48 protein-coding genes, 1 tRNA gene and 5 pseudogenes (2 of these 54 running past the window's edge) are annotated in these 55206 nt (G+C 68.8%); 34 read left to right on the top strand and 20 right to left on the bottom strand.

Annotated features, from left to right (window positions below):
- The 4 genes and pseudogenes from IPG65_RS01480 to IPG65_RS01465 all read left to right on the top strand — a co-directional run.
- A protein-coding gene (locus tag IPG65_RS01480; protein ID WP_293187924.1) for a VTT domain-containing protein crosses the window boundary here: on the top strand, positions 1-265 show its 3' portion. The gene continues 230 nt to the left of window position 1, outside the view; the window shows 265 of its 495 coding nt (coding positions 231-495); the start codon falls outside the window, past its left edge; the stop codon is at positions 263-265.
- Positions 266-306: 41 nt separating this feature from the next.
- A pseudogene (alkB, locus tag IPG65_RS01475) lies at positions 307-977 on the top strand (DNA oxidative demethylase AlkB).
- A gap of 55 nt (positions 978-1032) precedes the next feature.
- Positions 1033-2124: a bifunctional DNA-binding transcriptional regulator/O6-methylguanine-DNA methyltransferase Ada gene (gene ada, locus IPG65_RS01470; protein WP_293187535.1), complete on the top strand. Its 1092-nt coding sequence runs from the start codon at positions 1033-1035 to the stop codon at positions 2122-2124.
- A 41-nt stretch (positions 2125-2165) separates the two neighbouring features.
- Positions 2166-2594, top strand: coding sequence for a putative toxin-antitoxin system toxin component, PIN family (locus IPG65_RS01465; RefSeq protein WP_293187923.1), 429 nt, complete (start codon positions 2166-2168; stop codon positions 2592-2594).
- A gap of 154 nt (positions 2595-2748) precedes the next feature.
- Here IPG65_RS01465 and IPG65_RS01460 read toward each other — a convergent pair whose 3' ends face one another.
- The 3 genes from IPG65_RS01460 to ychF are packed head-to-tail and all read right to left on the bottom strand — an operon-like array spanning position 2749 to position 4586.
- A complete protein-coding gene (locus tag IPG65_RS01460; protein ID WP_293187534.1) occupies positions 2749-3066 on the bottom strand; it encodes a DNA-binding transcriptional regulator in 318 nt (105 codons plus the stop codon).
- On the bottom strand, positions 3044-3433 hold the full coding sequence (locus IPG65_RS01455; RefSeq protein ID WP_293187533.1) for a type II toxin-antitoxin system RelE/ParE family toxin: 390 nt from the start codon (positions 3431-3433) through the stop codon (positions 3044-3046). Before IPG65_RS01455 ends, IPG65_RS01460 begins: the two co-directional genes overlap by 23 nt.
- 58 nt (positions 3434-3491) lie before the next feature.
- Positions 3492-4586 carry a redox-regulated ATPase YchF gene (ychF, locus tag IPG65_RS01450; protein ID WP_293187532.1) on the bottom strand — a complete coding sequence of 365 codons (1095 nt, stop codon included), beginning with the start codon at positions 4584-4586 and terminating at the stop codon, positions 3492-3494.
- A gap of 243 nt (positions 4587-4829) precedes the next feature.
- Here ychF and IPG65_RS01445 point away from each other — a divergent pair, with 243 nt between their 5' ends.
- The 10 genes and pseudogenes from IPG65_RS01445 (at position 4830) to IPG65_RS01400 (ending at position 20138) form a co-directional block, all read left to right on the top strand.
- Positions 4830-7892 carry a BPTD_3080 family restriction endonuclease gene (locus IPG65_RS01445; protein ID WP_293187531.1) on the top strand — a complete coding sequence of 1021 codons (3063 nt, stop codon included), beginning with the start codon at positions 4830-4832 and terminating at the stop codon, positions 7890-7892.
- Complete coding sequence (locus IPG65_RS01440) at positions 7889-8179, top strand: hypothetical protein (RefSeq protein WP_293187530.1); 291 nt, start codon at positions 7889-7891, stop codon at positions 8177-8179. The genes IPG65_RS01445 and IPG65_RS01440 overlap by 4 nt, the downstream gene beginning before the upstream one ends.
- A gap of 11 nt (positions 8180-8190) precedes the next feature.
- Positions 8191-9390 (top strand): AAA family ATPase, encoded by a 1200-nt coding sequence (locus IPG65_RS01435; RefSeq protein ID WP_293187529.1) that lies wholly within the window; start codon positions 8191-8193, stop codon positions 9388-9390.
- Positions 9390-9980: a DUF4276 family protein gene (locus tag IPG65_RS01430; RefSeq protein ID WP_293187528.1), complete on the top strand. Its 591-nt coding sequence runs from the start codon at positions 9390-9392 to the stop codon at positions 9978-9980. Before IPG65_RS01435 ends, IPG65_RS01430 begins: the two co-directional genes overlap by 1 nt.
- A 7-nt stretch (positions 9981-9987) precedes the next feature.
- Positions 9988-10856, top strand: a pseudogene (locus IPG65_RS01425) (DNA methyltransferase); the annotation flags it as partial.
- A gap of 92 nt (positions 10857-10948) precedes the next feature.
- Positions 10949-11928, top strand: a pseudogene (locus IPG65_RS01420) (IS30 family transposase).
- A gap of 32 nt (positions 11929-11960) precedes the next feature.
- A pseudogene (locus IPG65_RS01415) lies at positions 11961-14078 on the top strand (DNA methyltransferase); the annotation flags it as partial.
- A 109-nt stretch (positions 14079-14187) separates the two neighbouring features.
- Complete coding sequence (locus tag IPG65_RS01410) at positions 14188-15324, top strand: DNA repair exonuclease (protein WP_293187527.1); 1137 nt, start codon at positions 14188-14190, stop codon at positions 15322-15324.
- Complete coding sequence (locus tag IPG65_RS01405) at positions 15321-17960, top strand: AAA family ATPase (RefSeq protein ID WP_293187526.1); 2640 nt, start codon at positions 15321-15323, stop codon at positions 17958-17960. The genes IPG65_RS01410 and IPG65_RS01405 overlap by 4 nt, the downstream gene beginning before the upstream one ends.
- A 36-nt stretch (positions 17961-17996) precedes the next feature.
- Complete coding sequence (locus IPG65_RS01400) at positions 17997-20138, top strand: UvrD-helicase domain-containing protein (protein ID WP_293187525.1); 2142 nt, start codon at positions 17997-17999, stop codon at positions 20136-20138.
- A gap of 107 nt (positions 20139-20245) precedes the next feature.
- Here the strand turns inward: IPG65_RS01400 and IPG65_RS01395 are convergent, their stop codons facing one another.
- Positions 20246-21112: an MOSC N-terminal beta barrel domain-containing protein gene (locus IPG65_RS01395; protein WP_293187524.1), complete on the bottom strand. Its 867-nt coding sequence runs from the start codon at positions 21110-21112 to the stop codon at positions 20246-20248.
- Between the two features lie 182 nt (positions 21113-21294).
- Between IPG65_RS01395 and IPG65_RS01390 the strand changes: the two genes are divergently transcribed.
- The 4 genes from IPG65_RS01390 to IPG65_RS01375 are packed head-to-tail and all read left to right on the top strand — an operon-like array spanning position 21295 to position 26057.
- Positions 21295-22422: an FAD-dependent monooxygenase gene (locus IPG65_RS01390; protein WP_293187523.1), complete on the top strand. Its 1128-nt coding sequence runs from the start codon at positions 21295-21297 to the stop codon at positions 22420-22422.
- A gap of 55 nt (positions 22423-22477) precedes the next feature.
- On the top strand, positions 22478-23194 hold the full coding sequence (locus IPG65_RS01385; RefSeq protein WP_293187522.1) for a DsbC family protein: 717 nt from the start codon (positions 22478-22480) through the stop codon (positions 23192-23194).
- Positions 23194-24975, top strand: coding sequence for a peptidase M61 (locus tag IPG65_RS01380; RefSeq protein ID WP_293187521.1), 1782 nt, complete (start codon positions 23194-23196; stop codon positions 24973-24975). Before IPG65_RS01385 ends, IPG65_RS01380 begins: the two co-directional genes overlap by 1 nt.
- The gene (locus IPG65_RS01375; protein ID WP_293187520.1) at positions 24960-26057 is read left to right on the top strand and encodes a DUF3108 domain-containing protein; all 1098 of its coding nucleotides are present in this window, start codon (positions 24960-24962) and stop codon (positions 26055-26057) included. The genes IPG65_RS01380 and IPG65_RS01375 overlap by 16 nt, the downstream gene beginning before the upstream one ends.
- A gap of 89 nt (positions 26058-26146) precedes the next feature.
- On the opposite strand, the gene paaK is transcribed toward IPG65_RS01375, so the two are convergent.
- Genes paaK through IPG65_RS01360 form a run of 3 tightly spaced genes read right to left on the bottom strand, consistent with a single transcriptional unit; the run spans position 26147 to position 28715 of the window.
- Complete coding sequence (gene paaK, locus IPG65_RS01370; RefSeq protein WP_293187519.1) at positions 26147-27448, bottom strand: phenylacetate--CoA ligase PaaK; 1302 nt, start codon at positions 27446-27448, stop codon at positions 26147-26149.
- Positions 27445-27918, bottom strand: coding sequence for a hydroxyphenylacetyl-CoA thioesterase PaaI (gene paaI / locus IPG65_RS01365; protein ID WP_293187518.1), 474 nt, complete (start codon positions 27916-27918; stop codon positions 27445-27447). Before paaI ends, paaK begins: the two co-directional genes overlap by 4 nt.
- Positions 27915-28715 (bottom strand): enoyl-CoA hydratase-related protein, encoded by an 801-nt coding sequence (locus tag IPG65_RS01360; RefSeq protein WP_293187517.1) that lies wholly within the window; start codon positions 28713-28715, stop codon positions 27915-27917. Before IPG65_RS01360 ends, paaI begins: the two co-directional genes overlap by 4 nt.
- A 99-nt stretch (positions 28716-28814) precedes the next feature.
- Here IPG65_RS01360 and IPG65_RS01355 point away from each other — a divergent pair, with 99 nt between their 5' ends.
- Together IPG65_RS01355 and IPG65_RS01350 are read left to right on the top strand one after the other, a co-directional pair.
- Positions 28815-29594 carry an enoyl-CoA hydratase gene (locus IPG65_RS01355; protein ID WP_293187516.1) on the top strand — a complete coding sequence of 260 codons (780 nt, stop codon included), beginning with the start codon at positions 28815-28817 and terminating at the stop codon, positions 29592-29594.
- Between the two features lie 30 nt (positions 29595-29624).
- Positions 29625-29701 (top strand) — tRNA-Met (locus IPG65_RS01350).
- A gap of 172 nt (positions 29702-29873) precedes the next feature.
- On the opposite strand, the gene IPG65_RS01345 is transcribed toward IPG65_RS01350, so the two are convergent.
- The 3 genes and pseudogenes from IPG65_RS01345 to IPG65_RS19290 all read right to left on the bottom strand — a co-directional run.
- Positions 29874-30128 carry a hypothetical protein gene (locus tag IPG65_RS01345; RefSeq protein ID WP_293187515.1) on the bottom strand — a complete coding sequence of 85 codons (255 nt, stop codon included), beginning with the start codon at positions 30126-30128 and terminating at the stop codon, positions 29874-29876.
- 2 nt (positions 30129-30130) lie between these two features.
- A complete protein-coding gene (locus IPG65_RS01340) occupies positions 30131-30259 on the bottom strand; it encodes a hypothetical protein (RefSeq protein WP_293187514.1) in 129 nt (42 codons plus the stop codon).
- Between the two features lie 4 nt (positions 30260-30263).
- A pseudogene (locus IPG65_RS19290) lies at positions 30264-30359 on the bottom strand (hypothetical protein); the annotation flags it as partial.
- 202 nt (positions 30360-30561) lie between these two features.
- Between IPG65_RS19290 and IPG65_RS01335 the strand changes: the two are divergent.
- Entirely contained in the window at positions 30562-31386 is an 825-nt protein-coding gene (locus tag IPG65_RS01335; protein ID WP_293187513.1) for a biotin--[acetyl-CoA-carboxylase] ligase, read from the top strand.
- A gap of 16 nt (positions 31387-31402) precedes the next feature.
- On the opposite strand, the gene IPG65_RS01330 is transcribed toward IPG65_RS01335, so the two are convergent.
- Positions 31403-32335: a zinc-dependent alcohol dehydrogenase family protein gene (locus tag IPG65_RS01330; protein WP_293187512.1), complete on the bottom strand. Its 933-nt coding sequence runs from the start codon at positions 32333-32335 to the stop codon at positions 31403-31405.
- 101 nt (positions 32336-32436) lie between these two features.
- On the opposite strand from IPG65_RS01330, the gene IPG65_RS01325 reads away from it, so the two are divergent.
- Positions 32437-32592, top strand: coding sequence for a thioesterase family protein (locus IPG65_RS01325; protein WP_293187511.1), 156 nt, complete (start codon positions 32437-32439; stop codon positions 32590-32592).
- 106 nt (positions 32593-32698) lie between these two features.
- Here IPG65_RS01325 and IPG65_RS01320 read toward each other — a convergent pair whose 3' ends face one another.
- The gene (locus tag IPG65_RS01320; RefSeq protein WP_293187510.1) at positions 32699-33271 is read right to left on the bottom strand and encodes a mechanosensitive ion channel domain-containing protein; all 573 of its coding nucleotides are present in this window, start codon (positions 33269-33271) and stop codon (positions 32699-32701) included.
- A gap of 241 nt (positions 33272-33512) precedes the next feature.
- Here IPG65_RS01320 and IPG65_RS01315 point away from each other — a divergent pair, with 241 nt between their 5' ends.
- On the top strand, positions 33513-34232 hold the full coding sequence (locus tag IPG65_RS01315; RefSeq protein WP_293187509.1) for a hemerythrin domain-containing protein: 720 nt from the start codon (positions 33513-33515) through the stop codon (positions 34230-34232).
- Between the two features lie 36 nt (positions 34233-34268).
- Here the strand turns inward: IPG65_RS01315 and IPG65_RS01310 are convergent, their stop codons facing one another.
- From IPG65_RS01310 to xdhA, 4 genes are all read right to left on the bottom strand, one after another.
- Positions 34269-35606, bottom strand: a complete 1338-nt coding sequence (locus tag IPG65_RS01310) for a GAF domain-containing protein (RefSeq protein WP_293187508.1) — start codon at positions 35604-35606, stop codon at positions 34269-34271.
- A 50-nt stretch (positions 35607-35656) separates the two neighbouring features.
- Positions 35657-36175 carry a hypothetical protein gene (locus IPG65_RS01305; protein WP_293187507.1) on the bottom strand — a complete coding sequence of 173 codons (519 nt, stop codon included), beginning with the start codon at positions 36173-36175 and terminating at the stop codon, positions 35657-35659.
- Positions 36176-36253: 78 nt separating this feature from the next.
- Positions 36254-38566: a xanthine dehydrogenase molybdopterin binding subunit gene (gene xdhB, locus IPG65_RS01300; protein ID WP_293187506.1), complete on the bottom strand. Its 2313-nt coding sequence runs from the start codon at positions 38564-38566 to the stop codon at positions 36254-36256.
- Positions 38563-40056, bottom strand: a complete 1494-nt coding sequence (gene xdhA, locus IPG65_RS01295; protein WP_293187505.1) for a xanthine dehydrogenase small subunit — start codon at positions 40054-40056, stop codon at positions 38563-38565. The genes xdhB and xdhA overlap by 4 nt, the downstream gene beginning before the upstream one ends.
- A 101-nt stretch (positions 40057-40157) precedes the next feature.
- Between xdhA and IPG65_RS01290 the strand changes: the two genes are divergently transcribed.
- The 5 genes from IPG65_RS01290 to dcd all read left to right on the top strand — a co-directional run bounded on the left by IPG65_RS01290 (position 40158) and on the right by dcd (position 45694).
- Complete coding sequence (locus tag IPG65_RS01290) at positions 40158-41726, top strand: ABC transporter ATP-binding protein (protein WP_293187504.1); 1569 nt, start codon at positions 40158-40160, stop codon at positions 41724-41726.
- The gene (locus IPG65_RS01285) at positions 41713-42777 is read left to right on the top strand and encodes an ABC transporter permease (RefSeq protein WP_293187503.1); all 1065 of its coding nucleotides are present in this window, start codon (positions 41713-41715) and stop codon (positions 42775-42777) included. Before IPG65_RS01290 ends, IPG65_RS01285 begins: the two co-directional genes overlap by 14 nt.
- The gene (locus IPG65_RS01280) at positions 42777-43697 is read left to right on the top strand and encodes an ABC transporter permease (RefSeq protein ID WP_293187502.1); all 921 of its coding nucleotides are present in this window, start codon (positions 42777-42779) and stop codon (positions 43695-43697) included. The genes IPG65_RS01285 and IPG65_RS01280 overlap by 1 nt, the downstream gene beginning before the upstream one ends.
- Before the next feature lie 90 nt (positions 43698-43787).
- Positions 43788-45071 carry a guanine deaminase gene (gene guaD, locus IPG65_RS01275; RefSeq protein WP_293187501.1) on the top strand — a complete coding sequence of 428 codons (1284 nt, stop codon included), beginning with the start codon at positions 43788-43790 and terminating at the stop codon, positions 45069-45071.
- Positions 45072-45127: 56 nt separating this feature from the next.
- Positions 45128-45694: a dCTP deaminase gene (gene dcd, locus IPG65_RS01270; protein WP_293187500.1), complete on the top strand. Its 567-nt coding sequence runs from the start codon at positions 45128-45130 to the stop codon at positions 45692-45694.
- Positions 45695-45872: 178 nt separating this feature from the next.
- Here dcd and IPG65_RS01265 read toward each other — a convergent pair whose 3' ends face one another.
- The gene (locus IPG65_RS01265) at positions 45873-46793 is read right to left on the bottom strand and encodes a delta(1)-pyrroline-2-carboxylate reductase family protein (protein WP_293187499.1); all 921 of its coding nucleotides are present in this window, start codon (positions 46791-46793) and stop codon (positions 45873-45875) included.
- 109 nt (positions 46794-46902) lie between these two features.
- Between IPG65_RS01265 and IPG65_RS01260 the strand changes: the two genes are divergently transcribed.
- Both IPG65_RS01260 and IPG65_RS01255 read left to right on the top strand, forming a co-directional pair.
- Positions 46903-47778 carry a neutral zinc metallopeptidase gene (locus IPG65_RS01260; RefSeq protein WP_293187498.1) on the top strand — a complete coding sequence of 292 codons (876 nt, stop codon included), beginning with the start codon at positions 46903-46905 and terminating at the stop codon, positions 47776-47778.
- A 131-nt stretch (positions 47779-47909) separates the two neighbouring features.
- Complete coding sequence (locus IPG65_RS01255) at positions 47910-49367, top strand: DEAD/DEAH box helicase (protein WP_293187497.1); 1458 nt, start codon at positions 47910-47912, stop codon at positions 49365-49367.
- A gap of 81 nt (positions 49368-49448) precedes the next feature.
- On the opposite strand, the gene IPG65_RS01250 is transcribed toward IPG65_RS01255, so the two are convergent.
- Together IPG65_RS01250 and IPG65_RS01245 are read right to left on the bottom strand one after the other, a co-directional pair.
- Entirely contained in the window at positions 49449-50699 is a 1251-nt protein-coding gene (locus IPG65_RS01250) for a DUF445 domain-containing protein (protein WP_293187496.1), read from the bottom strand.
- Positions 50696-51538, bottom strand: a complete 843-nt coding sequence (locus tag IPG65_RS01245) for a symmetrical bis(5'-nucleosyl)-tetraphosphatase (RefSeq protein WP_293187495.1) — start codon at positions 51536-51538, stop codon at positions 50696-50698. Before IPG65_RS01245 ends, IPG65_RS01250 begins: the two co-directional genes overlap by 4 nt.
- A 37-nt stretch (positions 51539-51575) precedes the next feature.
- Between IPG65_RS01245 and IPG65_RS01240 the strand changes: the two genes are divergently transcribed.
- From IPG65_RS01240 to grxD, 3 genes are all read left to right on the top strand, one after another.
- Positions 51576-52883 carry a hemolysin family protein gene (locus IPG65_RS01240; protein WP_293187922.1) on the top strand — a complete coding sequence of 436 codons (1308 nt, stop codon included), beginning with the start codon at positions 51576-51578 and terminating at the stop codon, positions 52881-52883.
- 85 nt (positions 52884-52968) lie between these two features.
- Entirely contained in the window at positions 52969-53259 is a 291-nt protein-coding gene (locus IPG65_RS01235) for an H-NS histone family protein (protein ID WP_293187921.1), read from the top strand.
- A gap of 128 nt (positions 53260-53387) precedes the next feature.
- The gene (grxD, locus tag IPG65_RS01230; protein ID WP_293187494.1) at positions 53388-53717 is read left to right on the top strand and encodes a Grx4 family monothiol glutaredoxin; all 330 of its coding nucleotides are present in this window, start codon (positions 53388-53390) and stop codon (positions 53715-53717) included.
- 69 nt (positions 53718-53786) lie between these two features.
- Here grxD and IPG65_RS01225 read toward each other — a convergent pair whose 3' ends face one another.
- Entirely contained in the window at positions 53787-54824 is a 1038-nt protein-coding gene (locus tag IPG65_RS01225) for a YidB family protein (RefSeq protein WP_293187493.1), read from the bottom strand.
- A 229-nt stretch (positions 54825-55053) separates the two neighbouring features.
- Here IPG65_RS01225 and IPG65_RS01220 point away from each other — a divergent pair, with 229 nt between their 5' ends.
- On the top strand, positions 55054-55206 hold the beginning of the coding sequence (locus tag IPG65_RS01220) for a hemolysin family protein (RefSeq protein WP_293187492.1). Its footprint extends 1155 nt past the window's final position; only the first 153 of its 1308 coding nucleotides appear in the window; it begins with the start codon at positions 55054-55056; its stop codon lies off the right edge, out of view.

Genomic DNA, 55206 nt, shown 5'->3' with positions numbered 1-55206 from the left:
GCACCACCTGGCCGACCAGGCGCGCCACTCGCCCACCCACCTGCGCGCCCTGGACTGGCTGGAGCGGCTGGGGCCGCGCGCCTGCTTCCTCTCCTTCCTGCCGCTGGTCGGCGACCCGCTGTGCGCCCTGGCCGGCTGGCTGCGCATGCCGCTGGCGCCCTGCGCCGGCTACATGGCGCTGGGCAAGTGCCTGCGCTATCTGGCGATGACGGCGGCGCTGCTCTGGCTGTGGCCCGAGCCGGCATCTTTGCTATCTTATGAATAGCTATTGGCGCAGTATCCATGCCGACTTGATGCCCATTTGATATGCAGACATCCTCCACCGCGGCCGGTGACCTGTTCGGCGCCCACCACCCGCTCGCCGGCGCCGTCACGCGACTGGGCGAGCAGGCCGTGGTGTTGCGCGGCTTCGCGCTGGCGCACGTCGATGCGCTGTGGCCCGCCCTGCGGGCCGTGCTGGCGCAGGCGCCCTTCCGGCACATGGCGACGCCCGGCGGGCAGCGCATGTCGGTGCCGCTCACCAACTGCGGCCGGCTGGGGTGGACCAGCGGTCCCGGCGGCTACCGCTACACCGCGCGCGATCCCGACAGCGGCCAGCCCTGGCCGGCGCTGCCCGAACCGTTTCTGCATCTCGCCGGCAGCGCCGCGCGGCGGCCGGGTTCGCCGGCTTCGCGCCCGATGCCTGCCTCGTCAACCGCTACCGGCCCGGCACGCGGCTCGCGCTGCACCAGGACCGCAACGAGCGCGACTTCGGCCAGCCCATCGTCTCGGTGTCGCTGGGCGTGCCGGCGGTGTTCCTGTGGGGCGGCCCGCGCCGCGCCGACCGCGCCCTGCGCGTGCCGCTGTGGCACGGCGACGTGGCCGTGTGGGGCGGCGTGGACCGGCTGCGCTTCCACGGCGTGGCGCCCATCCCCGCCGCCACGCACCCGCTCACCGGCGCCGAGCGCATCAACCTCACCTTGCGCCGCGCGGGCTGAATTCGAGCGCAAGCGGCGGGATGCAACCGCCGCCGCCCCGGCCTACAGTGGCGCCATGACCACCCCTGCCCGTCCCACCGAAAGCGACCCGCGCTGGGCCGCCGTGCTGGCATGCGACGCCGCGGCCGACGGCCGCTTCGTCTACGCCGTGCGCACCACCGGCGTGTGGTGCCACCCCAGCAGCCCCACGCGCCGCCCGCGGCCGGAGAACGTCGAGTTCTTCGACAGCCCCGCCGCCGCCGAGGCCGCCGGCTACCGCCCCAGCCGCCGCGCCGATGCCGGCCAGCTCGGCCGGCAGCACACCGCCCAGGTGGCCGCCGCGTGTCGCCGCATCGAGGCCGCCGTGGACGCCGCCCAGGCCCCGCCCACGCTGGACGCGCTGGCGGCCGAAGAGGGGCTGAGCCGGTTCCACTTCCACCGCCTGTTCAAGGCCGCCACCGGCCTCACGCCGCGCGCCTACGCGGCCGAGCGGCGCGCGCGCCTGCTGCGCCGCACCCTGCCCGGCCACGCGCGCGTGACCGACGCCCTCTACGACGCCGGCTTCGGCGCCAGCAGCCGCTTCTATGCCCAGGCCGATGGCCTGCTGGGCATGGCGCCGGCCGACTTCCGGGCCGGCGGACGCGGCCAGCGCATCCGCTTCGCCATCGGGCAGTGCGCGCTGGGCGCCATCCTGGTGGCCGAGAGCGCGCGCGGGCTGTGCGCCATCGCGCTGGGCGACGACCCCGACGCGCTGGCGCGCGGGCTGCAGGACCAGTTCCCGCGCGCCGAGCTGGTCGGCGGCGACGCCGCGTTCGAGCGCCACGTGGCCCAGGTCATCGGCTTCGTCGAGGCGCCCGGCCTGGGGCTCGACCTGCCGCTAGACGTGCGCGGCACCGCCTTCCAGCAGCGCGTGTGGCAGGCGCTGCGCGCGGTGCCGGCGGGCAGCACCGTCAGCTACGCCGACATCGCCCGGCGCATCGGCCAGCCCCGCGCCGTGCGCGCGGTCGCCCAGGCCTGCGCCGCCAACCCGCTGGCCGTGGCCATCCCCTGCCACCGCGTGGTGCGCAGCGACGGCGCCCTGTCCGGCTACCGTTGGGGCGTGGAGCGCAAGCGCGCGCTGCAGGCGCGCGAGCGGCAGGCGGCGGCGCGTCCGGCGCCCACCCCATGAAGCCGCGCGACCTGCTCGATCTGGCGCTGCAGGGCACGCCGATGATCCGTGTCGTTCTGGATACCAACGTCGTGCTTTCGGCGCTCCTGTTCACGTCGGGCCGCCTCGCCTGGATACGCCGTGCATGGCAGCATGAACAGTTGCAGCCCCTGGCGTGCAAGGAAACGGTGAGCGAACTGCTGCGCGTGCTCGCCTATCCCAAATTCAAGTTGACGGGCGAGGAACAGCAGGATCTGCTGGGAGATCTTCTGCCCTATGCCGATGTCGTCGAGTTACCGCGGCCGTGGCCAGAATTGCCGGCCTGCCGCGACAAGAAAGATCAGGTGTTTCTGGCGCTGGCGCATGTCGGTCGGGCCGAGGCCCTCCTCACGGGCGATGGCGGCATCCTGGCGATGCGTCACGAGTTCCCTGGCCTGATCAAGACACCCGATGAGTGGGCTGGACGGCAGGGCATTGAACTGCACTCTTGATCAAGCGCTGGCAACTGGGTTTTTGATCCAAGGAGTTCCACCGAACTCCCAGCCAAGCGCCGTCAGACGCTGAACAGGAAGTGTTGCGTCAAAGCCGCATGGATGCTGGGTATGCTGACTTGGCTGGTCATTCCATACTCTCGTTCATACCCACTCAGGCAATCGCTTGGATGCCACTCTTTTCCACGACCGTCAGCAAGCGCAAGGCAGGTCCACCAGGCTTCTTGACGCCACGCTCCCAGTCGGAGATGAGGTTCTTGCTCACGTTCAGGTAGAGCGCAAAGACAGGTTGCGACAGATGCTCACGCTCGCGCAAGGCCCGGATGCGTTCAGGCGGCATGGGCACCACGGGCGTCAGGCAGGCCTCGTCGAACTCGCGCATGGTCTGCCTGTCGATGGCGCCAACGCCATGCAGCGCCTCCATGGTTTCATGGATGGCCGCGAAAGCATCACTCCGGTATTTCTTCGTCATGATCGTGTACCTCCGAAAATTGCCCCTTGCCGATCAACACGGCCAGTTGCTCGTCTGACAGGCCCAGCACATAGCCTGCGGCCTTCCTGAACTGGGCCTCTTCATCCTTGCCGATGTTGTCGCGGTCACTCTTGGCGAACCCATAGACAAAGAAAGCGCGTTCCGCCGTCCGATACAGAACAACGGTGCGGAACCCGCCCGACTTGCCTTGTCCAGGCCGCGCCACACGCTGCTTGATGACACCACCGCCAAGGTCAGCGTCGATCAAGCCCTGCTCGGCCCGCTCCATGGCCTGCACGATCGCCTTGTCCGATATGTCCTGTTTGCGGGCAAACCGCTCGAACCAAGCGTTCTTGAAAACTCGCATGCAGCCGATCCTTGACGGCTTTGTATCACACTTTGTATTACATATAAAGGACTGGCTTTCAGACGTTGAACAGGAAGTTCATCACATCCCCATCCTTGACGACGTACTCCTTGCCCTCGCTGCGCATGCGCCCGGCGTCCTTGGCGCCCTGCTCGCCTTTGTACTGGATGTAGTCGTCGAAGGCGATGGTCTGCGCGCGGATGAAGCCGCGCTCGAAGTCGCCGTGGATCACGCCGGCCGCCTGGGGCGCGGTGTCGCCGGCGTGGATGGTCCAGGCGCGCACTTCCTTCACGCCGGCGGTGAAGTAGGTCTGCAGGCCCAGCAGCTTGAAGGCCGCGCGGATCAGCCGGTTCAGGCCGGGCTCGCTCTGGCCCATTTCTTCCAGGAAGATCGCCTTGTCCTCGTCGCTCATCTCGGCCATGTCGGCTTCCATCTTGGCGCAGATGGCGACCACGGGTGCGTTCTGGCTGGCGGCGTAGTCCTTCAGGCGGTCGAGCAGCGGGTTGCCGTCGAACCCGTCTTCGCTGACGTTGCCGACAAACATGGCGGGCTTGGCCGTGATCAGGCACAGGGGCTTGAGCAGCGCCAGCTCGTCGCGGCTCAAATCCAGCGTGCGCGCGGGCCGGCCTTCGTTCAGCGCGGCTTGCACGGGCGCCAGCACCTTCAGCATGGCGGCGGCTTCCTTGTCGTTGCCGCTCTTGCTGGCCTTGGTGTAGCGCTGCAGGGCCTTGTCCACCGTGCCCAGGTCGGCCAGGCACAGCTCGGTCTGGATCACCTCGATGTCGGCGATCGGGTCCACCTTGCCGGCCACGTGGATGACGTTGGCGTCCTCGAAGCAGCGCACCACGTTGACGATGGCGTCGGTCTCGCGGATGTGGGCCAGGAACTGGTTGCCCAGGCCCTCGCCGGTGCTGGCGCCGGCCACCAGGCCGGCGATGTCCACGAACTCGACGATGGCCGGCAGCACGCGCTCGGGCTGGACGATCTCGGCCAGCCGGGCCAGGCGCGGATCGGGCACCTCGACCACGCCGGTGTTGGGCTCGATGGTGCAGAAGGGGTAGTTCTCGGCGGCGATGCCGGCTTGGGTCAGCGCGTTGAAGAGGGTGGACTTGCCGACGTTGGGCAGGCCCACGATGCCGCATTGCAGGCTCATGGCGGGGCTTTCAGGAGAAAAGGGGAATTCTACCGGCGCGGCCAGCGGCGCCGCGTTGCGGATTCATGGTCAGATTGGCTTACAGTGCCCGCCATTCAAGCGGTGGTAGCTATTAAATTATTAGTAGTTATGAGCTGCTGAACTACCCACAAACAGTCTCAGCATGATCGATGAACTGGCAAACTATCAGGGCTCAAATATCGATACCGTGCCAGAGAGGAGCGTTGGCACAGGTTTTCAACCATGACAAATCTCTTCTTAGAAAAACCCATCCTCAACTCCCCGTACGGCTATCCGTTGCAGCACTGGGAGCTGGACAAGAATGGGCAACCCACGCAGCAAGTCGTCGCCAGCCGACGGCGTGCTGAATTCATCACACCCATTCCCCAGCCCAAAAAACGCAAGGGCCAGGCCAGACAAGAGGCGCTTCTTTTCGACGAAGGCAAAGGCCTGTCAACACAGGCACAGCAATACGACCACCAGGCCGTCATCAATGCCGCGCGCGGAGAAGTCGACAAATGGCGCGCGCTGCCCGATCCGGCCAGCTGGCGCGTGACGCCGGAAACCGCTCGGCTGCTGCAGCACTGGCGCCACCACGCGTTCAGCGGTGTGCGCCCGTTCTTCTGCCAGATCGAGGCCGTGGAGACCGCCATCTGGCTGACGGAGGTGGCACCACAGCTTGGCAAGGCGGGCAAAACCTTCATCGACCATCTGGAGCGCGCCAATCAGGACGCCAACCCAGACCTTGCGCGGCTGGCGCTCAAGCTGGCCACCGGGGCCGGCAAGACCACGGTGATGGCCATGCTGATCGCCTGGCAAACCATCAATGCCGTCCGCAAACCCGCCAGCCGGCGCTTTACCCGCGGCTTTCTTGTCGTTGCCCCGGGGCTGACCATTCGTGATCGCCTGCGCGTCCTGCAGCCGAACGATCCCGACAGCTACTACGCCAGCCGCGAACTGGTGCCTGGCGACATGCTCGCCGACCTGGAGCGCGCCAAGATCGTCATCACCAACTACCACGCGTTCAAGCGGCGTGAGCGCGTGGAACTGTCCAAAGGCGGCCGCGCCTTGCTGCAAGGACGCGGCGGCGAAGAACTCGACACCCTGGAAACCGAAGGCCAGATGCTCCAGCGGGTCATGCCCGACCTCATGGGCTTGAAAGACGTGCTGGTCATCAACGACGAGGCACACCACTGCTACCGTGAAAAACCGGATGCCCCGGAAGACGACGACCTGAAAGGCGACGAGAAGAAAGAAGCCGAAGAAAACAACGCCGCGGCCCGGCTGTGGATCTCCGGCCTCGAAGCCGTTCAGCGCAAGCTGGGCGTGTCCCGCGTGTTCGACCTGTCAGCCACGCCCTTCTTCCTGCGCGGCTCAGGCTATGCCGAAGGCACCTTGTTCCCTTGGACCCTGAGCGACTTCTCGCTGATGGATGCCATCGAATGCGGCATCGTCAAGCTTCCACGCGTGCCGGTGGCAGACAACATCCCCGGCGCCGAGATGCCGATGTTCCGCAATCTGTGGGAACACATTCGCGCCAAGATGCCCAAGAAAGGCCGTGGCAAGGCCGAAGGGCTGAACCCTTTGGCGCTGCCCACGCAATTGCAGACCGCGCTGGAAGCCCTGTACGGCCACTATGAAAAGACCTTCGCGCTGTGGCAAAAGGAACAGCTCGCGGTGCCGCCTTGCTTCATCGTGGTGTGCAACAACACCGCCACCTCGAAGCTCGTGTACGACTACATCTCGGGCTTCACACGGGCGGACGGCGCCCATGAAGCCGGTCGCCTGCCCTTGTTTCGCAACCAGGACGACTACGGCAACGCCCTGGGCCGGCCACGCACGCTGCTGATCGACAGCGAACAACTTGAATCGGGCGAGGCACTCGACGACAGCTTCCGCGGCATGGCCGCCGACGAAATCGACCGCTTCCGCCGCGAAATCGTCGAGCGAACCGGAGACGCCCAAGCCGGCCAGAAAATCACCGATCAGGATTTGCTGCGCGAAGTGATGAATACCGTGGGCAAACCCGGCCGGCTGGGCGACTCCATCCGCTGCGTGGTCTCGGTCTCCATGCTGACCGAGGGATGGGACACCAACACCGTGACCCACGTGCTCGGCGTGCGCGCCTTTGGCACCCAGTTGCTTTGCGAACAGGTGATCGGCCGCGCATTGCGCCGCCAGTCCTATGAACTCAATGCCGAGGGCCTGTTCAACGTCGAATACGCCGACGTGCTGGGTATTCCCTTCGACTTCAACGCAGAGCCTGTGGTCGCGCCGCCGCAAAAGCCACGCGAGACCATCCAGGTCAAGGCGCTGCGCGAACGCGAGGCGCTGGAGATTCGCTTTCCGCGGGTGCAAGGCTACCGCGTGGAACTGCCCGAAGAACAGTTGCGGGCCGAGTTCACCGACGACTCTCGCATGGAGCTCACGCCTGCGCTGGTGGGCGCCACCGAAACACGCAACTCCGGCATCATCGGTGCGCAGGTGGACTTGAACCTCGTGCACACGGGCGACGTGCGCCCATCGCAGGTGGTGTACGAGCTGACCTCCCATCTGCTGCAGACTCATTTTCGAGATGCCGATGGACAGCTCCAGTTGCACCTGTTCGGCCAGCTCAAACGCATTGCCCGCCAGTGGCTGGAAGGCTACCTGGAATGCAAGGGCGGCACCTACCCCGCGCAACTCAAGTACAAAACGCTGGCTGAAGACGCCTGCGGCCGCATCAATGCAGGCATCACCCGCGCCTTTCTCGGCCAACGTCCCATCCAGGCCGTGCTCGACCCCTACAACCCAGTGGGCAGCACCCGGCATGTGAGCTTCAACACCTCCAAGACCGACCGCTGGAACACCAGTGGCCTGGCGCACGATGGCCCGCGCTGCCACATCAACTGGGTCATCCTCGACAGCGACTGGGAAGCCGAGTTCTGCCGCGTGGCCGAGTCGCACCCGCGCGTGCGCGCCTACGTGAAGAACCACAACCTGGGCCTGGAAGTGCCCTACAACAAAGATGGCCAACCGCACCGCTACCGCCCCGACTTCATCGTGCGCGTGGACGACGGTCATGGCGAGGATGACCTGCTGAACCTCGTGGTCGAGATCAAGGGCTACCGCGGCGAAGACGCCAAGATCAAGAAGGAAACCATGCTCACCCACTGGGTGCCAGGCGTGAACCGGCTCGGCACCCATGGCCGCTGGGCCTTTGCCGAATTCACGGACGTGTGGCAGATGCAGGATGACTTTGCGCGGAAGGTGCAGGAGGCGTTCGACGCCATGATCGAGCAGCACAACCGAAGGGAGAACACGTGAAAACCGGACTCGTCCACGCGCTGACCAACACCTTCGAGGGACATGCCCAACAGACCGATGGCGGCGTCGAATATTGGCTGGCCAGAGACCTGCAGCACCTGCTGGGCTATGCCGAGTGGCGCAACTTTGGCACCGCCATTTCCAAGGCCAAAGTGGCCTGCGAGGTGTCTGGCCATGCCGTCTCGGACCATTTTGTTGACGTCAACAAAATGGTCGACCTGGGCTCCGGCAGCAAGCGGAAGGTGGACTATCCGATGCTCAGGCACTACCCGGCCACACTGTATTGAAAGGGCACCCCATGCAAATCGAATCCATCGCCATCAAGAACTACCGACTGTTCCGCGACGCGAAGCTGGAAAACATTCCGCGCCTGTGCGTGCTGGTGGGTGCCAACGGCACCGGCAAGTCCACCCTGTTCGACGTGTTCTCCTTTCTCAAGGACGCCCTGTCGATGAACGTGGCCAAGGCGTTGGCCAAGCGAGGAGGCTACCGCGAGGTGGCGAGCCGCGGTTTCGCGAATGAACCCATTGAGATCACGCTGCAGTTTCGACTGGAGATCACCGGATATGACCGGCTCGTGACTTACGCGCTGAAGATCAAGCCCGACAAGAAAAGCGGGCGCCCTGTCGTAGAGCGCGAGATCCTGCGCTACAAGCGTGGCGCCTATGGCGCGCCGTTTCGCTTCTTGGATTTCTCCTCCGGCAAGGGCTACGCCATCACCAACGAGGAAGACTTTTCCAAGCCCGACGAAGACCTGACCCGTGAGGAACAGGAACTGGACGCCCCGGACATCCTCGCCATCAAGGGCCTGGGCCAGTTCGAGCGCTTCAAGGCGGCCAGCGCCTTCCGGCTGATGATCGAGAACTGGCATATCTCCGACTTCCACGTCTCCGAGGCCCGTCCCAGCCAGGAAGACGGCTTTGCCGAGCACCTCTCCACCCGGGGCGACAACCTGCCGCTGGTGGCCAACTATCTGTTCGAGCATCACCGCGACCGATTCGACCGCGTGCTGCATGCCATGCAACGCCGCGTGCCGGGCGTATCGGTGGTCGAGCCCAAACAAACGGAAGACGGCCGCCTCGTTCTGCGCTTCCAGGATGGCAGCTTCAAAGATCCGTTCATTGCCCGCCATGTGTCGGATGGCACCATCAAGATGTTTGCCTACCTCGTGCTGCTCAACGACCCCAAGCCCTATCCGTTGCTGGCCGTCGAGGAGCCCGAGAACCAGCTCTACCCCGAACTCCTGCCCGAACTGGCCGAGGAGTTCCGCGACTACGCCGAGCGCGGGGGGCAGGTCTTCATCTCCACGCACTCGCCAGATTTCCTCAATGCGCTGACCCTCGACGAGATCTACTGCCTGCGCAAGGATCAAGGGTTCACAACCATCTCCCGCGCCAGCAGTTCCGAGAACCTGCGCGCCCTGTTCGATGCCGGTGACCTTCCCGGCTATCTGTGGAAGCAGGGTTTGTTCGAGGGCCTCAACAAGGATGTGAGCTGATGCAGGGTCGCATCATCTTTCTGCTTGAAGAGCCCTCCATGCGGGTGTTGCTCGATGACTGGCTGCCACGCCTGTTCCCCGGCTGGGTGGATGGCCAGCACTTCCAGTGTGTGCCCCACGAAGGCAAGAGCGATCTGGACCGCAGCATCCCTCGCAAGCTGGCCGCATGGCGCATTCCCGGCGACCGCTTCGTCATCGTGCGCGACAACGACAACGCCCACTGCATCGACCTCAAAGCCAAGTTGCAAGCCTTGTGCGCACAAAGCGGCCGCCCTGAAACCCTGATACGCCTGGTCTGCCAGGAACTCGAAAGCTGGTATCTCGGCGACCTCGCCGCGCTGGCCGCAGCTTTTGACCAGCCCAAGGCGGATACCCCGGCACATCGCAAGCGCTTCGCCCATCCAGACGATTGGCAAAAGCCCTCCGTGGAAGTCAAACGGCTCGTGCCCGCCTTCCAGAAAAACAGCGGCGCACGCACCATGGCCCAACACCTGAATTCAGGGAACAACCACTCGAAAAGCCTACAGGTATTCGTTGCAGGCGTGCGCCACATGGCTGCCGGCATGGGCTATCAAGAAAGCTTGAACTGACCGACCCATGGCCACAAGACAACCCAAAGCCCCCCTCGTCGTCGACACCCTTAAACACGAGGGTGCCACGCGCAAGAACATCCCCACGGCCGAATACCAGTCGGTGATGGCCCGGGACGAGCAAAGCCCCAAGCCCGTGGCCTACCCGCGCGCCAACACGCAGTGGCTCAATGAACTCGCGGCGTTGCACGACTTGGGCGAAGCGTCGGAACTGCTCCAGCGCGCGGGCCGCCTGAACCGCGACCTGGACCCCAACTGCTGTGGCGCGGCAAGGACCAGCAGGACTGGAGCGACCTCGTCGTCAACGCCCCGCCGCTCTACATCCAGGAGAAGGTGCACCCCAAGGTGCTGATCGACGACCTGCGCCGGGAAACGGAGCGCCAGCACGAAGCCAGGGAACGCGGCAACGGCCGGCTCATCGACCAGGTGGACCTGTTCGCCGACTTCAACGGCCTGCCCAGCGACAACGCGCGCACCGAGTTCTACCAGCACGACGGCCACTGGGCCAACCGCATGATCCTGGGCGACAGCCTGCACGTGATGGCCTCATTGGCCGAGCGCGAGGGCCTGCGTGGCAAGGTGCAGTGCATCTACTTCGACCCGCCCTACGGCATCAAATTCAACAGCAACTTCCAATGGTCAACCACCAGCCGCGACGTGAAGGACGGCAACGCCCAGCACATCACGCGCGAGCCGGAGCAGGTGAAGGCGTTCCGCGATACCTGGCGCGATGGCATCCATTCGTACCTGACCTATCTCCGGGATCGGCTGACGGTGGCGCGCGATCTGTTGACGGAGTCGGGGTCGATCTTTGTGCAGATCGGGGATGAGAACGTGCACCGGGTGCGAGCGGTGATGGATGAGGTGTTTGGGGAGGCGGCCTCAAATCCGAAGTGCAACACCCCCTGCTGTAAGGTGTTCACATGCCATCCGCCTCCCGATACGAACAACTCCAACCCGAAGACCGCATGACGATCGCGAGCATGCGCCAGCAAGGGCAAAGCGTGCGCGCGATGGCCCGCACGCTGGGGCGATCGCCATCGACGATCAGCCGCGAGCTGGCGCGCAACACGGGCGCTGACGCGGCCTACGGCTCGCACCGCGCACAGCTGTCCTGCCAGGCGCGCCGGCGTGCTGCCCGCCCTCTTGCCAAACTGTCTTCTGACAGCCTGTCCTGGAGCCTGGTGATGACCCTGTTGGACTGGAAGTGGTCGCCCCAGCAGATTGCCGCTACCCTCAAGCGCACCTTTCCCAACGAGGCCGCGCCCACGTGTCCCACGAAACCATCTACACCGCCATCTACGCCCAGCCTCGGGGCGAACTGCGCCGCCAGCTCATCGCCTGCCTGCGCCAGGGCCGTGGCACACGGTTGCCGCGCAGCCGTGGCACCGACCGGCGTGGCCAGATCCCCGAGATGGTCAGCATCCACGTGCGCCCACCCGAGATCGAGGATCGCGTGATGCCCGGCCACTGGGAAGGCGACTTCATCAAAGGGGCGGGCAACAAGTCCTCCGTGGGCGTGCTGGTGGAGCGCTCCAGCCGCCTGGTGCTGCTGGCCAAGATGGACGATGCCACGGCCAGCTCGGCGCTGGCCGGTTTCACGGCCAAGCTCAACGCGATTGCCGATCCGATGCGCAAGAGCTTCACCTACGACCAGGGCAAGGAGATGAGCTACCACCGGCAACTGGCCGCCGCCACGGGCGTGCAGGTCTACTTCTGCGACCCCCACAGCCCCTGGCAGCGCGGCACCTGCGAGAACACCAACGGGCTGCTGCGCCAGTACCTGCCCAAGGGCACTGACCTGAGCGTGCACAGCCAGGACGAACTGGACGCCATCGCCGACAGCTTGAACAGCAGACCTCGCGCAACCCATGGCTTCAACACCCCGCTGGCCGTCTTCTCACACCTGCTGGCCATGGCTCAGCAGGCTCCAGTTCTCGCTCAATAACCACGTGTTGCGCTTCGGTCTTGAAACCGCCGGATGAGAACTGTTGTAGCGAAATCGTTTTTCGCAAAACAACTGGCAAAGGAAGTGCGCTTCTAGACAGCAGCTACGACGTGCTGCTTTGGTACACGAAGGACAAGGCCAAGGTCAAATACCGCCCTCTCTTTGATGATCGAACTTATGTCGGCGATGACAACCTCCGTTTCTTTGAAGATGAAAGCTACGCGCCATTCACGATGAGTCCGGAGCAACTGGCGGGCTTCGCACCGTTGCCTACGGGGGCAAAGGTTTATCACCCCAACCCGATCACTAGCGCACGCTCAAGTGGGGAGAATGACGTGCGTCTATTCGAGTTCAAGGGACGGAAGTTCTCACCCGGAACACGAACGTTCAGCACGAACGAAATGGGACTTTCCCGGCTTCGAAATGCAGATCGCTTGCTAGCCATCGGCAACACGCTGCGGTTCAAGCGCTATCTCGATGATTTTCGGGTAATGACCCGGAACAATATTTGGGACAACACTCGACAGAGCGGCTTCAGCGATGCGAAGGTCTATGTCGTACAAACGCCGAGCATCGCAATACAGCAAGCGATCCTCATGACCACCGACCCTGGCGACCTCATCCTCGACCCCACCTGCGGTTCCGGCACCACCGCCTACGTCGCTGAGCAATGGGGCCGCCGCTGGATCACCATCGACACCTCGCGTGTGGCCTTGGCGCTGGCTCGCGCCCGCATCATGGGCGCGCGCTACCCCTACTACCTGCTGGCCGACAGCCGCGAAGGCCAGTTGAAGGAGGCCGAGGTCACGCGCAGCGCGCCCTCCAGCGCGCCGGTGCATGGCGACGTGCGCCAGGGCTTCGTCTACGAGCGCGTGCCGCACATCACGCTCAAATCCATCGCCAACAACGCCGAGATCGACGTGATCTGGGCGCAGCACCAGCAGGTGCTGGAGCCGCTGCGCGCGCAGATCAACGCGCTGCTGGGCACGGCCTGGCAGGAATGGGAATTGCCGCGCGCCCTGCCCGATGCGGGTGATGTGGGGGGTTGGAAAACCATCAAACTTGATAGCATCAACCCCTTGTCGGACAAGGGCCATAAGGCAAAAACGCTCATAAACCAGTGGTGGCAAGCGCGCATCGCACGGCAGAAGGAAATCGACGCCAGCATCGCCGCCAAGGCCGAGTTCGAATTTCTCTACGACAAACCCTTCTCTGACAAGAAGAAGGTGCGCGTGGCCGGCCCCTTCACCGTGGAAAGCCTGCTGCCCCACCGCGTGCTGGGCGTGGGCGCCGACGACGAGTTGATCGACCCCGCCAGCCCCAAGGCCATGGAGCGGCAGGCCCACTACAACGATGAACGCAACGCCGAGCGCAACTTCGTCCAGATCATCCTGGAAAATCTCAAGACGGCCGGTGTGCAGCAGGCGCACAAGCAAGACAAGATCACATTCACCTCGCTCACACCCTGGCCCGGCGAACTGGTCTGCGCCGAAGGCCGCTATGCGGAAGGCGATGCCGAAAAGCGCGCCGCCATCTTCATCGGCCCCGAGTTCGGCACCGTGGCCCGGCCCGACCTGGTGGCCGCCGCACGCGAGGCGGGCGACGCCGGCTTCGACGTGCTGATTGCCTGCGCCTTCAACTACGACGCGCATTCCAGCGAGTTCGACAAGCTCGGCCGCATCCCCGTGCTCAAGGCCCGCATGAACGCCGACCTGCACATGGCCGACGACCTGAAGAACACCGGCAAGGGCAACCTGTTCGTGATCTTCGGCGAGCCGGACATCGACATCCTGGATGCCGGCCCCGAGGGTGCCGATGGCCAGTTGCGCGTGAAAGTGAACGGCGTGGACGTGTTCCACCCCAACACCGGCGAGGTGCGCAGCGACGGCGCCGATGGCATCGCCTGCTGGTTCATCGACACCGACTACAACGAAGAGAGCTTCTTCGTCCGCCACGCCTACTTCCTGGGCGCGAACGACCCCTACAAATCCCTCAAGACCACGCTCAAGGCCGAGATGGACGCCGAAGCCTGGGCCTCGCTCAACAGCGACACCTCGCGCCCGTTCGAGAAGCCGAAGTCAGGGCGGATTGCGGTGAAGGTCATCAATCACCTGGGGGATGAGGTGATGAAGGTGTTCAGGGTGTCGTGAGGATGCTTTTCCACTCGCGCCGAGGAAATGCGCGGCGCACTGACGATGGACAGCGCAGGACGACCCACGGGTCTGGATCGAAGAAACCAAGAGCAGAAAGAGGAGACGAATGCCGAACTTCATTCACACGGCCGACTGGCAGATCGGGCGTCAATACAACCGATTTCCCCCGGACGACGCGGCGGCGCTGGCCGAGGCACGCTTCACGACGGTGGAACGCATTGCCCGGCTGGCGACCGAGCTTGCCGTCGATGCCGTGCTGGTCGCGGGCGATGTGTTCGACGCGCAGACGGTGAGCGATCGCAGCATTCGGCGCCTGTTCAACAGTCTGGAGGGCTTTGCCGGCCCATGGGTTCTGTTGCCTGGCAATCACGACGCGGCCCTGGCGGAAAGCGCGTGGAGCCGGGCGCAACGTCTGGGCGCCGTGCCGCGAAACGTGCATCTGGCACTGACGCCGCAGGTGTTGACGCTCGAGGCTCATGGCCTGGCAGTGCTGCCCGCGCCGCTGATGCAGCGCCACACGCACGATGACCTCTCTGCCTGGTTCGATGCGGCCGACACGCCACCCGGCCTGCTGCGCGTGGGCCTGGCCCATGGCAGCGTGCAGGGCATCCTGCCCGAAGACATTGATTCGCCCAACCCCATTGCGGCCGATCGCGCGGCGCGGGCCCGGCTGGACTATCTGGCCCTTGGCGACTGGCACGGCTGCAAGCAGGTGAATGCGCGCACCTGGTACAGCGGCACGCCGGAGCAGGAGCGCTTCAAGGACAACGGGGCTGGCCAGGTATTGCAGGTGGTGATCGACGCGCCCGGCGCCGCGCCGCGCGTCACGCCGCATGCGGTGGGGCAGCACATCTGGCAGCAGTGGCACGAGCGCATCGAGGTGGCGTCTGATCTGGACGGCTTGCTCCAGCGCCTGGATGCTGCACCCGCCAAGGCGGTATTGGATATTCGGCTTGCTGGCCTGTTGGACTTGGCCGGTCGGGAGCGGTTGCAACGGGCGTTGTCAGTGGCCGAGGCGCGGCATCGCAGCGTGCAGTGCGACGAATCCGGGTTGCGCCTACAACCCACCGACGAGGACATTGCATCGCTGCGGGTGGACGGCTATCTGGGCGCGGTGGTGGCTGCCCTGCGGGATCGTCAGCAAGGCGAAGAAGGTGAACCAGCCCGCGATGCACTGGGCATTCTGGCGACGCTGCTGCGCCAGCGTCAGGCGCAGGAGCAGACCGGGGAGGCCGCCGCATGAAGCTGCAGCATCTGCGTATTGAACAAGTGCGCCAGTTCCGCCAGCCCGTGGTGATCGACGGCCTGGCGCCTGGAATCAACCTTTTCAGCGGCCCGAACGAATCGGGCAAGAGCACGCTGGTGCGGGCCATTCGGGCGGCATTTTTCGAGCGGCATCGCTCCAGCAGCGTCGATGACCTGCAGCCTTGGGGCGATTCTTCCGCCGCGCCCGTCGTGTCGCTGACTTTTGACAGTCAGGGGCGGCGCTGGCAGTTGCACAAGAGCTTTCTCAAGCACAAGCGTTGCGATCTGCAGGTGGACGGCACCGCGTTCAACGGCGACGAGGCCGAAGAAAAGTTGGCCGAACTGCTCGGCTTTCAGTTTCCGGGCCGTGGTGGCAGCAAGCCCGAGCATTGGGGCATTCCGGGGCTGTTGTGGATCGAGCAGGGCGATGGGCAGAACGTGCGCACTGCGGTGGAGCATGCGGGACAGCACCTCAAGTCTGCGCTGGGTGGATCGCTGGGCGAGATCGCCAGCGGCGCCGGGGACGAGGTGACGATCGAAGTCGAGCGTCAGCGATCTGCATTGCTGACCGACACCAGTCGGCCGAAGGGCGAGTACGCCAGGGTCATCGAGCAGGACGGGGCGCTGGCCGATGAGATCGCGGCCTTGGATGACAAGATCGCCCGGTATCAACAGCAGGTGGATCGCCTCGGCGAGCTGCGCCGCCAGCAGGCATTGGACGAAAGCGAACGGCCCTGGGAGCAGTACAGACAGCAGGCCGAAGAAAACGCAGGCAAGCTGGCCGAGGTGGATGCCTGGGGTGCACAGCGCGAGCGTGAGGAGCAAGCGCTCAGGAGCTGCCGGGCGCAGTTGGACCTGGTGCGCGACCAGTTGGCCCGTCGGCAGGCTCAGGCGGACGATCTGCAAGAGCGCACGCGGCTGAACGAAAGCGCGCGCATGCGGCTGACCGAACTGCAGGCCGGGCAGCCCGCGGTTCAGGCCCGATGGGAGGTTTCGCAAGCAGCCTATGCACAGGCGCGAGAAAGCCTGCAGCAGGCACAACGGCACGAGCTGCGCCAGAGCCTGGAGCGCGAGCATCGTCAGCTTGCGGCGCAGTCGATCGGCGATCAATTCAACAGCGCCCGGCAGGTTCAGGATGAATTGAACACCCTGCGTACTCAGCGGCAAACGCAGCCCATCGAAGCCAAGGCGCTGAAGCGACTGAAAAATCAGCAGGCGGAGTTGGATGCGTTGCGCATACGGCGAGAGGCCATCGCCACGCGCCTGCATTTCGATGTGCTGCCCGGTCAGGCGTTGCGACTCGATGGCCAGAGCCTGAGCGGCCGGGGCGAGCGGCTGTTGCTGTCGGTGGCCGATATGGAAATTGAAGGTGTCGGGCGGCTGCGCATCCAGCCCGGCGGGGAGGATGTGGCCGAGCTGGCACGCCAGCAGCAGCGCGCCGAAGATGCGCTGGCTGCCGGCTTGCGTGCGCTGTCGGTCGCCACCGTGGTGGAGGCTGAACAGCGCGCGCAGCGCCTTCACGACCTGGGCAAGGAGATCGAAGGCAAGGAGGCCATGCTGGCCACCTTGGCGCCAAAAGGACTCGACGCGCTGCAATCGGACCAGCAGAGCACTGCGGCACGAATCGAGGAGATCGCGCAGCAACTGCGAGACCTGCCGGCCGCGCACGGGCATGTGACAACCCTCAAGACCGCCGAGGCTCGGCTCACCACCGCGCAGCAGCAATTGAGCGAGATGGAAAAGGGGGCGGGCGACGCTCGGCAGACGTTGGCCCTGGCCGAGCGTGATGCCGACACGGCCGCGCGGGAACTGGCGCGGCTGAACGATGAGCTTCAGTCTCCCGAACGCCAACAAAAGGTCCAGCAAGCTCAGCAGCAACTCACCGACCTGCGCGTGGACGAGGAACGCTGCGCCGCTTCGATCACGGCGCTCGGACACCGGATCGATGCCGCCCGGCCGGACATCCTGCGCCAGGACGTGCAGCGGCTGTCCGGCACGGCGCAGGAGCTGGAGAAAGCGGCATCGCAGCGCAAGCTCGAACTCACCGGCCTGGCTGCGGGCGTGCAGGCCCAGGGCGCGCTGGGGCTGGAGGAGCAGCGAGCAGAGCGTGCGCGCGAGCATGAAGGTGTGCGGCGACGGCGCAGCGAGCTGTCGCGTCGCGCGGGCGCGCTCGACCTGTTGCTCGGCCTGCTGCATGCGCAGCGGCAGGCGCTCATGCGGCAGTTGCAGGCACCGTTGCAAAAGCACCTGGATCGGTATGTGCAGCTGCTTTTCGCGCAGGCGCGCTTGTCGGTGGACGAGAACCTGTCGCCCGACAAGTTGTCACGTCGCTCGGGGTCGCAACACGAGGAGGTGGGTGACTTCGAGGCCTTCAGCTTCGGCGCGCGCGAACAGATGGGGCTGATCAGTCGTCTGGCCTACGCCGATCTGCTCAAGGAGGCCGGTCGCCCAACGCTCATCATCCTCGACGATGCACTGGTGCATAGCGACGCGCAGCGCCTGGAGCAGATGAAGCGCATCTTGTTCGACGCCGGGCAACGGCACCAGATTCTCTTGTTCACCTGCCATCCCGGCAATTGGCGCGACCTGGGCGTGGCGCCACGCGAACTGGCGGCGTTGCGGGCATCGTCATGAGCTTCGTTCCCGAGCTTGACGTTGGGAGTCCATGACATGGATTTCAGAATCGCCGACACCTTCACCGACAGCCTGGCCCGCCTGACCGGCGAGGAGCAGAAGCTGGTCAAGACCACCGCCTTCGATCTGCAGGTGAACCCGGTCAACCCCGGCATGCAGCTGCACCGCATCGAGCAGTCGAAAGACAAGCATTTCTGGTCGGCCCGCGTGGGCCGCGATCTGCGCTTGATCGTGCACCGCACCGATGCGAGCTTTCTGCTGTGCTACGTGGCGCATCACGACCCGGCCTACCGCTGGGCCGAGCGCCGCAAGCTGGAGGTGCATCCCAAGACGGGCGCGGCGCAGTGGGTGGAGATTCGCGAGCGCATCGAGGAGATCGTGGCCCCGTCGCGGCATTTGCCGGCAGCGACGGTAGCGGGTTCAGTACCGCCCGCAAAAAACGCCTTGTTTGCCGACCGTTCCGACAGCGAATTGCTGGCCTATGGCGTGCCGGCCGACTGGTTGGCCGATGTGCGCGCCATTGCCGACGACGATGAACTGCTGTCTCTGGCGGATCATCTTCCCTCCGAAGCTGCGGAAGCCCTGCTTGAACTGGCCACGGGTGGGCGGCCTGCGTTCGCCGTGGCGGCCCCGGCAGGCGCCGACCCGTTCGCCCACCCGGATGCGCAACGGCGCTTCCGCGTCATGCACGACGTGGACGAGTTGGCGCGTGCGCTCGATTTTCCTTGGGACAAGTGGACGATCTTCCTGCACCCCGCCCAGCGGCAGTGGGTGGAGCGCAACTACAACGGCCCGACCCGCATCGCCGGCTCGGCCGGCACGGGCAAGACCATCCTGGCGCTGCACCGGGCGGTGTTCCTGGCCCAAAGCGAGCCGGACAGCCGGGTGTTGCTGACCACCTTCTCCGACACGCTGGCCTACGCGCTGCACGACAAGCTGCGGCGCCTGATCGGCCATCAGACCCGGCTGGCAGAACGACTGGAGGTGTTGTCGCTGAACGCGATCGGCCTGCGTCTGTACCAAGCGCAGGTGGGGCCGGCGCGCGTGGCGTCTGACGCGGAACTGCGTGAGCTCATGCAGGCCGCATGGGACGAATGTGTGCCCGGCCTGGGTGGGTTGAAATTCAGCCCGTCGTTCGTGTTCAGCGAGTGGGAAGAGATGGTCGATGCCTGGCAGCTCGACCAGTGGGAGGCGTACCGGGACATCAAACGCCTGGGCCGCAAGACCCGATTGGCCGAGGCGCAACGCGCGGCCTTGTGGCAGGTGTTCGAGACCCTGCAGCGCAAGCTGGCGAGCCGGGGCCTGATCACCTGGGCCGGACTGTTCACGCAGCTTGCATCCGTGCAGTCCCGGCGCGTGGCGGCTCAGCAGGCCCCCGTCTTCGATCACGTGGTGGTGGACGAAGCGCAGGACTTGAGCGTGCCCCAACTGCGATTCTTGTCGGCGCTGGCTGGCCATGCGCCCAACGGATTGTTCTTTGCAGGCGATCTGGGGCAACGCATTTTTCAGCAGCCGTTTTCCTGGAAATCGCTGGGTGTGGATGTTCGGGGACGGTCGCGTACCTTGCACATCAACTACCGGACTTCGCATCAGATCCGTGTGCAGGCGGATCGCCTGCTGGGGCCGGAGGTGTCGGATGTGGATGGCAATACCGAAGACCGCCGTGGCACCGTGTCGGTGTTCAATGGCCCGAGCCCGCTCGTGCGCCTGTTTGACGACGAGGATCAGGAAGTGCAGGCGATCGCGGACTGGTTGCGCGCGCGTGCCGCAGACGGCCTGCCCGCGCGCGACCTGGCGGTCTTCGTGCGCTCCGATGCGCAGATGGGGCGTGCGCAGGCCGCCGCCGAACTCGCCGGCATGGCGCACACCGTGCTGGATGGCCGGCTGGCTGCGATCACCGCGATGCCTGGCACGGCCCCGGATGCGCTGAACATCTGCACCATGCACCTGGCGAAAGGGCTGGAATTCAGAGCCGTCGCGGTGATGGCCTGTGACGATGAAGTGCTGCCGCTGCAAGAACGCACCGAATCCGTGGCGGATAAGGCGGACCTGGAAGAGGTCTACAACTCCGAGCGGCACCTGCTGTACGTGGCATGCACCCGCGCCCGTGATTGGCTTTTTGTCACGGGTGTCGAGCCAGGATCGGAATTTTTGCAAGACTTACAGGACTTGGGGTAACCCTTTGACCAACTGCCCCCATTCGAGCATGCCGTCATTTGCCCCGACATCCCGTGACGCAAGTCACGAGAGACGTACAAGCCCGTAGGCCTGACAGGCCAGGGCACTCAAAACTTCCAGTCGCCCGCCACCGCGTCGCCCACGCGCAGGGTCTGGCCGACGCCGGCCAGGATGATGGCGTTCATGCAGAAGGTGAGCGCGCCGTCCAGGCGCGGGTCGGCGCGGTAGGCGCTCAGCGTCTCCAGCACCTCGGGGCTGCTGGCGGCGCTGGCCGGGTCGATGTTGGGGATGGGGCAGCGCGTGCAGGGCTTGACGGGCCTCAAGCGCACCTCGCCGCCGGCGGCGGCCACGCGCAGCTCGGCCAGCCGGTCCTCGTCGTGCGCCTCGACGCCGGCCAGTACCAGGTTGGGCCGGAAGCGCTCGATGCCGACCGGCGCGTGGCCGCCGGCCCGCAGGCGCGCGTTCAGGCCGTCCAGCGAGGCCTCGCTGGCCACCAGCAGCGGAAAGCCGTCGGCGAACTGGTTCGGGGCTTCCACGCCATCGGTCCACGCCAGGCTGGACAGGCGCCGCACCTCGGGGTCGAAGCGCACCAGCCGCAGGCCCGGTGCGCCCAGGAAGTCGCTGAACCACTGCGCGGCGACGTCGCCCATGTCCCAGGCATCGACCTCGTCCTGCCAGACGCGCACGCGGGCGGGGCCGGCCACCTCGTTGACGCCCAGGTGCAGCGCCAGCATGCCGGGCGCGCGCAGCACCACCTCGAACACCTTGACCTGCGGCCTGACCAGTGCCATGCGCGGCCACTGGCGCTGGGTCACGAACTGGCCGCGCCCGTCCACCACCATCCAGGCGCGGTCCAGGTCCAGGCCGGTCGCGGCCAGCGGCGCCTCGCGCACCTCGACACCGGCGCAGGACTTGACGGGGTAGACGAACAGGCGCGCCAGGGTGGCGCGCACATCGGGCTCGGCAGCGGGCATGGCGCAATGGGACGGTGGGAGGGCGCCATATTGTCGGCTTTCATCACCGGGCCGCCGCGCGCGACGGGGGAGCGAGGGGCCCCGAGCCGGCGCCGGGCCGCCCCAAGGCGGCGAGAGCCCCCTCGGGGGGCAGCGCACCACGCGCAGCGGGGAAGCGTCGGGGCCCCTTTTACAATGCCCGCATGGCCGCCCCCCACGACATCTGCATCCGCGGCGCCGGCATCGTCGGACGCTCGCTGGCGCTGCTGCTGGCGCGCGAGCGGCTGCGCGTGGCGCTGGTGGCGCCACCCTCCCATCCCGATGCCCGCGCCGACGTGCGCGCCTACGCGCTCAGCCCGGCCGCGCGCGCGCTGCTGCAAAGCCTGCGCTGCTGGCCGCCCGAGCCGGCCGCCACGCCGGTATTGGCCATGGAGGTGCAGGCCGACCAGCACGGCGCGGTGCATTTCAGCGCCGCCGAGCAGGGCGTGCCAGCGCTGAACTGGATCGTGGACGTGCCCACGCTCGAGCGCCAACTGGCCGAGGCGGTGGGCTACCACAGCGGCATCGACACGGTGGTCGCGCCCGTGCCCGCCCCCCTCACCGTGGTGTGCGAGGGCCGCGCCAGCGCCACGCGCGCCGAGCTGGGCGTGGACTTCGACACCACCCGCTACCCGCAGCACGCCCTCGCCACGCGCCTGGACTGCGAGCGGCCGCACGGGCAGGTCGCGCGCCAGTGGTTCACGCCCGAGGGCGACATCCTGGCCTTCCTGCCCCTGGGCGGGCCGCAGGGCCGCCAGGTGGCGGTGGTGTGGTCGGTGCGCAGCGAAGCCGCGCCGGCGCTGGCCGCGCTGGACGACGCCGCCCTGGCCGCCCGCCTGGCCGCGCTGAGCGGCGGCGCCCTGGGCGCGCTGCAGGTGCAAGGCGCGCGCGCCGCCTGGCCGCTGTTGCTGGCGCGCGCCGCGCGCTGGGTCGGCCCGATGCCGGGCCGGCCGGGCGCCAGCTTCGCGCTGGCGGGCGACGCCGCCCACGCCCTGCATCCGCTGGCCGGCCAGGGCCTGAACGTGGGCCTGGGCGACGCCGCCGAGCTGGCGCGCGTGCTGGCCGCGCGCGAGAACTGGCGCTCGCCGGCCGACCTGAAGCTGCTGCGCCGCTACGAGCGCGCGCGCCAGGGCGACTGGCTGCGCATGAGCCTGGCCACCGACGGCCTGCAGCAGCTCTTCGGCCGTCCCGGACCGATGGCCGCCGCGCTGCGCAACTGGGGCATGACGCTGTTCGACCGCAGCGGCCCGCTCAAGTCGCGCATCGCCCGGCTGGCCATGGGAACCGCCTGAGCACGGCGCGGCTCACACTTTCACCGGCCTCCGGGCCTCAACCGATCCATACCGCATGAACACATCCCCATCCCTCCGCTGGAGCCTGGCCGCGCTGGCCCTGGCGCTGCCCCTGCTGGCCCCGGCACAGGACGCCGCCATCCGCAAGAACCTGGCCGAGCGCATGCCGGCGCTGACGCAGATCGACGAGATCAGCAAGACGCCCATGCCCGGCTTGTTCGAGGTGCGCATCGGCCACGAGATCCTCTACACCGACGCCGAGGGCAACTTCCTGCTCCAGGGCACGCTGCTGGACACGCGCGCGCGCAAGAACCTGACCGAGGAGCGCATGGAGAAGCTCACCGCCATCGACTTCAAGGACCTGCCGCTGAAGAACGCCTTCACCATCGTGCGCGGCAACGGCAAGCGCAGGCTGGCGGTGTTCGAGGACCCCAACTGCGGCTACTGCAAGCGTTTCGAGAAAGACCTGCAGAAGGTGGACAACGTCACCGTGCACTTCTTCCTGATCCCGATCCTGGGCGAGGACTCGGCCGTGAAGTCGCGCCAGATCTGGTGCAGCGCCGACAAGGGCAAGACCTGGACCGACTGGATGGTGCGCGACGTCACGCCCAAGGGCAAGGGCGACTGCAACACCGAGGCGCTGGACGCCAACCTGGAGTTCGCCCGCAAATACCGCATCACCGGCACGCCGACCCTGGTGTTCGCGGGCGGGCAGCGCGTGCCCGGCGCCATCAACGCGCCGCAGATCGAGCAGCTTCTCGCGAAAAACTGATGGCTGACACGGCGGCCGCCGTCCACTACCGCGTCGAGGCCGCCAGCCTGGCCGGCCACCGCTACGCGGTCGAGCTGCGCATCGCGCGCCCCGCGGCGGAGCAAACCGTGTCGCTGCCGGTGTGGATCCCCGGCAGCTACCTGGTGCGCGAGTTCGCGCGCCACCTCCACGGCCTGACGGCGCGCCAGGGCCGCGCGTCTCGCGCCGTGCGGCAGGTGGACAAGTGCACCTGGACCATCGACGCCGACCCGCGCCGCCCGCTGGTGCTGCGCTACGAGGTGCACGCCTTCGACCACTCGGTGCGCACCGCCTGGCTCGATGCGCGGCGCGGCTTCTTCAACGGCACCAGCCTGCTGCTGCGCGTGCACGGCCGCGAGGCCGGCGCGCAGGCCCTCACCGTGCGCCGGCCCCGGGGCGCGCCCGGCTGGCGGCTGGCCACCGCCATGACGGCCGTGCAGGTCGATGCCGACGGCTTCGGCGACTACGCCGCCGCCGACTACGACGAGCTGGTGGACCACCCCGTGGAGATGGGCGCGTTCTGGAGCGGCGAGTTCACCGCCGCCGGCGTGCCGCACCGCTTCGTCGTGGCCGGCGCGCCCGCCTCGTTCGACGGCGACCGGCTGCTGCGCGACGCGCAGAAGATCTGCGAGACCGCCATCCGCTTCTGGCACGGCGCCAAGGCGCCGCCGCAGGGGCACTACGTGTTCATGCTGAACGCCGTGGCCGACGGCTACGGCGGGCTGGAGCACCGCGCCAGCACCGCGCTGATCTGCACCCGCGCCGACCTGCCGCGCCTGGGCGCAGCCGCCAGCGCGGCGCGCCTGGGCGACGGCTACGTGACGCTGCTGGGCCTCATCAGCCACGAGTACTTCCACACCTGGAACGTCAAGCGCCTGCGGCCGGCCGAGTTCGCGCGCTACGACTACGCGCGCGAGAACTACACCGAGCTGCTGTGGTTCTTCGAGGGCTTCACCAGCTACTACGACGACCTGCTGCTGCGCCGCGCGGGGCTGATCGACGACGCCGCCTACCTGAAGCTGCTGAACAAGACCCTCAACCAGGTGCTGCAGGCGCCGGGCCGGCGGGCGCAGTCGGTGGCGCAGGCCAGCTTCGACGCCTGGGTGCGCTACTACCGCCCCGACGAGAACACCCCCAACAGCACCATCAGCTACTACAGCAAGGGCGCGCTGGTGGCGCTGTGCCTGGACCTGACCCTGCGCGGCGAGGGCCGCGCCACCCTGGACGACGTGATGCGCGCCCTGTGGCGCCGTTGCCAGGGCGGGCCGATGCGCGAGGACGACGTCGCCGCCGTGCTGGCCGAGCTGGGCGCGCGCCCCTTCGGTCGCGAACTGGCCGACTGGGTGCACGGCACCGGCGAGCTGCCGCTGGAACCGCTGCTGAAGGCGCACGGCGTGGACGTGGTGCAGGACCCGTCGCCCCTGGCGCAGGCGCTGGGCCTGCGCGTGGCCGAGGAGCGCGGCGTCACGATCAAGGTGGTGCTCGACGGCGGCCCCGCCGCCGAGGCCGGCCTGGCGGCGGGCGACGAGTGGCTGGGCATCGACGTGCCCGCCGCCGCGCCGCGCGGCCAGCCGGCGGCCTGGCGGCTGGCGCGGCTGGACGAGGTGCCCCTGTTCGCCGGCCCCGCGCGCCAGGTCACCGCGATCATCGCGCGCGACCAGCGCCTGCTGCGCCTGCCGCTCACCCTGCCCGGCCCCTGCACCACCTGGCGCCTGGCACTGCGCGACGACGCGGGCGCCGCACGCACGTGGCCGGGCCGCTGAGCCCCGCGCCCCTGTCCGCCCAGCGCGAGCGCCGGGCGCTGCTGCTGGCGCTGGCCCTGGTCGTGGCGCTGCACCTGCTGGCGCTGGCCGCGCTGTCGCGCCTGCTGCAGCCGCCCAGCCTGCTGGCGCCGGTGGCGCCGCCCTTCTACACCCGCACCATCGCGGCGCAGGCGACGCCGGCCGAGGCGCCCGCGCCGCCGCCGCGAGCGGCAAAATCCAAGCCAAATCGGTCTTCAGCCCGCATCCATCAAGCGCGAGCAGCTCCAAAAAAAAGAGCAAACCAATCCCCGGATGCCACTCCCGGCGCCGCGCCGCCGCCCGAGCCCGAAGCCGTCGCCAGCGCGCCCGCCGAGCCCGCGGAAGACGCTTCGGCCCCCCAGGTGGCCGAGGCGCCCGCCGCCGAGCCCGCGGCCCCCGCCGCCAGCGCCGCCCCGCCGGCCTTCCTGGACCGCTGGCCCGCCGACACGCGCCTGACCTACCGGCTGGGCGGCCACTACCGCGGCGAGCTGCACGGCGACGCCGAGGTGCTGTGGCAACGCGAGGGCACGCGCTACCAGGCCGTGGTGCGGCTGGACGTGGGCCTGCTGCTGTCCTCGCGCTTCACCAGCCAGGGCGAGATCACCGAGCAGGGCCTGCGGCCCGAGGTGTACGAGGAGCAGGTGCGCCAGCGCCGGCGCGGCGTGCGCCTGGGCGAGGACGTGCGGCTGCACAGCGGCGAGCGCGTGCCCCGCCCCGAGGCCGTGCAGGACGCGGCGAGCCAGTTCGTCGAACTGGGCCAGCGCTTCGCCACCGGCCAGGCGCGGCTGGAGCCCGGCGCGCAGGTCCGCGTGTGGCTGGCCCGCCCCGGCGGCGTGGACGAGTGGACCTACGACGTGGTGGGCGAGGAGACGCTGCACCTGCCGCGCCTGGGCGCCGTGCAGGCCCTGCACCTGAAGCCGCGCCCGCTGGCGCGCCCGCGCGGCCCCATCACGGCCGAGATCTGGTACGCCCCCGCGCTGCAGCACCTGCCGGTGCGCATCCGCATCACGCAAGGGGCGGACACCTTCATGGACCTGCTGGTGGAGACGATCGAGCAGCGTTGATGCTATTTTTTATATAGCTGACGACACAATATCCACACTGGCTGAAGGCCAAATTGACTTGAAATCCGGTGCCAGCCCCCCGGGGCCGGTCATTTCCCGCGCAAGTCCACCACCCGCCGCGCCTTGCCCACGCTGCGCTCGATGCCGCCCTCGCCCTTCAGCTCGATCTCCACGCTGGAGCCGATGAAGACCTTGATCTCGTGCTGCAGCAGCCTGGCGGCGGCGCGCGCCTCGGTGCTGTCGGGGCTGACGCCGGGCGCGGTCTCGATGGCCACCTTCAGGCTGTCCAGCGGGCCCTCGCGCAGCAGCAGGCACTGGTAGTGCGGCGACAGCTCGGCGCGCTTCAGGATTAGCTCCTCGATCTGCGTCGGGAACACGTTGACCCCGCGGATGATCATCATGTCGTCGCTGCGGCCGGTGATCTTCTCCATGCGGCGCATGGTGCGCGCGGTGCCCGGCAGCAGGCGCGTGAGGTCGCGCGTGCGGTAGCGGATGATGGGCAGCGCTTCCTTGGTCAGGCTGGTGAAGACCAGTTCGCCGCTGGCGCCGTCGGGCAGCACGGCGCCGGTGTCGGGGTCGATGATCTCGGGATAGAAGTGGTCTTCCCAGATCGTCGGGCCGTCCTTGGTCTCCACGCACTCGCTGGCCACGCCGGGGCCCATGACTTCGGACAGGCCGTAGATGTCCACCGCGTCGATGCCCATGCGCGCCTCGATGGCCTGGCGCATCTCGTTGGTCCAGGGCTCGGCGCCGAAGATGCCCAGGCGCAGGCTGGTGCTTTTGGGGTCGAGCCCCGCGCGCTCGACCTCGTCGCACACCGCCAGCAGGTAGCTGGGCGTGACCATGATGATGTCGGGCTTGAAGTCCTGGATGAGCTGGATCTGCCGCTCGGTCTGGCCGCCGCCGAAGGGCACCACCGTGAGGCCCAGCTTCTCGGCCCCGTAGTGCGCGCCCAGGCCGCCGGTGAACAAGCCGTAGCCGTAGCTGATGTGCACCATGTCGCCCGGCCGCGCGCCGGCGGCGCGGATGCTGCGCGCCACCACGCCGGCCCAGGTGTCGATGTCCTTGCGCGTGTAGCCCACCACCGTGGGCTTGCCGGTGGTGCCGCTGCTGGCGTGGATGCGCGCCACCTGATCGCGCGGGACGGCGAACATGCCGAAGGGGTAGCTGCCGCGCAGGTCCTGCTTGGTGGTGAAGGGGAACTTCGCGAGGTCGGCGAGCGAACGGCAGTCGTCGGGATGCACGCCGGCGGCGTCGAACTTGGCCTTGTACACCGGCGAGTGGGCGTAGGCATGCGCCAGCGTGGCCTGCAGGCGCTTGAGCTGCAGGGCGCGCAGCTCGTCGAGGCTGGCCTTCTCGATCGGCTCCAGGGGAAAGTGCTTGGCGCTCATGTTCTTGTCTCCGTTGGGGTGGGTTCGTCGCCGGCCGGGATCACCGTGCCGCTGATCTGCGCGCTCTTGCCGCGGAACAGCGCCACGGCCTGGCCTTTCTGGTTGGTCACGCGCATGTCGTACACGCCGTGGCGGCCGTTCAAGGTCTGCTCCACGCCCTCGCAGGTGAGCACGTCGCCCTCGTGCGCGGGCTGGAGGAACTCGATGCCGCAGCCGCTGGCCACCGTGTTGTGGTTGCGGCTGTTGCAGGCGAAGGCGAAGGTCGAATCGGCCAGCGTGAAGATGAAGCCGCCGTGGCAGATCCGGTGGCCATTGAGGTGCAGCGCCCGCACCGCCATGCGCATGCGCGCGCGGCCGGGCTCGCAGGCCAGCAGTTCCATGCCCATGGTGTCGCGCGAGGCGCGGTCGGCGGCGAACATGGCCTCGCCCACGCGGCGGGCGAGATCCTGGGGATCGGGTGCGTCCATCATTCGCCCTTGAACCTCGGCGCGCGCTTCTGCAGGAAGGCCGTCACGCCCTCGATGTAGTCGTGCGTGAAGCCCAGGCGCGATTGCGCGTCGCGCTCGATGTCGAGCTGCTCATCCAGCGTGTGCGTGTGCGCGCCGCGCAGCAGGTGGCGCGTGGCCACCAGCGCGCGCGTGGGCATCGCCGCCAGGCGCTGGGCCAAGGCCTTGGCGGCGCCCAGGGCGTCGTCCTGCACGTCCCAGATCAGGCCCATGGCCTTGGCGTCGGCCGCGCCCAGCTTGTCGCCCGTCATGGCCAGCGCCAGCGCGCGCGCCAGGCCCACGCGCTGCGGCAGGAACCAGGTGGCGCCGCTGTCAGGCACCAGGCCGATCTTGCTGAAGGCCTGGATGAAGCTGGCGCCCGGCGCGGCGATGGCGATGTCGCACGCCATGGCCACCGAGGCGCCGGCACCCGCCGCCACGCCGTTGACGGCGCACACCGTGGGCACGCGCACTTGGGTCAGCCGCCGCGTGGTGGGGTTGAAGGCCTGCTCGATCACCGGGCCGGGGTCGGCGCGCCGCGCCAGGTTCGGCCCCTCGCTGAAGTCGAATTCCGACAGGTCGGCCCCGGCGCAAAAGCCCCGCCCGGCGCCGGTGAGCACCAGCGCGCGGACCGATTGGCTGGCCTCCACGCGGTCCAGCGCGGCCCACAGATCGCGGTGCATCTGCCGCGTGAAGCTGTTGAGCGACTGCGGTCGGTTGAGGGTCAGCACCGCGATGGCGCCCTCCTCCTCGTACAGGACGGCGGGTTCTGTCTGGCTCATGGTCTTTTGTCTCCTGGGGCCGCAATTTACCATTCGCCAACCAGCCGGTCGGCTAATTCGGCGCCGGTATAGTCATCGGCATTTCAGGAGATCCGCCCCATGGCCTACGAATTCATCGACGTCCGCACCGAAGGCGGACAGGTCGGCGTCATCACGCTCAACCGCCCCAAGCAGCTCAACGCGCTCAGCCCCGCGCTGATGGTCGAGCTGGGCCAGGCGCTGAAGGCGTTCGACGCCGACGAGGCCATCGGCTGCATCGTCATCACCGGCAGCGAGAAGGCCTTCGCCGCCGGTGCCGACATCGGCGCCATGGCCACCTACGGCTTCGCCGACGTGTACCGGGACGACTACATCACGCGCGACTGGGAAACCATCCGCAGCATCCGCAAGCCCGTCATCGCCGCCGTCAGCGGCTTCGCCCTGGGCGGCGGCTGCGAGCTGGCGATGATGTGCGACTTCATCATCGCCGCCGACAACGCCCGCTTCGGCCAGCCCGAGATCAAGCTGGGCATCATCCCCGGCGCCGGCGGCACCCAGCGCCTGCCGCGCGCGGTGGGCAAGGCCAAGGCCATGGACCTGATCCTCACCGGCCGCATGATGGACGCCGCCGAGGCCGAACGCGCCGGCCTGGTCAGCCGCGTGGTGCCGCTGGACAAGCTGATGGACGAGACCCTGGGCGCCGCGCTGATGATCTGCGGCCAAGGCCGGCTGGCCGTGATGGCCGCCAAGGAATGCGTCAACCGCGCCTTCGAAGGCACGCTGCCCGATGGCGTGATGTTCGAGCGGCGCCTGTTCCACGCCCTGTTCGCCACCGAGGACCAGAAGGAAGGCATGGACGCTTTCGTGGGCAAGCGGCCGGCGCGGTTCAGGCACCGATAGGCTTTTTCTGCCCCTATAATGCGCGGTTCCGGTGGTATAGCTCAGACGGTTAGAGCGTGGGATTCATAACCCCAAGGTCGGTGGTTCGATTCCACCTACCACCACCACATCACCTTCCGCCGACGTGCGCGAAGGTCCAAAAAGCCCTAAGGATCAACACCTTAGGGCTTTTTTCATCGGGCCGCTCCCAAGATGAAAACGCCCCCTCGGGTGCAGCGGACCACGTGGAGCGGAGAGCCGTCGAGGCCATCTGGCGCTGGTTGGTCCTGGAAACGGCAGCTACGCCGCATGCACCATCGCCACGCGAATCTCCACGCCATTGAACGGCACGCGCCACGCCCCCGCCTCTGTCTGCTCCACCAGCCCCAGCAAGCCCAGCCGGGCCGGGGTCAGGTCGCTGTAGAGGTCGCGGGCGCTGGGGTAGCTCAGGTAAAAGTCGGCATCGCCCTTGCGGCGTTGCATGGCCGCGGCGCCGCGCCGGGCGGCCTGGAAGAATCGCGCCTGCGCCTGAATTTCGATGATGGCTTTGGGCATGTTCAGCTCGCTTTCCAGTAGGTTACGTCGCGCTCGAAGTCGGCCAGCAAGGCGTCCAGCGTGGTGAAGGCATAGGCGTGTTTCCACGCCGCCCAGGTGGCGATGGTCACCCTTGCCACGCTCGTTGTCATAGCGCACTCCGCACTCCGTGGCATCGCCAAAAAACAGGCGGTATTTGAACGAATGCGCGCACGGCGGCACAGGGATATCGCAAAAATTTGGGAAGGCCATACCTCAAATGAGGTGTGCGGGGGTTTGCGGTCCCCACGTTTGCAACAAGAAAATTCTTATCTGACCCTAGGCCGACAGCAGGCGGCCGTGACCCGGTGCTTCCCAGAGCTCCAAGGTCGGCAAGCCTCGTCCCGTCCGCCCGCACGAAAGACGCGACGGCCACCTTCGAGGGCACGACGAACTGCTGGATTCAGGTTGCAGTATGGTCACTGCACTGACCGAGCAGGGCCGCCGATGGCTGCAGTGCTCGGCCCTCGAGGGGTGTGGACAGACGTCAGGTCTCGATGTGTGCGGCGCCATGGATATCTGGAACAGCGAGATGATTTTCAAAGACTACGCAGAGCTCGACAGCACCAACGCAGAGGCGAAGCGGTTGGTCGACAAGGGCGAGAGCGGCGTGTTCGTGGTGTCGACACGAAGGCAGACGGCCGGTCGTGGTCGCTACGGACGCGTGTGGCACGCCCCTGCGGACAACCTGTCCATGACGATTGCAGCGCCCCGCCCCTCCGTGGTCCAGGATTTTTCGACCTTGTCTTTGATGACGGGCGTGGTGATTCACGGCGTCCTGCAGAAATTGATAGGTGACCAAGCAGTCGCAAGAATCAAGTGGCCGAACGATGTGGTGGTCGATGACGCCAAGATTTCAGGAACCCTGATCGAAATCGACGCGGCACGCATCTATGTCGGGATCGGCGTGAACCTCCTGGCGGCACCGTCCGAAACCATTTATCCGACAACGTCCCTGGGGCGCTTTCATCCGATCGAGCGTCTGGACCTCATCGAGAAAATTGCGAATACCTGGGTCGAGCAGTTCCATATCTGGACGCGAGATGGATTCGCATCGATCGCGCAGACCTACACCGCCAACATCTGGCGCCGTGGCGAAGTCATGACCGTCGCTCTCAATGAAGCGCGCACGGAGCGTGTCGAAGGGCGTTGCCTTGGCGTCGACAGCACCGGGCTTCTCTTGCTGGAGAAGCCTGACGGCGAGGTCCAATCGTTCTCGACGGGAGACGTTGGCGTTTGATGCGCGGCACGCCTATTCAAGGGGCGATCAGGACCTTCCCCTCGGCCAAGGGATTGCTCGCATCGCGAAGCGCTGCCTTCACATCGTTCAGCCGATAGCGGCTGCGAATGTTCGAGCGTATTTCGCCATTGGCGATCAATGCACCGACCTGCGCATAGGTCGCTTGCACTTTTTCGAAGGGAATCTCGCGAATCCAGCTTCGCAGATGGAACATCTGGAAGTCGATGTCGGGTCTTTCCGACCAAAGCTTCGAAGGGATCGGTTGCCCCGACAACAGCCCGTAGTGAATGAACATGCCGTTGTGGCGCAAGAGATGCGTGAGCGGGAGCGCGCCCTGTCCGCCCACGCAATCGAAGATCGCATCGACCTTGTCGACGGGCGCCGAGACGTCGCTCCCATGGAGAGACTCCGTGCTGCCGGCATATTGAATCAGGTCGGCGGACAGGCCCGCGAGATTGCGCTTGGCGCGTTCGCTTCTCAGCAGCGCGATCGGTCGCAAGCCAGCGATATTGGCAAGCTTAACGATCATCTGGCCGATGGCGGAACCCGCCGCAGTCACGGCGATGCGCATGCCGGGCCGCACTTTGGCAACTTCATGCAGCATGCCCCAGGCCGTCATGGGATTGACGTAGCTCATTGCCGCTTGCTCGTCGTCGACGCCATCCGGCACCTGCAAGCACCATGCGGCCTCGCTGTCCTTCACGTCCTGCCAGGCACCAGCCGAGCCGATGGGGATGACACGCGCACCCTTTGCGATCCCGCTGACTTGAGCCCCGAGTTCTTCAACCACGCCGACGCCTTCGAAGCCGGGCAGGAAAGGCAATTGCGTCCTCGATCGATAGGCGCCGGAAATCGTGATGAGGTCGGACGGGTTGATTGCGCGCGCCGTCATCCGGATCCGAACGCTGTTCGCTGCAAGCGGCGCCAGGCCATGGCTTTCGAGTTTCACGACGTCGCGTGCATCTCCGAACTCATGGATAATCGCCCGTTGATGCATTGAATTCCCATTGGTCAAGGCGAGAGAAATGAACGTTTCTTTTTGGATGACGCATGACTGAAGAACGTAAGTGCCACGCCCAGTTCCGCGTCTCGATGCGTCATATCGATATCTTCGGTCACATCCACAATTCCGTCTATCTCGACTATTGTCAGGATGCAATAGTGGAGTATCTGCGCGCCGCGAATCTCTACCAGCAGATTAATTAGATATTAATTAGGGTCAGATGAAAATTTTCCTATTTGCAACAAGAAGATTCTTATCTGGCCCTATTTTATGATGGGGCGCAATCTTTCCAGATTGATTTATCCCCGCTCAGGACACGATCCCGCCCGCTGGCCAGCGGCGCACCACGCGCTGGAAGATCAGCGCGTTGGGGATCTGCAGCAGCCGGTCTTGCTCGCCCGCCTCGCCGGCCTCGCGCAGCGTGATGTAGAGCAAGTTGATGTCGATCACGCGGCCCTTGGCACCGGGTTTTTCGGCCATGTCCAGCACCTCGATGTCGTCGCCCAGGCGCAGCGGTTGGGCGACGAAGATGAGCATGGCGCAGAACAGGTTGGACAGCACGCTCCACGCCGCGAAGAAGGCCACCGCGCCCACGGCGGCGAAGCCGGTGAAGGCCGTCCACAGCACGGCGGCGGACACGCCCAGGCGCTCCAGCACCAGCAGCGCGGCGGCGGCGGCGATGAGCCAGCGGCACGCGCCGCGCAAGGGCACCAACATTTCGGGTGGCAGGCCGTAGAGCCGGCCGGCGCGGGCGATCACGCGCTTGACCAGCCAGTTGAGCAGCCACGCGGCCAGCAGGACCAGGGCGATCTGCAGCCCCGGGATGAGGATTTCCAGCCAGTCCTGCATCCAGTCGGGCAGGCGCGTTCGGAATCGGCGCATCAGTTCGAGCATGGTCACCTGTGAAAGTCATGGCGCGGGCCCGGAAGCGGCCCGCCGTCGCCGCCGATCGTAAAGGCAGGGGCGCCCGCCACACCGTTTAGCAAGAATTTAGGATGCGGCTAGCAAACTCTTAGCAACGCCGGGCCGGCGGCGTTCCTAGACTTTTCCCCTTACCGCGGCTCAAGGGAGCGGCGGGTTTTTGACGGGCCAAGACCTGAAAACGGCCCCTGAGAGGAAAAGCATGAAGATCGACCCCCGCGAGATGCAGGCCGCCCAGACCCTGGCCGAGGCGCTGCCGCGCCTGAACATCTACCAGGGCATCCACAAGGCCCTGCGCGCGATGATGATGGACACCCTGGCGGCCCTGGGCCGCCTGGACGCCGGCGATGGCGCCGATGTGGCGCGCGCCAGCGCGCGCGTGCTGGCGCTGGCCGAATGCTGCGAAAGCCACCTGGGCCACGAGAACGATTTCATCCACCCCGCGATGGAGGCGCATCGCCCCGGCAGCAGCGCCCAGGTCGCCGGGGAGCACGCGCACCACCTGGCCGCGCTCGCGCAGTTGCGCCAGGCCGTGGCCCTGCTGGGCGCCTGCCAGGGCGCCGCGCGCGCGGCCGCCGCGCTGGCGCTGTACCGGCAACTGGCGCTGTTCGTGGCCGAGAACTTCCAGCACATGCACTTCGAGGAAACCGCGCATAACCAGGTGCTGTGGGACGGCTACGGCGACGAGGAGCTGCAGGCGCTGGAGATGCGCATCGTGGCCAGCCTCCCGCCGGAGGAAAACCTCACGATGCTGCGCTGGATGATCCCCGCCATGGCGCCGGCCGAGCGCCTGCAGGTGCTGGGCGGCATGCAGGCCGGCGCGCCGGCCCCGGCCTTCGCCGCCGCGCTGGACGTGGTGCGGCCGCACCTGAGCGGCCACGACTGGGCCCGGCTCGCCGGCGGCCTGGGCGTGCCGGCCTGAGAGCGCGTTTGCGGCCCCGCCCTGTTCAGACTCGCCTTATTCCGACTCGCCCGCCTCCACCCGCGCCCCCACGCACAGGCGGAACTGGCCGCGCCCGGTCTTCTCGATGCGCAGGGGCAGCGGCTGCTCGGCCAGGCGGCGCTCCAGCAGGATCAGGCGCGCCTCCAGGTTGTCCACCACGTCGGGCAGGCCGATGCCGGGGTCCAGCCGCAGCTCGCGGTTGGTGAAGGCGGTGCGGCCGTGCCGCAGGTAGTCCTGCAGCAGTTTCCAGAAGATGGCCCCGGCCACGCCCTTGATGAGGTAGCTGCCGTTGAGGAAGATGCTGTTGTTGCTGCGGTAGCGGTGCACCCGCAGGTGGCCGTGCACGGCGGGCGGCGGCTCGGCGCGGCGCGGGCCGTGGGCGGGGCCGGCGGCGTCGCCGTCCTGGCGCAGCAGGTCGATGGTGGTGCCCAGGTGGCTGGCCAGCGACACCAGCACGTCCTCGTCCTCGAAGCCGAAGCGCGCCTCCTCGGTGCTCTCGACGAAGACCACGCCCAGCAGCCGGTCGGCCGAGGCGACGGGCACCGCCATCTGGCTGTGCGGCTGGGGCAGGCCGGGGTAGGGGATGTCGGTGCTGGGCCCGGTGGGCAGCTCCAGGCTCTGGCGCGCCGCGTGGCTGTACAGGCTGGCGTTGACGACGTGGGAAATGCGCACCGGCGTGCGCGCCCGGGCGGCCATGCCGATCACGCCCTGGCCCAGCGCGATCTCCGAGCCCACGCCCGAGCGCGCGTAGCCGTGGCTGGCCACGGTGTAAAGGCGCTGCTGGGCCGGGTCGAGCAGCAGGACCATGGCGTGCGCCACGCCCAGGTCCTGCGTGAGCGCGCGCACCACGGCGGCCAGCGCCTCGTCGAGCGAGTGGCTGCGCGCCAGTTGCTCGCCGCCGCGCCGGGCCGCGCCCAGCAGGCCACGCCGGGGCGGCGGGGGCGGCAGGCTGTCGCCGGGCACGGGCTCGATGCCGCGCACGGCATAGAGGTCGGCGCCCTTGAGTTCGAACACGTCGGCCATGCCGCTGTGCGAGGCGATGCCGGCCAGCTGCGCGCGCATGCTCTCGAACACCGGCCCCTCGGTCTGCGTGTGCAGGTAGCGGATGCCCAGCCGGTAGAAGGCGAAGGTGTGCGGATCCAGCAGCAGCAGCGTGGCGTCGGGGTTGGCCAGGATGTTCTGCCGCGTCTTGTTGAAGAACTGGAACGACAGCGCGACGTGGCCCGGATCGACGTAGTAGACCTGCGACAGGTAGGCCACGTTGGGCGTGCCGTCGGCCGCGCAGGTGGCGATGATGGCGGGGATGATGCCCTCCAGGCAGAGCCGGATGTCGTCGAGCGCGAGCGGGTTCACCGGAGCACCTCCTGCCTGCGGCTGCGGTACGAGCTGGCTTTGGACGGCCCTCATGGCCGCGTACCGCCGGCCAGTGGCGCGCCGGCCTGGCGGCCCGGCGTCTGGTCGAAGGCCTGCTCCGGCGTGAAGCCCACGGCCACCACGTCGTCCAGTCGGTGGGCCAGCATGGCGCGGGTGTGCACGGGGCTGAAGCCGATCTGCCCCAGTTGCCATTCCATGCCGCGCAGGTAGCGCTGCAGCACGGCGGCGTCGCGCGCCTCGGCGGGGCGCAGCTCGACGCGGCGGGCCTTGACCTGCAGCGACCGGTTGGTGCTGGGCTCGCTGAACACCACGGCGATCTGGCCGGTGGCTTCCAGGTCGGCCAGCACCTGCCGCGCGGTCAGCTGGTTCAGGTAGACGGTGATGCGCCCGCCGTCCCCGGCGATGTCGGCGCCGACCGCGCGCATCAGGCTGGGGTGGTGCAGCGCGTCGCGCGAGGCGACGATGGTGGACACGCCCCGGGCGATCCAGGCGGCGTGCTCGGGCCGCAGCAGCGCGGCGGGCGTGGGGCTGTCTGCGGGGGGCTGCATGCGGGCCGGGCCGGCGGGATGTCTGGAAGAGGCGGAGGGCGCAATTCTAGGTTTTCCGCCCGCTTTTCGCGCCCGCCGTCAGGGCGCCGCGATGGCCCGCCACACGCGCTCGGGCGTGGCGGGCGCGTCCATCTGCACGCGAGGATGCTCGCCGCCCCGCGCGGCGGCCACGGCGTGGCGCAGCGCCTCCCAGACGCTGATGGCCAGCATGAAGGGCGGCTCGCCGACGGCCTTGCCGCGGAAGATGGTGTCTTCCGCGTTGGCCTCGGGCCACAGGTGCACGGCGAAGTGCGGCGGCACGTCGCCGGCGGTGGGGATCTTGTAGGTGCTGGGCGCCCGGGTGGCGAGCAGGCCCTTCTCGTCCCACACCAGCTCTTCGGTGGTGAGCCAGCCCATGCCCTGGATGAAGCCGCCCTCGATCTGGCCGATGTCGATGGCCGGGTTGATGCTGCGGCCCACGTCGTGCAGGATGTCCACGGCCAGCACGCGGTATTCGCCGGTGCGGGTGTCCACGGCCACCTCGCTGCACGCCGCGCCGTAGGCGAAGTAGAAGAACGGCCGGCCGGTGAGGGTCTGCTTGTCGTAGTGGATCTTGGGCGTGCGGTAGAAGCCGTCGCTCCACAGCTGGATGCGGTTGGCGTAGGCCAGTTGCACCACCTGGGCGAAGCCACGCTCGGCCTTGGGGCTGGCGACCTGGCCGCCGGCGAACGACACCGCCCCGGCGCCGCAGCCGTCCAGCCCGGCGACGAAGGCGGCCAGGTTGTCGCGCACGGCGCGCGCGGCGGCCTGGGCGGCCTTGCCGTTCAAGTCGGTACCGCTGGAGGCGGCGGTGGCGCTGGCGTTGGGCACCTTGTCGGTGTCGCTGGCGGTGACGAGCACGCGCGCCAGCGGCACGCCCAGCTCGTCGGCCACGACCTGCGCCACCTTGGTGTGCAGGCCCTGGCCCATCTCGGTGCCGCCGTGGCTGACCTGCACGCTGCCGTCGGTGTACACGTGCACCAGCGCGCCGGCCTGGTTGAACAGCGTGGCGGTGAAGCTGATGCCGAACTTCACCGGCGTGACCGCCAGGCCGCGCTTGACGTCGGCGTGCGCAGAATTCCAAGCCGAAACGGCCTCCTGCCGGCGCCGGTATTGCGCTATCAGCTCCAGTTTTGGTAGCAGCTCGGGCAGGATGTTGTCCTCCACCCGCATCTGGTAGTGGGTGGTGTCGCGCTCGCCGCGGCCGTACAGGTTGGCCAGGCGCACGTCCAGCGCGTCGCGGCCGAGGTGGCGCGCGATGTCGCCCAGCAGGGTCTCGATGGCGATCACGCCCTGCGGGCCGCCGAAGCCGCGGAAGGCGGTGTGGCTCTGCACGTGGGTGCGGCAGCGGAAGCTGCGGATGGCGACGTGCTCCAGGAAGTAGGCGTTGTCCACATGGAACACCGCGCGGTCGGCCACCGGGCCGGACAAATCGGCCGAGAAGCCGCAGTTGGCCATCATGTCCAGCTTCAGGCCGAGGATGCGGCCGGCACCGTCGAAGCCCACCTCGTAGTCGTAGGCGAAGGGGTGGCGCTTGCCGGTGACCAGGAAGTCGTCGTCGCGGTCCAGCCGCAGCTTGACGGGCGCGCCGGTCTTGCGCGCGGCCAGCGCGGCCCACACGGCCAGGTGGCCGGCCTGCGTCTCCTTGCCGCCGAAGCCGCCGCCCATGCGCCGGCATTCCACGCGCACGGCGTGGCTGGCGATGCCCAGCGCGTGCGCCACCCAGTGCTGCACCTCGCCGGGGTGCTGGGTGCTGCTGAGGACGTGCCACTGGCCCTGCTCGCGCGGCACGGCCAGGGCGACCTGCCCTTCGAGGTAGAAGTGCTCCTGCCCGCCGACGGCGAAGCGCCCGCGCAGCCGGTGCGGCGCGGCGGCCAGCGCGGCGCCGGCATCGCCGCGCGCCACGGTGACGGGCGGCAGCACGAAGCTGTGCGCGGCCATGGCCTCGTCGAGGGTGAGGATGGCGGGCAGCAGCTCGATGTCCAGCACCACCCGCCGCGCCGCGTGGCGCGCGGCCTGCACCGTGTCGGCCACCACCAGGGCGACCACCTGCCCGGCGTGGTGCACGTGGCCGTCGGCCAGGATGGGCTCGTCGTGCGCAGGCGTGGCCAGCCGCGCGTCGCCGGGGATGTCGGCGGCCAGCACCACGGCGCGCACGCTGGGGTGGGCCAGCGCGGGCGCCACGTCGACGCCGCGCAGGCGGCCGTGCGCCACGGGCGAGAGCACGGGCGCGGCGTGCAGCGTGCCGCGCGGCTCGGGCAGGTCGTCGACGTAGGGCGCCAGGCCCTGCACGTGGGCGTGGGCGCTTTCATGCGGGTGGGGTGCGCCGCAGGCGGGGCCGGCCAGCGCGGCGTCGGGCAGCGAGGCGTTCATGGCCGCGCCCCCGCGTCGATGGGGGCCAGGTCGGCCAGGGCCGGCCCGGCGCCGGGCTGCATCCGCGCGCCCAGGCGGCGCAGTAGGCTGCCCAGCATGTGCCGGCGGTAGCCGGCGCTGGCGCGCATGTCGCCGATGGGCTGGAACTCGCCCTCCAGCACCTGGGCGGCAGCATCGAAAGTGGCCAAGGCCGGCGTCCTGCCAGTGAGTGCAGCTTCTGTCTTGATGGCACGCGCCGGCACCGCCGCGACGCCGCCGGCGCCGACGCGGGCCTGCGCGATGCGCCCGCCCTCGACGCGCAGGGCGATGGCCAGGCACACGGCGGAGATGTCGTCCTCGAAGCGCTTGCTGATCTTGAACGCCTGCGCCACCTCGCCGGGCGCGGGCAGCGGCACGTCGATGCGCGCCAGCACTTCATCGGGCGCCAGCGCGGTCTGGCGGTAGCCGAGGTAGAAGTCCTCGATGGGCAGCAGGCGCTCGCCGCCCGGGCCGGCCAGCGCCAGCGTGGCGCCCAGGGCGATGAGCAGCGGCATCGAGTCGCCGATGGGCGAGCCGTTGGCGACGTTGCCGCCCAGCGTGCCGCTCTGGCGCACGGGCAGGCCGGCGAAGCGGTCGAAAAAGGGGGCGAGCCGCGGACGGTCCCCGGCCAGCGCGGCGAAGGCGTCGTTCAGCGTGGCGGCGGCGCCGATGCGCAGCACGCCCGCGCCGCGCTCGACGCGCCGCAGCTCGGCCACGCGCGTGACGTCGATGACGCGCCCGAAGCGCCGGTGCTGCTTGGTGATCCACAGCCCGGCGTCGGTGGTGCCGGCGGCGATCAGCGCATCGGGGTGCGCGGCGCGCAGCGCCAGCAGCTCGGTCAGGGTCCGGGGCAGGAAGTAGTTTTTTGAAGCCGAATCGGCCTCCAGCCCGCACCCTGATTGCGCCAGCAGCTCCAGTTTTTGTAGTATTCCGGCCTCGTCCAGCGGCGGCTCGGGCCAGTGGTGCATGGTCTGCGCGGCGTCCAGGATGGGGCGATAGCCGGTGCAGCGGCACAGGTTGCCCGACAGCGCGTGCAGCGCCTGGCCGCGCGTCACCGCCTGCCCGCCGCGCTGGCGGTGCAGGGCGAACAGGCTCATCACGAAGCCGGGCGTGCAGAAGCCGCACTGCGCGCCGTGGCACTCGACCATCGCGCGCTGGGCCGGGTGCGGGGTGCCGTCGGCGCCGGCGATGTCCTCGGCCGTCCACAGCGCCATGCCGTCCACGCTGTGCGCCAGGCGGATGCAGCTGTTGATGGCGCGCCAGGCCAGCCGGCCGCCTTCGCCGCGCTCGGCCACGGCGACGGTGCAGGCGCCGCAGTCGCCGCTGGCGCAGCCCTCCTTGGCGGCGGTGCAGCGCAGGTCCTCGCGCAGCAGCTCCAGCAGCGTGCGGTCGGGTGCTACATTGCCCAGCGTGACGGTCTGCCCGCGCCGCACCAGGCGCAGCGGGGATGAGGAGGACTCGGGGGCGCTCATGATGTCTTTCAGTATGGTGCAATTCTTGCAAGCGTGAAGCTGCGGTGCGCGGCCCTCGTCCGCGGCCGTCACTCCGGCAACCAACGTTTCTTCAACAGCTCATGGCGACCGACCGACCTCCACTCACGGCAGCTTCCGCGCCGCGCCTGCTGCTGTCGGGCATCACCAAGCGCTACCCCGGCGTGGTGGCCAACGACGGCGTGGCCCTGGCGGTGACGCCGGGCCAGATCCACGCCGTGCTGGGCGAGAACGGCGCCGGCAAGAGCACGCTGATGAAGATCATCTACGGCGCCGTCAAGCCCGACGCCGGCGAGGTGCGCTTCGACGGCCGGCAGGTCGCCATCCGCAGCCCGCAAGAAGCGCGCCAGCTCGGCATCGCGATGGTGTTCCAGCACTTCAGCCTGTTCGAGACGCTGAGCGTGGCCGAGAACGTGTGGCTCGGGCTGGAGCGCACCACCCCGCTGGCCGAGGTCACGCGCCGCATCGGGCAGACCGCCGCCGCCTACGGGCTGGACATCGACCCCGCGCGGCCCGTGCATTCGCTGGGCGTGGGCGAGATGCAGCGGGTGGAGATCATCCGCGCGCTGCTGGCCGGGCCGCGCCTGCTGATCCTGGACGAGCCGACCTCGGTGCTGACGCCGCAGGCGGTGGACAAGCTGTTCGTCACCCTGCGCCAACTCGCCGCCGAGGGCTGCAGCATCCTCTACATCAGCCACAAGCTGCACGAAATCCGTGCGCTGTGCACCGCGTGCACCGTCATGCGCGCCGGCCGCGTCACTGGCGTGTGCGACCCGCGCGAGGAAAGCAACGCCTCGCTGTCGCGCCTGATGATCGGCGCCGAGCCGCCCGCGCTGCGGCACCACGACCGCGCGCCGGGCGACGTGGTGCTGGACGTGCGCCGGCTGGACCTGCCGCGCGGCTCGCCCTTTGGCGTCGACCTGGCGGACGTGGCGCTGCAGGTGCGCGCGGGCGAGGTGGTGGGCATCGCGGGGGTGTCGGGCAACGGCCAGCGCGAACTGCTTTTCGCGCTATCGGGCGAGGACCAGCGCGCGCCGGCGGCGTCCATCTCGATAGCGGGCATGGCCGCCGGCCACCTGCCGCCGGGCCGGCGCCGCGCGCTGGGCCTGCACTTCGTGCCCGAGGAGCGCCTGGGCCGCGGCGCGGTGCCCGAGATGAGCCTGGCGCACAACCTGCTGCTGACGCGGCGCGAGGCCGTGGGCCCGCTGGGCTGGCTGCGCACCGGGCGGCTGCGCGCGCAGTCGGCGGGCCTGATCGAGCGCTTCCGCGTCAAGGCGGCGGGGCCGGGCGCGCCGGCGCGGTCGCTGTCGGGCGGCAACCTGCAGAAGTACATCATGGGGCGCGAGATCGACGCGCGCCCGAAGCTGCTGGTCGTCTCGCAGCCGACCTGGGGCGTGGACGTCGGCGCGGCGGCGCAGATCCGCGCCGAGATCCTGGCGCTGCGCGACGCCGGCTGCGCCGTGCTGGTGGTGAGCGAGGAACTGGACGAGCTGTTCGAGCTGTGCGACCGCCTGCACGTCATCGCCAAGGGCCGGCTGTCGCCCACGTTGGCGCGACGCGATGCCAGCGTGGAGCGGATCGGCCAGTGGATGAGCGGCCTGTGGCCGGGCGCCCCCGCCCCTTCCGTGGAGGCCGCGCATGCTGCGGCTTGAACCGCGCCCCGCTCCGTCGCGCGCCTGGGCCTGGGCCTCGCCGCTGCTGGCGCTGGCCATCACGGTGCTGCTGGGCGTGCTGCTGTTCGTGGCGCTGGGCAAGGACCCGGTGCGGGGGCTGCAGGTGTTCTTCTGGGAGCCCGTCAAGTCGGCCTATGCCCTGGGCGAGCTGGGCGTGAAGGCCACGCCGCTGCTGCTGATCGCGCTGGGGCTGGCGGTGTGCTTCCGCTCCAACGTGTGGAACATCGGGGCCGAGGGGCAGTTCGTCATCGGCGCCGTCGCCGCCGGCGGCGTGGCGCTGCTGGCCGGGCCGGGCACCGGGCGCTGGGTGGTGGCTGCCATCCTGCTGGCCGGGGTGCTGGGCGGCATGCTGTGGGCGGGGGTCACGGCCTTCCTGCGCGACCGCTTCAACGCCGGCGAGATCCTGGTCAGCCTGATGCTGGTGTACGTGGCCGTGCAGGTGCTGGGCTACCTGGTCTACGGGCCGTGGAAGGACCCGGCGGGCTACAACTTTCCGCAGACGCGCACCTTCGACGCGGCCACGCAGGTGCCACGCCTGATGGCCGGCTCGCGCGTGAATCTGGGCGCCGTGCTGGCGCTGGCGGGCGCGGCGCTGCTGTGGGTATACCTGTTCCGCACGCGCGTCGGCTTCGCGCAGCAGGTGGGCGGGCTGGCGCCGGCGGCGGCGCGCTACGCCGGCTTTTCGTCGCGGCGCGCGCTGTGGACGGCGCTGCTGGTGTCGGGCGCCACGGCGGGCCTGGCCGGCGCGCTGGAGGTGGCCGGGCCGATCGGCCAACTCACGCCCTACGTGCCGGCGGGCTACGGCTTCGCGGCCATCATCGTCGCCTTCGTCGGGCGGCTGCACCCGCTGGGCATGGTGCTGTCGGCCGTGCTGATGAGCATGTTCTACATCGGCGGCGAGCTGGCGCAGTCGCGGCTGGGCCTGCCCAAGTCGCTGACGGGCGTGTTCCAGGGCCTGCTGCTGTTCGCGCTGCTGGCCTGCGACACGCTGGTGAACTACCGCATCCGCCGCGCCGGAGGGAGCCGCTGATGGACGCCTACGCCCTGCTCCTGGCCTCGACGCTGAACGCCGGCACGGTGCTGGCCATCGCCGCGCTGGGCCTGCTGATCAACGAGAAGGCCGGCATCGTCAACCTGGGCGCCGAGGGCATGATGCTGTGCGCCGCCATCGCCGGCTTCGCCGCCGTGGTGCACACCGGCAGCGACGCGCTGGGCTTCGCCGCCGGCATGGCGGCGGGCGCGCTGCTGGCGGCGGTGTTCGGCGGGCTGGTGATCTGGCTCAATGCCAACCAGTACGCGACGGGGCTGGCGCTGTCGCTGTTCGGCGCGGGCTTTTCGGCCTTCGTGGGCATCGGCTACGTGCAGGCCCGGCTGCCCCAGCGCCCGCAGTTCGACTGGCTGGGGCTGGGCGACGTGCCGCTGGCGGGCCCGGCGCTGTTTCGGCACCACCCGCTGGTGTACGGCGCGATGCTGCTGGCCCTGGGCCTGATCTGGTTCCTGTACCGCACGCGGGCCGGGCTGGTGCTGCGCTCGGTGGGCGAGTCGCCCGAGTCGGCGCACGCGCTGGGCACCCCGGTGCGGCGCATCCGGCTGCTGGCGGTGGTGGCGGGCGGGGCGCTGTGCGGGCTGGCGGGGGCGTACCTATCGGTGATCTACACGCCGCTGTGGGTCGAGGGCATGGTGGCCGGCAAGGGCTGGATTGCGCTGGCGTTGACGACCTTCGCCACCTGGCGGCCGGCGCGGGTGCTGCTGGGGGCGTACCTGTTCGGCGGCGTGACGATGCTGCAGTTCCACCTGCAGGGCCAGGGCGTGCAGGTGCCGAGCCAGTTCCTGACGATGCTGCCGTACCTGGCCACCATCGTGGTGCTGGCGCTGATCTCGCGCAACCCGACGTGGATACGGGTGAACATGCCGGCGTCGCTGGGCAAGCCGTTTTATCCGGGCGGGTGATTTCAGGCGGATCGGGGTCTGGCCACCAATCCGACTCCCGATCACCCAACGCCCAGCCCCGACCACCGGAGCCCGCGTCACAATCACCCCATGCATGCATGGCGCGCCTCCCTCCTGCGTTTCGACCCCCACGGCCAGGCGGTCTTCGACCGCGACGGCCTGCTGGTCGTCGGCCGCGACGCCACGGGCCGCGCCGTGGTGCTGGCGGCGGGCGACCACGCCACGCTGGCGCCGCGCCACGCCCACGTGCCCTGCACCCACCTGCCCGGCCGCATCCTGGCGCCGGGCTTCATCGACCTGCACGTGCACTACCCGCAGACCGACGTCATCGGCTCGCCGGCCGAGAGCCTGCTGCCCTGGCTGGAGCGCTACACCTTCCCGGCCGAGGCGCGCTTCGCCGACCCGGCGCACGCGGCCGAGGTGGCAGGCTTCTTCTGCGACGAGCTGCTGCGCCACGGCGTGACCACGGCACTGGCGTTCTGCACCTCGCACCCGGCGTCGGTGGACGCCCTGATGGCCGAGGCGCAGCGCAGACGCCTGCGCCTGATCGCCGGCAAATGCCTGCAGGACCGCCACAGCCCCGACGGTGTGCGCGACGAGACCGAGCAGAGCCTCATCGACACCGAGGCGCTCATCCAGAAATGGCACGGCGTCGATCGCCTCGGCTACGCCATCACGCCGCGCTTCGCGCCCACCAGCACGCCGGCGCAGCTGCGCGGCGCGGGCGAGATCGCCGCCCGCCACCCGTCGGTGTGGATCCAGTCGCACGTGGCCGAGAACCGGGACGAGATCGCCTGGGCGCGCGCGCTGTTTCCCGCCTCGCGCAGCTACCTGGCCGTCTACGACGACCACGGCCTGATGCGCCGGCGCGCGGTGTACGCGCACTGCATCCACTTCGACGACGCCGACCGCGCGCTGATGCAGCACACCGGCAGCGCCGCCGCCGTGTGTCCGACCAGCAACCTGTTCCTGGGCAGCGGCTTCTTCGACTTCGCGGGCGCCGCGCGCGTGCCCTTCGCGCACGGGCTGGCCAGCGACGTGGGCGGCGGCACCAGCTTCTCGCCCTTCGCGACCATGCGCGCGGCCTACTTCGTGGGGCGCGAGGGCCAGACCAAGCCGGGCCTCAGCCTGCCGCCCGAGCGCCTGTGGTGGCTGCACACCGCCGGCGCGGCGCGCGCGCTGGACCTGGAGGGCGTCGTCGGCAACCTGCAGCCGGGCTGCGAGGCCGACTTCGTGGTGCTCGACCCCGAGGCCACGCCGCTGCTGGCGCGGCGCACGCGGCAGGCCGGCAGCCTGGCCGAGCTGCTGTTCGCGCTGATCGTTCTGGGCGACGACCGGGTGGTCGGGCAAACGGTGATTTCTGAAGCAAAATAATCCTGTGGCCCGCACCGACATTGAGTCACAAGCTATCAAAAGAAGAGTAATCCGACATGAGCATCAAGAGCGACAAGTGGATCCGCCGCATGGCCGAGCAGCACGGCATGATCGAGCCCTTCGAGCCCCGCCAGGTGCGCGAGCAGGACGGCCGCAAGATCGTCAGCTACGGCACCAGCAGCTACGGCTACGACATCCGCTGCGCGCCCGAATTCAAGATCTTCACCAACATCCACAGCACGGTGGTGGACCCGAAGAACTTCGACGAGAAGAGCTTCGTGGACTTCCACGGCGAGGTGTGCATCATCCCGCCCAACAGCTTCGCGCTGGCGCGCACGGTGGAGTACTTCCGCATCCCGCGCAACGTGCTGACCATCTGCCTGGGCAAGAGCACCTACGCGCGCTGCGGCATCATCGTCAACGTCACGCCCTTCGAGCCCGAGTGGGAGGGCTACGTGACGCTGGAGTTCAGCAACACCACGCCGCTGCCGGCCAAGATCTACGCCGGCGAGGGCTGCGCGCAGGTGCTGTTCTTCGAGAGCGACGAGGTCTGCGAGACCAGCTACAAGGACCGCGGCGGCAAGTACCAGGGGCAGGTGGGCGTGACGCTGCCCAAGGCCTGACGCAGCCCACCCCGTTGCGCCACTCGCTGCGCCACTCGCTGCGCGATGTTCCGGCATCCCCCTCAAGGGGCGCACCCACTGGCCGGGCGAACCCCGGCCATGGGTGCACTGGCATGGCCTGCTCCGCGGCCTTCGGAGCCTTTGGATGGGGTGACTCGCCGGTGATGTGCAGCCCCGGTCAATGAGGGTGCGGGAGCCGCAGCGCCAGCCGCGCCGCCGCCAGGTCCCAGCCGGCCCAGCCGCAGCTCTTGAACAGCACCGGCCCGCGCCGGGGCGCATCGCCCGCGGCCACCACGTCAGCCAGCATGGGCAGCGCGGGCACGTCCAGCCCGGCCTGAAGCAGGTCGCCCGCCTCGTGGTCGGCGTCGCGCGCATCGACCACGAGGCGGCCCTGCGCGGCGACGTGGCGGCACAGGGCGGCGTCGATCTCCACCATCCGCAGAGAGAAGGCGCCCACGGCGGCGATGAAGGCGTCCTCGCGCGGCCGCGCCCGCAGCACCACCGCGCGGGCGGGCGTGCAGGTGGCGGCCAGCGGGCAGTCGGCCAGCGCGGCGTCGGCATCATGGACCACCTCGGCGCGCAGCCCCAGGGCGCGCGCGTGCTCGGTCAGCCGCTCGGCGCTGCCCCGCTGGCGCGAGGCGATGCGGAAATCCGTCACGCCCAGCGCGGCCGCGAACGCCTCCACGTGCGCCCGCCCCTGCACTCCGGCGCCGACGACCAGCATCGGCCCGCGCGGGTTGGGCGCCAGCCGGCGCGCGGCCAGCGCGGAGACGGCGGCGGTGCGCCGGCCGGTAACGGTGGGGCCGTCGAGGATCAGCCGGCGCGCGCCGCTGGCGACGTCGAACACCATGACGTCGCCCTGGATGACGGGCGTGGCGGTGCCGGCGTTGGCGGGGGTCAGGGTGATGAGCTTGGTCATCGCCGTGCGCGCGTCGCCGCCGGGCATGACGAAGAGCACGGCGCCGCCGGCCGTCGGCATCACGATGCGCGCGGGCACGTGCACGGCGGGGTCGGCCAGCAGGGCTTCGATCTCATCGACCAGCGGCGCCCAGGGCAGGCGCGCGGCGGTCTGGCGGGCGTCGAGGACGGCGGTGCTCATACGGATGGGCGGGCGGGACGGGTGTCGGGCTTGTCCGACGGGCGGAACGGGCGGGCGGGCGCTACCATGGCGCCAATCTAGCGCAAACCCGCGCGAGCAGGAGAAGACGATGAGATGGGAAGGCCAGCGCCAGTCGGACAACGTGGAAGACCGCCGCGCCGGCGGCGGGGGTGGCGGCGGCTTCGGCTTTGGCGGCCGGAGCATCGGCATCGGCACCATCGTCATCGCACTGCTCGGCGGGTGGATCTTCGGCATCAACCCGCTGACGATCATCGGCATGCTCAGCGGCGGCGGCGGCCCGGCGGTGGTGCAGCAGGCGCCGGCCGCGCGGCCGCCGCAGGGCGACCAGCAGGCGGCCTTCGTCTCCACCGTGCTGGCCAACACCGAGGACGTGTGGGGCCAGATCTTCCAGCAGGGCGGCGCGCGCTACGCCAACCCGAAGCTGGTGCTGTTCCGCGGCGCCACGCCCACGGCCTGCGGCACGGGACAGTCGGCGATGGGGCCGTTCTACTGCCCGGGCGACCAGAAGCTGTACCTGGACATGGGCTTCTTCGACACGCTGCGCACGCAACTCGGCGCGCCGGGCCAGTTCGCGCAGGCCTACGTGATCGCGCACGAGGTGGGCCACCACGTGCAGAACCTGCTGGGCATGACGGACAAGGTCGATTCGATGCGCGGGCGCATCAGCCAGGCGCAGCAGAACGCCCTGTCGGTGCGGCTGGAGCTGCAGGCCGACTGCTACGCCGGCATCTGGGCGCACCACTCGCAGCAGTCCAAGCAGTGGCTGGACCCGGGCGACATCGAGGCGGCCATGAACGCCGCCGAGAAGATCGGCGACGACGCGCTGCAAAAGCGCAGCCAGGGCTACGCCGTGCCCGACAGCTTCACCCACGGCTCCAGCACGCAGCGCCAGCGCTGGTTCGCCCAGGGCTTCAAGACCGGCAGCGTGCAGGCCTGCGACACCTTCAGCGCGCAGGCCTTATAAGCCATATCGGCCTTCAGACCGCATGGAACATGCGCTAGACGCTATATAAAAAGTAGCTATCCGGCGCAGGGCGAGGCCCTGGCGAGCACCCGTGCAGGCGGGGTGCGGCGGTGCGACAATACCGGGTTCAGATGACACAACCCTATTCCACCCTCGCGCTGGCCGAACCGCTCAAGCGCGCCGTCGCCGACATGGGCTACGAAACCATGACGCCGATCCAGGCGCAGGCCATCCCCGTGGTGCTGGCCGGCCAGGACGTCATGGGCGCGGCCCAGACCGGCACCGGCAAGACCGCCGCCTTCTCGTTGCCGCTGCTGCAGCGCCTGCTCAAGCACGAGACCGCCAGCGTCTCGCCCGCCCGCCACCCGGTGCGCGCCCTGGTGCTGCTGCCCACGCGCGAGCTGGCCGTGCAGGTGGCCGACCAGGTCAGCCAATACGCCAAGTACACGCAGTTGCGCAGCACCGTCGTCTTTGGCGGCATGGACATGAAGCCGCAGACCGAGGCGCTGCGCAAGGGCGTCGAGGTGCTGGTGGCCACGCCCGGCCGCCTGCTGGACCACATCGAGGCCAAGACCGCCGTGCTGAACCAGGTCGAGTACGTGGTGCTCGACGAGGCCGACCGCATGCTGGACATCGGCTTCCTGCCCGACCTGCAGCGCATCCTGAGCTACCTGCCCAAGCAGCGCACCACCCTGCTCTTCTCGGCCACCTTCTCGCCCGAGATCAAGCGCCTGGCCGCCAGCTACCTGCAGGACCCGGTGCTGATCGAGGTGGCGCGGCCCAACGCCACCGCCTCCACCGTCGAGCAGCACTTCTACCTGCTGGACGAGGACGACAAGCGCCGCGCCATCCGCCAGGTGCTGCGGGACAAGCAGCTGCGCCAGGCCTTCGTCTTCTGCAACAGCAAGCTGGGCTGCGCCCGGCTGGCGCGCGCGCTGGAGCGCGACGGCCTGAAGACCACCGCCCTGCACGGCGACAAGAGCCAGGACGAGCGGCTGAAGTCGCTGGACGCCTTCAAGCGCGGCGACGTGGACCTGCTGGTGGCCACCGACGTGGCCGCGCGCGGGCTGGACATCAAGGACGTGCCCGCCGTCTTCAACTACGACGTGCCCTTCAACGCCGAGGACTACGTGCACCGCATCGGCCGCACCGGCCGCGCCGGCGCCTCGGGTCTGGCCGTGACCCTGGTCACCCGGGGCGACCAGCGGCTGATGGGCGAGCTGGAGAAGCTGCTCAAGGCCAAGGTCGAGCTCGAGCACCTGGCGTTCGAGGAGGAGAAGCCCCACGGCCGCCAGAACGACGGCCGCCGCCGCTGGCAGGGCGAGGAAACCGGCGATGCCCGCGACGCGGCGCGCCGCGAACGCGGCGAGCGGCGCGGCAGCGGCGGCGAACGCCGCGCGCCCCTGCCGTCCGCGACGCAGGCCGACCCCTTCTTCGACCGCCCCTACGAAACCCCCGCCGAGGCCGCCGACGCCCCGCCCGCGTGGGAGAAAAGCGCCCGCGCGGCGCCGCGCCCGGGCCTGTCGGCCAACATCAAGCCCAAGCGCAAGGTGGCGGCGCTGTTCAAGGCGTCCGAGCCGGCGGCCTGAGGCCGCGGCGGGCGGTTTTCGAATGAAAACCGCCTCAAACCCGCACCGGTATTGCGCTATAAGCTATTATTAAAATAGCATTCATCCCCGCCACAATTGCGTGGCGGTGTGGATCAGCAGGCCCACCAGGCCGCCCACCACGGTGCCGTTGATGCGGATGAACTGCAGGTCGCGCCCGATGTGGCGCTCCAGCTCGCCGGTCATCTCGCGCGCGTCCCAGGCCTGCACGCGTTCCACGATGTAGCGCACGACGTCGCCGCGGTAGCGCTCGATCAGGCGCGGCGCGGCGGCCTGCAGCTCGCCGTTGATCCAGCCGCGCACCTCGGCGTCCGACGCCAGGCGCTCGCCCAGCGTCCGGGCGGCCTGCGCGATGCGCAGGCGCAGGCTCGAATCGGGGCACGCCAGGTCGTCCCGCAGCCAGGCCAGCAGGTCGTCCCACAGCTCGCTGACGTAGCGACCCAACGCCGGGCTGTCCAGCAGTTCGGCCTTCAGCCGCTCGCCGCGCAGGCGCAGCGCCTCGTCGGACTGCAGGCGGCCGATGAACTGCTCCACCAGTTCGTCGAAACGGTGGCGCAGCACGTGGTCGGGATCCTCGGCCATGTCCACGATGGTCTTGGCGATGACGGCCACCACCTTGCGCATGGCCAGCCGCGCGGCCACTTGGTCCAGCCCCACGTACTTCAGCGCCTTGACCTCGCGCGCGAAGGCCTCGGTGATGGTGTCCTGCATGGCGTCCTCGCCCAGCAGGCGCGCCAGCTGCACCAGCACGCCGTCCAGCAGCGTCTGGTGACGGCGCTCGGCGGTCATCGACTGCAGCACCTGGCCGGACAGGCGCGCCACGTCCACCTGCCGCAGGCCGCGCCGCGCCAGGTCGGTCACGAACTGGCGCACGCGCTCGTCGGCCAGCGCGCCCGCGGCCCAGCGCGCCGCCTCGGCCAGGCGCTCGCCCACGCGCGCGGCGTTGGCGGGCCGCGACAGCCAGCCGGCCACGCGGCCGGCGGCGTCGAAGTCGCGCACGCGCGCCAGCACCTGCTCGGTGGACAGGAAGTGCGTGGCCATGAAGTCGGCCAGGTTCTCGCCGATGCGGTTCTTGTTCTCCGGGATGATGGCGGTGTGGGGAATGGACAGGCCCAGCGGGTGTCTGAACAGCGCCACCACCGCGAACCAGTCGGCGATGGCGCCGACCATGGCAGCTTCGGCGAAGGCGGCCACGTAGCCCCAGGCGGCGTGGCGCGGCTCCAGCCCGATGGCCAGCGCGTACAGCAGCGCGGCGCCCGCCAGCAGGCCGAGCGCCAGCCGCTGCATGCCCTGGAACGAGCGCGGGCGGCTCACGCGCTCCGCCCCGGCACCTGGGCCTGTTCGCACCGCACCTGGATCAGCGCGCGTTCGTGCGGGGTCGCGCCCAGGCGCGCGGCGCTCAGGCAACCGCCCCACACGCAGCCGGTGTCGAGCGCGATCAGGTCGGGCCGCCCCAGCCAGCCCAGCGTGGACCAGTGGCCGAACGCCACCACGTCCCGCGCCGTCCGGCGCCCCGGCACGTCGAACCAGGGCAGATAGCCGGGCGGCGCGGCCGTGGCGCCGCCCTCCTTGGTGTCGAATTCCATGCGGCCGTCCGCCGTGCAGAAGCGCAGCCGCGTCAGCGCGTTGACGATCACGCGCAGGCGGTCGGCGCCTTGCAGGTCGTCCCGCCACCGGTCGGGCTGGTTGCCGTACATCTGGTGCAGGAAGCCGGCCCAGTCCGCGCCGCGCAGCACGGCCTCGACCTCGCCCGCCAGCGCCAGCGTCCGCGCCGCCGTCCACGACGGCAGTACGCCGGCGTGCACCATCAGCACGCCGCGCTCGCACAGCGCCAGCGGGCGCTGGCGCAGCCAGTCCAGCAGCGCGGCGCGGTCGGGCGCGGCCAGGATGTCGCCCACGGTGTCGAGGCGGTGCGGCCGTCGCACGCCCTGCGACAGCGCCAGCAGGTGCAGGTCGTGGTTGCCCAGCAAGGCCTCGGCCGCGTCGCCCAGCGCCATCAGCCGCCGCAGCACGGCCAGCGAATCGGGGCCGCGGTTGACCAGGTCGCCCAGCACGACGAGCCGGTCGCGGCTGGGCGAAAAGGCCGCGGCATCGAGCAGCCGGCCCAGGGCCGCGTCGCAGCCCTGCACGTCACCGATCAGGTAGAGTCCCATGGCCTTGGATTCTCCCCCGGCTCAGCGCCCGGCCTGCATGGACTTCATCCTGATCGTCTGCCTCACCCTGCTCAATGGCCTGTTCGCCATGTCGGAACTGGCCGTGGCGTCCAGCCGCAAGGCGCGGCTGGCGGCGATGGAGGAAAGCGGCGATGCCGGCGCGACAGCGGCGCTGCGGCTGATGGAGCAACCGACGCAGTTCCTGTCCACGGTGCAGGTGGGCATCACCTCGATCGGCATGCTCAACGGCATCGTGGGCGAAGCCGCCTTCAGCGGGCCGGTGGCGGCCTGGCTGGCCGGCCTGGGCCTGAGCGAGGCGGCGGCCTCGATCACGGCCACGGCGCTGGTGGTGACGGCCATCACCTTCATCACCATCGTCTTTGGCGAGCTGGTGCCCAAGCGCATCGGCCAGATGTTCCCGGAAACCGTGGCGCGCTGGGTGTCGCGGCCCATGATCTGGCTGGCCCGCCTGGCCAAGCCCTTCGTGCGTCTGCTGTCGATGTGCACGCAGGGCATGCTGAAGCTGCTGCGCATCGATGAATCGCAAGGCCGCGCGGTGACCGAGGAGGAGATCTCCGCCAGCCTGGAGGAAGGCGTGGACGCCGGCCTGATCGAGGAGCACGAGCACCAGATGGTGCGCAACGTGTTCCACCTCGATGACCGCCCCCTGACCTCGCTGATGATGCCGCGCGACGATATCGAGTGGCTGGACGCCCGGCAGAGCGTGGCCGAGGCCCTGGAATATGTGGCGGGGCGCGGCGAGAAAGGCGCTCATTCGTGGTATCCCGTCTGCCGTGGCGGCCTGGACGAGGTGGTCGGGATTATCTCGGTGGTGCGGCTGCTGGAGCTGGAACGCCAGTCCGGTGACGGGCTCGAAGTCCACGCGGTGCCGGCGTCATTCGTGCCCGAAACCCTGAGCGCCATGGAGATGCTGGAGCAATGGCGCGCCAAGTCCGGCCGGCTCATGTTCGTGGTCGATGAATATGGCGTGGTGCAGGGCCTGGTGACGCCGCGGGATTTACTGGAGGCGATCACCGGTGAATTGAAGCCCAGCGCCCACATCGACGCCTGGGCCACCCCGCTGGCCAGCGGCGGCTGGCTGCTGGAGGGCCTGATGCCGGTCAGCGAACTCAAGGCGCGCCTGGGGCTGGACGAGCTACCGCACCAGGACAAGGGCCGCTACAACACCCTGGCGGGGCTTTTGCTGGCCGTGGCCGGGCATTTTCCCGATCCGGGTGATGAAATCGAGTGCGCAGGCTGGATATTCGAGGTGAGCGAGATGGAGGGCCGCCGCATCGACAAGGTGGTGGCGCGCATCGCCGAGCCCCTGGCGGAGGCAGGCTGAATATCCCGACCGCTAAAAAACCCCTGCGCGGCTGCAAGATGGTGCTATATTTCGAGCCACCCGAATTTTGGAGCAAATGAACATCATGGCCACCTACAAGGAACTTCTGAAGCAGCAGGAAACGCTGGCCCTGCAGATCGAGGAAGCACGCAAGCAGGAAATCGCCGATGCGGTGAACCGGGTGCGCGCGCTGGTCGCCGAATATGGCCTGACCCCGCAGGATGTGTTTTCCAGCCGCAAGGCCGTCAAAACCCGCTCGGGCGGCAAGGTCGCCCCCAAATACCGCGATCCGGCCACCGGCAGCACGTGGACCGGCCGCGGCAAGGCGCCCAAGTGGATCGAGGGCAAGGATCGCAGCATGTTCGTGATCGGCTGACTTCCAGCCCCCGTCCGGATCAGGCGCTCGGTGAGCGCCTTTTTCGTGTCCGGGCCGCGCCCTCCGCGCGCGGCGCCATCGCGGCGAAGATGGAATAATCCCGCCTCTTGCAAGCAAAGGAATCCACCATGGACCAGAACACCCAGCAGCGCATCGATGATCTGGTGAAGAACCACGCCATCGTGCTGTTCATGAAAGGCGACGCCAGCTTTCCCATGTGCGGCTTTTCCGGCCGCGCCATCCAGATTCTCAAGGCCAGCGGCGTGGACCCGCGCACGGTCACGACGGTGAACGTGCTGGAAGACGAGGCCATCCGCCAGGGCATCAAGGACTACAGCCGCTGGCCGACGATTCCGCAGCTCTACGTGAAGGGCGAGTTCGTCGGCGGCTCCGACATCATGATGGAGATGTACGAGTCGGGCGAGCTGCAGCAGCTGGTGGCCGGCAGCGCCGCGTAGGCCAGCGGCCCTGCAACAAAAACGGACGCCCGAAGGCGTCCGTTTTGCTTTGCGGCCGGGCTGCGCGCCTTACTTGCGCAAGACCACTTCGACGCGGCGCGACGCGGCGTTGGAGGCCGCCGATCCCGTGGCGTCGGCGGGCTTCTCCAGCACCGTGCGGTCCTCGGCCACGCCAGCGCCCACCAGGGCCGCCTGCACGGCCTTGGCGCGGTTCTTGGACAGCTCCTCGTTCGCGGCGGCGTTGCCCGTCGGGTCGTTGAAGCCGGAAATGACCGCCTTGGCGTCGGCGTGGGCCGCCATGTAGTCGACCAGTTCCTTGGACTTGGCGGCGAAGTCGCCGTGCACGTCGGTCTTGCCGGAGTCGAAGTAGACCTTGAGTGCCGGCATGTCGCCAACCTGCAGGCCGACCACCGCCGCCCCCGTGGGCTCGTCGCCGGACGCGGCGGCGCCCGCCTCGCTGCCCGTCGCGGAGGGCGCGGGGGCGGGCAAAGCCTCGGGCGCCAGCGGCGCGCCGCTGGCGGCGGGCGCTGGCGCATCGACCGGCGCCTCGACCGGCGCCGGCGCATCGCCGGTCCGGTTCTTGCCCCAGTAGCTGACGCCGAACAGCGCCGCCAGCGCCACGATGGCCCAGGGCAGCCATTTCATGAGGCCGCCGCCCGCGGCGGGCGCCACGGCACTGCTGGGCGGCGGGGCGGCCAGCAGGCTCTGGCCGGCCGCGGCCAGGCTGGTCACTTGGGCCGGCAAGCCGGAGGGGATGCTGCCGCCGGGCGTGAGCTTGCCGACGATGGCAGGCAGCAGGTAGCCCAGCGCCGAGGTCACGTTGTCGCGGCCCAGCTCCAGCTTGCCGGTGACAAGCGACAGCAGGCCGCCGCTGGAGCCCAGCACGGTCTCGATCTGGTTGTTGCCGATGGGCTGGGCGCTGGGGCCACCGCCCAGCCAGGACTGGATGATGGGGCCGAAGCCAGCCGCCTTGAACTTCTCCAGGAAGCCCGCCAGGCCGCCGCTTTCCTTGGCGGTCATGTAGGCCAGCAGCATCTGGACCAGCGGCAGGGCCTTGTCGCCCAAGCCGAAGCGGGCCCCGGCCTCGCGAATCAGAACATCAAACATCGCCATTCACCTTTCTCATCTCGTCTGCCAGGGTAGGCCCACAGGCCCGAAGGAAGGACCGGCGCAAGCCGTCCGCTGGAAAAATTATAGTGAACGCCCTCTCTCGCCACTGTCATCCCATTCCTACAGCGCAAGCCCGCCCCGAAGAAGCGCCGGGAAATCTGCATACACTGGCTGGCGGCCCGTTCGGGCTTATCCGGGGTGCGCCGGACGCACCCGGCCACCCGCCATGAGTTTCACCCAGAGCCTGCTGTTCATCGTCCTGCTGATCGCCATCAGCGCGTTCTTCTCGGTGGCGGAGATCGCGCTGGCCGCCTCGCGCCCCCTGCGCTTGCGCCAACTGGCCAACGACGGCGATGCGCGCGCGCTGCTGGTGCTGCGG

Source organism: Ottowia sp., from assembly GCF_016703145.1.
Lineage (GTDB): Bacteria > Pseudomonadota > Gammaproteobacteria > Burkholderiales > Burkholderiaceae_C > Ottowia.
This window is presented reverse-complemented; position numbering and strand designations above follow the sequence as displayed.

What these genes read in the sequence shown, in the direction of transcription:
- IPG65_RS01390 (WP_293187523.1), top strand. Translation starts at nt 21,295, where the DNA reads ATGGCCGCCCCCCACGACATCTGCATCCGCGGCGCCGGCATCGTCGGA.
- IPG65_RS01345 (WP_293187515.1), bottom strand. Translation starts at nt 30,128, where the DNA reads ATGCCCAAAGCCATCATCGAAATTCAGGCGCAGGCGCGATTCTTCCAG.
- IPG65_RS01285 (WP_293187503.1), top strand. Translation starts at nt 41,713, where the DNA reads ATGCTGCGGCTTGAACCGCGCCCCGCTCCGTCGCGCGCCTGGGCCTGG.
- IPG65_RS01240 (WP_293187922.1), top strand. Translation starts at nt 51,576, where the DNA reads ATGGACTTCATCCTGATCGTCTGCCTCACCCTGCTCAATGGCCTGTTC.
- IPG65_RS01380 (WP_293187521.1), top strand. Translation starts at nt 23,194, where the DNA reads ATGGCTGACACGGCGGCCGCCGTCCACTACCGCGTCGAGGCCGCCAGC.
- IPG65_RS01435 (WP_293187529.1), top strand. Translation starts at nt 8,191, where the DNA reads ATGCAAATCGAATCCATCGCCATCAAGAACTACCGACTGTTCCGCGAC.
- IPG65_RS01395 (WP_293187524.1), bottom strand. Translation starts at nt 21,112, where the DNA reads ATGCCCGCTGCCGAGCCCGATGTGCGCGCCACCCTGGCGCGCCTGTTC.
- IPG65_RS01400 (WP_293187525.1), top strand. Translation starts at nt 17,997, where the DNA reads ATGGATTTCAGAATCGCCGACACCTTCACCGACAGCCTGGCCCGCCTG.
- IPG65_RS01385 (WP_293187522.1), top strand. Translation starts at nt 22,478, where the DNA reads ATGAACACATCCCCATCCCTCCGCTGGAGCCTGGCCGCGCTGGCCCTG.
- xdhB (WP_293187506.1), bottom strand. Translation starts at nt 38,566, where the DNA reads ATGAACGCCTCGCTGCCCGACGCCGCGCTGGCCGGCCCCGCCTGCGGC.
- IPG65_RS01290 (WP_293187504.1), top strand. Translation starts at nt 40,158, where the DNA reads ATGGCGACCGACCGACCTCCACTCACGGCAGCTTCCGCGCCGCGCCTG.
- IPG65_RS01445 (WP_293187531.1), top strand. Translation starts at nt 4,830, where the DNA reads ATGACAAATCTCTTCTTAGAAAAACCCATCCTCAACTCCCCGTACGGC.
- guaD (WP_293187501.1), top strand. Translation starts at nt 43,788, where the DNA reads ATGCATGCATGGCGCGCCTCCCTCCTGCGTTTCGACCCCCACGGCCAG.
- IPG65_RS01405 (WP_293187526.1), top strand. Translation starts at nt 15,321, where the DNA reads ATGAAGCTGCAGCATCTGCGTATTGAACAAGTGCGCCAGTTCCGCCAG.
- dcd (WP_293187500.1), top strand. Translation starts at nt 45,128, where the DNA reads ATGAGCATCAAGAGCGACAAGTGGATCCGCCGCATGGCCGAGCAGCAC.
- IPG65_RS01430 (WP_293187528.1), top strand. Translation starts at nt 9,390, where the DNA reads ATGCAGGGTCGCATCATCTTTCTGCTTGAAGAGCCCTCCATGCGGGTG.
- IPG65_RS01280 (WP_293187502.1), top strand. Translation starts at nt 42,777, where the DNA reads ATGGACGCCTACGCCCTGCTCCTGGCCTCGACGCTGAACGCCGGCACG.
- IPG65_RS01460 (WP_293187534.1), bottom strand. Translation starts at nt 3,066, where the DNA reads ATGACGAAGAAATACCGGAGTGATGCTTTCGCGGCCATCCATGAAACC.
- paaK (WP_293187519.1), bottom strand. Translation starts at nt 27,448, where the DNA reads ATGAGCGCCAAGCACTTTCCCCTGGAGCCGATCGAGAAGGCCAGCCTC.
- IPG65_RS01245 (WP_293187495.1), bottom strand. Translation starts at nt 51,538, where the DNA reads ATGGGACTCTACCTGATCGGTGACGTGCAGGGCTGCGACGCGGCCCTG.
- IPG65_RS01355 (WP_293187516.1), top strand. Translation starts at nt 28,815, where the DNA reads ATGGCCTACGAATTCATCGACGTCCGCACCGAAGGCGGACAGGTCGGC.
- ychF (WP_293187532.1), bottom strand. Translation starts at nt 4,586, where the DNA reads ATGAGCCTGCAATGCGGCATCGTGGGCCTGCCCAACGTCGGCAAGTCC.
- IPG65_RS01235 (WP_293187921.1), top strand. Translation starts at nt 52,969, where the DNA reads ATGGCCACCTACAAGGAACTTCTGAAGCAGCAGGAAACGCTGGCCCTG.
- IPG65_RS01255 (WP_293187497.1), top strand. Translation starts at nt 47,910, where the DNA reads ATGACACAACCCTATTCCACCCTCGCGCTGGCCGAACCGCTCAAGCGC.
- ada (WP_293187535.1), top strand. Translation starts at nt 1,033, where the DNA reads ATGACCACCCCTGCCCGTCCCACCGAAAGCGACCCGCGCTGGGCCGCC.
- IPG65_RS01465 (WP_293187923.1), top strand. Translation starts at nt 2,166, where the DNA reads ATGATCCGTGTCGTTCTGGATACCAACGTCGTGCTTTCGGCGCTCCTG.
- IPG65_RS01360 (WP_293187517.1), bottom strand. Translation starts at nt 28,715, where the DNA reads ATGAGCCAGACAGAACCCGCCGTCCTGTACGAGGAGGAGGGCGCCATC.
- xdhA (WP_293187505.1), bottom strand. Translation starts at nt 40,056, where the DNA reads ATGAGCGCCCCCGAGTCCTCCTCATCCCCGCTGCGCCTGGTGCGGCGC.
- IPG65_RS01340 (WP_293187514.1), bottom strand. Translation starts at nt 30,259, where the DNA reads ATGACAACGAGCGTGGCAAGGGTGACCATCGCCACCTGGGCGGCGTGG.
- grxD (WP_293187494.1), top strand. Translation starts at nt 53,388, where the DNA reads ATGGACCAGAACACCCAGCAGCGCATCGATGATCTGGTGAAGAACCAC.
- IPG65_RS01260 (WP_293187498.1), top strand. Translation starts at nt 46,903, where the DNA reads ATGAGATGGGAAGGCCAGCGCCAGTCGGACAACGTGGAAGACCGCCGC.
- IPG65_RS01315 (WP_293187509.1), top strand. Translation starts at nt 33,513, where the DNA reads ATGAAGATCGACCCCCGCGAGATGCAGGCCGCCCAGACCCTGGCCGAG.
- IPG65_RS01305 (WP_293187507.1), bottom strand. Translation starts at nt 36,175, where the DNA reads ATGCAGCCCCCCGCAGACAGCCCCACGCCCGCCGCGCTGCTGCGGCCC.
- IPG65_RS01265 (WP_293187499.1), bottom strand. Translation starts at nt 46,793, where the DNA reads ATGAGCACCGCCGTCCTCGACGCCCGCCAGACCGCCGCGCGCCTGCCC.
- IPG65_RS01225 (WP_293187493.1), bottom strand. Translation starts at nt 54,824, where the DNA reads ATGTTTGATGTTCTGATTCGCGAGGCCGGGGCCCGCTTCGGCTTGGGC.
- IPG65_RS01325 (WP_293187511.1), top strand. Translation starts at nt 32,437, where the DNA reads ATGACTGAAGAACGTAAGTGCCACGCCCAGTTCCGCGTCTCGATGCGT.
- IPG65_RS01455 (WP_293187533.1), bottom strand. Translation starts at nt 3,433, where the DNA reads ATGCGAGTTTTCAAGAACGCTTGGTTCGAGCGGTTTGCCCGCAAACAG.
- IPG65_RS01320 (WP_293187510.1), bottom strand. Translation starts at nt 33,271, where the DNA reads ATGCGCCGATTCCGAACGCGCCTGCCCGACTGGATGCAGGACTGGCTG.
- IPG65_RS01335 (WP_293187513.1), top strand. Translation starts at nt 30,562, where the DNA reads ATGGTCACTGCACTGACCGAGCAGGGCCGCCGATGGCTGCAGTGCTCG.
- IPG65_RS01410 (WP_293187527.1), top strand. Translation starts at nt 14,188, where the DNA reads ATGCCGAACTTCATTCACACGGCCGACTGGCAGATCGGGCGTCAATAC.
- paaI (WP_293187518.1), bottom strand. Translation starts at nt 27,918, where the DNA reads ATGATGGACGCACCCGATCCCCAGGATCTCGCCCGCCGCGTGGGCGAG.